Origin of the sequence: Mammaliicoccus sp. JADD-157 (assembly GCF_049310805.1) — a bacterium.
In the GTDB taxonomy this organism is placed as follows: domain Bacteria; phylum Bacillota; class Bacilli; order Staphylococcales; family Staphylococcaceae; genus Mammaliicoccus; species Mammaliicoccus lentus.
In genome coordinates, this window is record NZ_JBMOVZ010000004.1 from 1 (window position 1) to 57,671 (window position 57,671).

Sequence of the window (57,671 nt, forward strand, 5' to 3'; positions counted from 1 at the left end):
ATGATTCCGACTCGCTTAACGATTCGCTTTCACTCAATGACTCTGACTCGCTTAACGACTCACTTGTACTGATCGATTCCGATTCACTTAACGATTCGCTTTCACTCAATGATTCTGATTCACTTAACGACTCACTCGCGCTCAATGATTCTGATTCACTTAATGATTCGCTCGTGCTCAATGACTCTGACTCGCTTAACGACTCACTTGTACTGATCGATTCCGACTCACTTAGAGATTCACTTGTACTGATCGATTCCGACTCACTTAGAGATTCACTTGTACTTAATGATTCTGACTCGCTTAATGATTCACTTTCACTCAATGACTCTGACTCACTTAGAGATTCACTTTGTGATTCGCTGGCACTCAATGACTCTGACTCACTTAATGACTCGCTTGTACTTAATGATTCGCTCTCACTCAATGACTCCGACTCGCTTAATGACTCGCTTTCGCTCAATGACTCCGACTCACTTAACGACTCACTTGTACTCATTGACTCCGACTCACTTAACGATTCACTTGTACTCATTGACTCCGACTCACTCAACGATTCTGACTCGCTTAACGATTCGCTCTCGCTCAATGATTCTGACTCACTTAGTGATTCACTTTGTGATTCGCTTAATGATTCACTTGCACTCAATGATTCTGACTCGCTTAATGACTCACTTGTACTCAATGACTCTGACTCGCTTAATGACTCACTTGTACTCAATGACTCTGACTCGCTTAATGACTCACTTGTACTCAATGACTCTGACTCACTTAATGACTCGCTTAGAGATTCACTTGTACTTAATGATTCTGATTCGCTTAATGACTCACTTGTACTTAATGATTCTGACTCGCTTAACGATTCACTCGCGCTCAATGATTCTGACTCACTTAGTGATTCACTTGTACTTAATGATTCTGATTCACTTAACGACTCACTTGTACTGATCGATTCCGATTCACTTTGTGATTCGCTGGCACTCAATGACTCCGACTCACTTAATGATTCGCTCGTGCTCAATGACTCTGACTCGCTTAATGACTCACTTAATGACTCACTTTCACTCAATGATTCCGACTCGCTTAGAGATTCACTCGCGCTCAATGACTCCGACTCACTTAGAGATTCACTTGTACTTAATGATTCACTTGTACTTAATGATTCTGACTCACTTAATGATTCGCTCGCACTTAATGACTCTGACTCACTTAATGATTCTGACTCGCTTAGAGATTCACTCGCGCTCAATGACTCCGACTCACTTAGAGATTCACTTGTACTTAATGATTCACTCACGCTCAATGACTCTGATTCACTTAATGACTCACTTAATGATTCGCTCTCGCTCAATGACTCTGACTCACTTAATGACTCGCTTTCGCTCAACGACTCTGATTCACTTAACGACTCACTTTCACTTAATGATTCCGACTCACTTAATGACTCGCTTGTACTTAATGATTCTGACTCGCTTAATGATTCACTCGCGCTCAATGACTCCGACTCGCTTAATGATTCACTCGCGCTCAATGACTCTGACTCACTTAGAGATTCACTTGTACTTAATGATTCTGACTCACTTAATGACTCGCTTGCACTCAACGATTCTGACTCGCTTAACGATTCTGATTCGCTTAATGATTCACTTGCACTCAACGATTCCGACTCACTTAAAGACTCGCTCGCGCTAATCGATTCGGACTCACTAATCGATTCTGAATCATCTTCATTTTCTATAATTATAGATGCATCATTACCATTATTTGCAAGAATATCAAGATTTAATAAACCGCTACCTACAGCTGATGTAAACTTATATTCTTGCCTTCCTGGTTGGTCAGATCCAGGTAACATACCATTTTCAGTTAATTGATTTAAATCAATCACTAAATTATATGTAACTCTACTACCAACACCTAAATTTACTAAATTTCGAACTGATCCATAAACTAAACCTGTATTAGGATCAATATTTAAGTCGCTACCCTTCACAGTTCCGGTGTTTCTAATTATTCCGCCTACGCCTGGTAAATCATAATCTATTTTAATAGCATTTCTAAAATCAGGATTTGACATTAAATCACGAATTTGTGGAGGCAATTGGAATGTTGGATACATATTTCCTACACCTAAACTAACTAAAGGTCTTCCCTCTAATTTTAGGTTTAAATTACCATTATTATGATTCGCGGTTAGTTCCATATTATCTAAAAGTGTAACATCTGCAACAGCAGCGGTTGCTATATTATCTTCTCTAACCTGACTATTTTCATTTGTTCTTCGTGGAAGTGTCGCTTTTTTATCTGTTTCTTTTTCTGCATCTTTTTCTTCCTCAGCCGGTGTTTCTGAATCTTCTGGTTCTTTTTCACCTTCTGTTGGTGTTTCTGATTCTGAGTCTTCTGGTTCTTTTTCATCTTCTGTTGGTGCTTCTGATTCTGAGTCTTCTGGTTCTTTTTCACCTTCTGTTGGTGTTTCTGACTCTGAATCTTCTGGTTCTTTTTCACCTTCTACTGGTGTTTCTGACTCTGAATCTTCTGGTTCTTTTTCACCTTCTGTTGGTGTTTCTGACTCTGAATCTTCTGGATCTTTTTCACCTTCTACTGGTGTTTCTGACTCTGAATCTTCTGGTTCTTTTTCACCTTCTACTGGTGCTTCTGATTCTGAGTCTTCTGGTTCTTTTTCACCTTCTACTGGTGTTTCTGACTCTGAGTCTTCTGTATCTTTTTCACCTTCTACTGGTGTTTCTGATTCTGAGTCTTCTGTATCTTTTTCACCTTCTGCTGGTGTTTCTGGCTCTTCTTGCACTACTTCTTCTAAGCCTGTTTCACCTTCTGCTGGTGTTTCTGTTTCTGGTACTACTTCTTCTGTATCTTTCACATTTTCAGTCTCTTGTTGAGTAGATTCAACCGTATCTTTTTCATCTTCTATTGGCTTTTCTGTAGCATTTTGTAAAGGTTTCCTAATATCACCTGTATTTTCACTTGATGCGACGGGCCCAAAATTACCTTCATTATTCTGTTTCTCGTCAGCCGCTGCAACATTCCCGCTTGTTGCAAAAATAGTAAGACCAATTAATACTGATCCAACTCCAACCCCAAACTTCCTTATAGAAAACCTTTGTCTTTCTCTCACTGCATAAACTCCCCCTCTAAGATTAGTTGTATTTACATATTACATTGTACTCTAACAAATTACAATTGTTATTTATGAATTTTTTATTTTTTTGGAATATTCATATTTATTTTATAAAACTTTATTTACTGTCAAAAATAAAAAATCTATTTTTAAATAATTTTCACATACAAAATCATATTCATTCAATGGGTTAGTCATCTCATTTTACAAAATTTTAATATACTAAAATAATAAACCAAGTACTCTTCATGCTAATTGAAGAAAACAAAGAATTTTCTAATTAAATAGGTTTACACAAATGGTAAATATAATTTTAATAGGTAAATTAATTATGTTTAAGCTTGTATTACCTATTTTATACACACAATTCTTATAGATATATTTGCAATTATGTGTATTTGATGTACAATAAAAGTGAATAATTACACTTGTTAATAGCGAATGATAGAGGAGTGGTATTCCCACCTAGCAACTTAAATTGAAAGGGCATTGCATGTGTTTGAACTGGAAAAACGACAAATAAGTAAAGATAGTACTTGTTCAAGGATTTATGCATTTGAATGTTGACTAAGCAGTTATGGTCAAAGGTACTCAAAATTAAGGAGTGGTTTATTATGCGTAAAGTAGGAAAGTTACTTTCAGCATCTGTCGTTGTATCAACACTTGTCGTAGGTTCTTCAGCAGCATTTATAACGACAAGTGGTCCAGAAGCTCAAGCAGCAGAGCAAGTTCAAAAATGGGGGCATGGTGAAGGAGCAGCAAGCGGTGCAAGTACACAAGGCGCTTCAGAAGAAATGGCACAAACACCTTGGTATAACTATTACGGTTATACAACATATGATCCTTCGTTTACACAAGATTATAATTTTGTACGTGCATTGAAATATGACAATGTTTCAATTGATAACTATAAAGTAGATCCAAAAGCTTATAAAAATTATGACCATAGTATAAAAGTTTATGATACAACTGTAGATTTTAACGATGATAATGAAGTTATTAAAATTAGCTTTAATACTAAACCAAATACGGTATCTAAAGAAACTTTCAAAAAAGCACATGCTTCTAATGATATGGGAGGAGAAGGTGATTCAGGTATCGGAGATGGTACAATGGTATATTATAATACTAATGATGGTTCATATAAGGCTTTCTTTGATGAAAATGATTACTTAACTAAAATAATCATTGGTCAATAGAATGAAATAACAACTATAGGACGTCGTAATCTTAAAAATGTAGATGACAAAATAGTAAGCACATCACTCTACTGATGAAATTCAGTACACAAAGTGATGTGCTTATTTGATATTATAAATTTGGTTAATGATGATTATTTTAAACTACTATAGTTATGATTCTGTCATTTTAATAATAATTCTACCTGCATCGCCATTTGCTAATTGATCAAAGCCTTTATTTATCTCATTAAGTGAAATGACATCACTGATTAATGGATCAACGTTAAGCCGATTACTTTGATACAAACTAACAAATCTAGGTATATCACGATCAGGAACACAACTGCCAACATATGAACCTTTAATCGTTCTTTCTTCAGCTGCTAAAGTTACTTGAGGAATTGATAATTCTGCTTTAGGATCAGGTAAACCTGTTGTAACTGTTGTTCCACCTCGTTTTGTTATTGCATATGCTACTTGCATTGCTGGCACTACACCTGCTGTTTCAAATACATATTCAGCTCCTCCTGTAATATATTGCTTAACTTCTTCTATTACATTTTCATCGCCTGAATTATATACTGCCGTTGCACCTAATTTTTTAGCTATTTCAAATTTATCTTCATTTATATCTAATGCAATAATTTCATTTGCACCGGCCAGTTTTGCACCAATAATAGCATTTAATCCTATTCCTCCAAGTCCTACTACAGCGACATTACTACCTGGTCTAATCTGCGCTGTATTTATAACGGCTCCTATACCTGTAATAACAGCACAACCAAACACAGCTGCACGTTCATATGGAATATCTGGATCAATTTTTACTATAGAATTTTCTGATACAACAGCATATTCAGAGAATCCAGAAACGCCTAAATGATGATGGATAACATCATTCTCTTTAGATAAACGAAATCCACCTTCTAACATTTCACCTTTTTCATTTGAAGCAGCACCTTTTTCACATAATGCCGGTCGCCCTTCACGACAAGGTATACACTTTCCACAGCTTGGAATAAATGTACAAACAACATGGTCTCCAACTTCAAAATCGGTAACATTTTCACCTAGTTCTATAATCTCTCCTGCCGCTTCATGTCCTAACGCCATAGGCATTGGTCGCGGTCGACTTCCGTTAATCACCGATAAATCAGAATGACATAAACCTGCTGCATGAATTTTAATTAATACTTCATTTTTGTTAGGATTATCAAGGTTTAACGTTTCTATCTTTAAAGGTTCAGCTTTTTCATAAGGACCTTCTACACCCATTTCATATAATACTGCTGCTTTTGTCTTCATTTATATACACACCCTTTATTCATAATAACCATCAGTAGACTTTCTAAAAGTCTCAAATTGATTACCGTCATGACCAAACCAGATTTCTGCGTTTTTTTCTTTTGCGAGTCGCTTAATATATTCAACTGAGTTTGCCCAACCAATGGAATCATAAATAATACCAGGTGGCTGCAATTTAGGTTCCATACTTTCTCGTGTGTAAATAGCATCAGAAGCTAAGATTAACGTGCCTAGCTCTTCCGTTTCAATTTCAAGACCAATCATTCCCCATGCATGGCCACTACCAAAATTCAGTACCTTCACGCCATCTACAAGGTTCAAGTGGTCTTGATCACGTGAAATTGTGTGCCAAGTTAAATCACTTTTAATCCAAGCATCAATATCACTCCAAATATATGCACCTTCTTGTTGGTTACGTGCATAGCACTTCATCGCACCACTGAATTCATCATCATGAACAATAACAGTTGCGTTTGTAAAGTATTCTAAACAACCAGCATGATCTAGATGTAAATGTGAAGCAACTACTATATCTACATCTTTAGGGTCAACGCCTAACTGTTCTAGCCTATTAGGTAAATGACACGAGTCATCTGAAAAATACGGAAAAGCTTTCTGTGTCGCATTAATCCAACGACCCTCTTCACCCATTGAATTAGGATTACAAGCAGTATCAAATAAAATTTTAGCATCCGGATGGTCTATAAAAACTGTATAAATCGGAAATTCATGTAATTCATTTTCTTTATTAGGATTGTCGAGCGTGGCTTGGTTTGAATTAGCTATCATTAGATTTTTGTCCATTTGCATGCGTCCATTATCCAAAACATAGATTTTCATACATTCTTTTTTTATATTTACCAATACAATCAACCCCTTTAATTATATGTTACTCCCCATTGTAAACCCTTTCACTTTTGGTGTAAAATTATACCTATCGAATTATATTGTTTCTATATTTTGTATAATTATTTGATTTTTGTTATTCATTCAACATGTTATAATGTTATTATTTTCACGAAGATTACATTTTTAATATAAAGGGGTATAAAAATGAAAAAATTAATAATATTAAGCGTATTAGTATTGGTATTAAGTGCTTGTAATAATAAAGATTCAAATAATAGTGCAATAGATAAAATTGAGAAAAAATATGATGCAAATGTAGGTATGTATGCTCTTAATACTCAAAACGGTAAAGAATTATCATTTAATGAAGATAAACGCTTTGCTTACGCTTCTACATTAAAAGCTGTAAGTAGTGCCATGTTACTTGAAAAAGTACCTTCTAATAAATTAGATAAAAAAATTCACATAAGTAAGGACGATATTGTTACATATTCACCTGTGTTAGAAAAATATGTCGACAAAGAGATAACTTTAAAGAAACTAATAGAAGCTAACATGTTATATAGTGATAATACTGCTAATAATAAAGTTATTGACGAGCTAGGTGGTTATAAAGAAGTTAAAAAAAGATTAGTAGACCTAGGTGATACATTGACGTATCCATCAAGAAAAGAACCCGATTTGAATTTATATACACCAAAAGACAAACGAGATACAACCACTCCCTTAGCCTTTGGTAAAACATTGAATAAACTTATAATCGATGGCAATCTTAGTAAATCAAATAAAGATTTCTTAATGAACCTAATGTTAAAAAATAAAAGTGGAGATACGTTAATTAAGGATGGTGCACCATCCGACTTTAAAGTTATGGATAAAAGCGGTCAGGCAGTCACGTATGGTTCAAGAAATGATGTTGCTTTTATTTATCCAAAAGGACAAGATAAACCTATAATATTAGTTATATTCACTAATAAAAATAATAAAGACGCTAAACCTAACGATAAAATAGTAAGTGAAGTAGCTGAAGAAGTTTTGAAAAATATTAGTGAATAATTTGAGACCTTAGTAGACGGCATAATAGAAAGCATGAGTAGATTAATAGTTTAATTGTCATTAATATTAATTTTTTAAATAATTAATAGATTATCAACATACTATTCATTTGTAATGTTTTGTATTTTTTATTAATGTTAGGTCTATAACAACTAAGGAGGCAATTTAATGGTTAGCGAATCTGATTTTACTTTTTTAGAAAGGTGTGTCGAGTTAGCGGAACAGGCGTTGAATAAGGGAGATGAACCTTTTGGATCTATTATAGTGAGTTCTGAAGGTGACATTTTATTTGAAGATCATAATCGTGTTAGTGGCGGTGATCATACAAGACATCCTGAATTTGAAATAGCGAGATGGGCTGCAAATCATTTATCTCCTGAAGAACGCAAGTTAGCAACTGTTTATACTTCTGGGGAACACTGCCCGATGTGTGCGGCTGCACATGGTTGGGTAGGTCTTGGTAGAATCGTTTATGCAAGTTCTTCAGAACAATTAGGTAAGTGGTTGAGTGACATGGGAGTACCACAATCACCAGTAAAGAGTCTACCTATTCAACAAATTATAGAAAATGCTGATGTCGATGGCCCTGTTGATGAATTAGCAGAAAAAGTACATGCATTACATTTAAAGTTGCACGAAATAAATTAATATAATCTTAAATAATCCCCCCTCAATATTCGAAAGATATTGAGGGGGGTTTTATGTCCAAAAGTTATAAAGAATTCATTTAATCACCCATTGTCGGAACATTCAAGTCACGATGATAACTTTCTGCTTATATCTGGTATATTTCTATGCATCTTGTTATAGAAATGTGGTTCATGAATCTCCATTCTTCTAGTAATGGAACGGCTTGTAATAAAACATCTATTCATACTAATGCTTTTTCTTAAATTAATCTCATAGCATACTCTATATTAATTTTAAAATTTACACTTTGTTATTACTATAATTTATTTAAATAATTTTTATATGTAAAGCAAAAAATAGAAGAACTTCTAAACAAATTAATGCTAGAAGTTCTCTTTACTATATTATCTTATTCAAATGATGATATCATTTCTACAATATTATACTATTTTCTTAATTCTACATAAAATTACTGTTCTACAAGGTATACTTTCTCTGTATAACATCTCATGCTAGCAAATTTTTCTACTAAAAATTGTTTCCATTGCTGTATTTGTTTAGCGTCATCATCTTCTTTCAATAGCTCCAATGGTACTTGGAGGTTAAGACAACGCCCGGAAATGTTAAAGCGTGTGACACCTGCTGGTACGGTTTCCCCTTTACGGACAACTGCTTCAATATCTTTATAGCTTAATGGTTGATATTTCATAAGAACATCTTGTTGAGTAAGATGAGGACATGTTCCTTGTGCAATTCTCTCAATCGAAAAACAGTCACTATAACTCGCCACAACTCTTTCCCAAACATGAAAGGGAGATCCCCCTAAATCTTTAGTATACAAGTATTGCTCTACATCACCATGACACATTGTAATAAAAGGTGCTTCTTGTCTTGTCTCAGTAGTCCAAGGTAACTGATGTTCTTGTTGTATTTTTTTCCACCATAAACCAAATGGCACTTTATGTTGCCATGTACTAATCGAATACTGTGTATCCTGTATCTCTTGAATTGGAATCATCTTGCATCCTAGTTCTTTCAAACTTGTGTAACGATGCACACCATCAATTACCATATAACGTCCATGTTGCATCGGTGTAACTAAAATCGGATGACGTATAAAACCATCAACTTCAATGCTGCTTTTTGTCTTTTCCAATCTTAATGGTTCAAAAGTTTCATGAAGATCAATTTGATCTACAGCTGCAAGTTTTAAATGCTTATGAATTTGATTCAATCGTTATTCATCCTCCTTTGTTTGCTTTAAATAGATAAATTCAGGATGCGGGTGGCTTAAGAAATCATGATGTGAAATCGACCATCCGTATGCACCAGCGTATTTAAAAATAATAACGTCACCAGTACTTAAATGGTCAATATGCACATCTTTAGCAAAGACATCTTTAGGCGTACATAATTGTCCAACTAACGTTATATCTTGTTGTGATATTGAAATTTTCTTAAAAGGATAAGGATTTTCCGGATGCTGGTAAATCTCAAATGGATGATTATGTTGCCAAGATACTGGCAATCTAAATTGTTGGGTCCCACCTCTTAAAATTGCATACCAAGCATTGTGTACTTTTTTAACATCTAATACTTCCGTAACATAATAACCGATATGTGCCATTATAAATCGGCCACATTCCAAGTTCAAAGTAACGTCTTCCATTTGATGATCTATAATTAATTGATTAAAACTTTGTACAAAAGTATTCCACTCGAATTGCTTTGTTAAATCTGCATAGTTGACGCCAATACCTCCACCTATATTAATATGTTTGAGTGGAAAATGATGCTTCTTAGACCATGCTTTAGCCTTATTAAAATAGAGCTTTATGACGTTAAGATGTAATTCTGCATCTAAATTATTTGAAATTGAATGAAAATGAAAGCCATCAAGTTGAATAGATGGCATAGCCAACGTTTCTTTAATAACTTCATCCACTTCATTTTCAGAAATACCGAATTGTGTAGGTCGCCCGGCCATATGCAACGTAGCATTAGGAAATGGTCCCGCTAAGTTCACGCGTAATAAGATATGTTGGGTCTTCTGTTCTTCCTTTAAAATGACATTTAAACGTTGTAATTCATAAAGGCTCTCAACATGAATACGTTGGACATGTTCATTAACAGCGTACCTAAGCTCTTCATCTGTCTTACCAGGGCCACCAAAGATAATATGATTTGCGGGTTTAAAATCAAGACCTTTTGTCATTTCGCCTTGAGATGCCACTTCAAATCCTTCAACACATTGACTAATCGTTTCAAGAATTTCGCGCTCACTATTCGCTTTCATTGCATAATACATTTGGCAATTATCAGGTAAGGAAGAAGTTATATGTTTTAAATGTTTTTCGAGTTCAATTAAATCATAAATATAATGACAAACCGGTTGATGTTGTAATTTTAATTGTTCAATTACTGGTTGAACAACACACATTAACCCTCAACTCCTTTCTGCTTAGACTTAGTTAAAGTCGTTGCAAAGTGACGATATATTTTGCCACGATCATCTCCCAATATAAACGTTTGTACACCTTGTGCACGCCACTGTGGAATATCATCATCCTCTCGAGGTAATGCGCAAAAATGTTTGTTATTTGCCTTTGCAACTTCAAATACATGTTGTACATGAGAGGTCACCTTATCACTACGTGTTTGCCATGGTATTCCAAGAGATTGTGATAAGTCAGCTGCACCTTCAACAACCATATCTAGACCATCAACTTGCGCAATATCTTCTATAGCCATAACTCCTTCAATGTCTTCAATCATGGCGATGATCATAATATGTTCATTAGCTATTTCCATAGCGTCAAGTAGCGGTGTTTTTCCAAATTTCGCCATACGACCTCCATTTAAACTTCTTAAGCCACAGGGATAATAACGACTCAATTTTACAATTTTCTCAACTGTATCTCTATTTTTGACATGAGGAACGATAATACCTCTTGCACCCATATCTAGCACTTTGATAATATCTCGCTCTATCACAGATGTTATTCTCACAATTGGAACAATGTGTGCTGCTTCTGCTGCACGAATCAAATGTGCCAGTGTTTCATCATTAATTGCAACGTGTTCTGTATCAATCACAATAAAATCATAACCACTAGCAGCTATTATTTCTATCATCAGTGGATCTGGAATAGAATTAAACAACCCATATACCGTTTCACCATTATTTATCCTATATTTCAGAGAGAGTTGTTGCATCATTTGTACCTCCTATCCCTAAAGGATTCGTCACATGATGTATTCTTAATTCTGAATCATTTAATAATCGACGTGTCGTTAATTTTTCAACTTGAATCGTTGGTTCAAATAAATCGAAATAGCGATAATTATTAAGCTCAGGAAATGTCGCTTGATATGCGATAATTATTTCTCTGACCCATCGCCACTGTTCTTCTTCATCGATATGATAATGACTTTCGATAAATAATATAATTTCAGCAATATTAATAAAGAAAAAGGCATCGTGTAAAAAGTCTCTCACTAAACGTTCATCATCAGTTTCTATAAATGAATTACTATTCACTTTTTTGTGTGCTTCGGGCATCGGTTTCAGTGTTAATTGTGAAGCTGTTTTACTGAGATGCTCACGTTTAAAACGCACACCATCATGAAAATCTTTCAAAGCAATACGTGTTGGCCACCCTTTCTCATGGATTAACATCATATTTTGAGCATGTGATTCAAATGAAACGCCGTGATAATACAGCATATGAATCATCGGGCGAATTGCCACGGTTAAAAATTGCTTCGTCCAAGCTTTAGCGCCATATTGCTTAATCCACGAGTCAATTAATGGTTTTCTATCTATATTACTCGCATATAGTGCATTGAATGGTATCGCCTCTTCACCATCAGCTAACTTGTGGTAAATATTTTCACGCCATATTACACCTAGCGCACCATAAATTGATGTCTGCTTTGTTTCTGAAAGTTGCGCATTTAAATAAGACTGCCCTAAGACTTCTCCTAGAAAAACAGTTTGTAATGTATCGTTCAAATAAGTATCTTGTTGTTGAATGTGCTTTAACCAGTCAGTAATTTGTGCAGCATTTGCGATAGTATGAGGTGCTAACACACGCTTAGTAGATGTGTTAGTTATACTTATTGGTACTTTTAAATAATATTTATTCGTGTCTATAGGTGACATAGTACGAATTGATTGCTGTGGATGATAATTTTCATCACTTTCGCCTAACCACAGAATGGTTCCATTAAGCCATTCCTCTGCTAATTCAACTTGAATGACGTGTTCAAATTGCCAAGGATGTACTGGAATAATCGCTACCTCATCCATCTTTCTACCATGTTGAGTTAACTGATTTTCAAAAGCTTGATACATGTCATCGCCAACTTGTTGACGCAACACATCTTTGACTATTATATTCTGAGAAACAGTTATCTCAACCTTGTCTTTATCAATAGCTAACCACTGTAATTTAACTTCTGGTACAAACTCAGGTCCATACTTCAAATTGTCCTTTAAGGTAAAACCTAATCTCGATTTATAACTTGGATGGTATAGATGTCCTTCCATTGCATAGGATTCAAATTCATTAAATGTTGTTGGCTTTAACGGTTTATTTTCTTGTCTATATTGTAAGCTTTGCGTGTCTTTCAATTCAGTTTGTAATAATTCAATGATAAAACTTTCCAATTTTTCATGGTCTTTAGGGAATGTAAACATAACCTCCCTTAATAATCTCGCATAATCTGTTGTGGGATGCGACTCGTCTTCTGTAGCTCGTACTATAGGTGACGTGATACGGAATCGACCAAAACTAAGTGCTTTCTCAGCTGTAAAATAATATGAGACATGATTACCTTTTATCTTAAAATGATGTATACCTTCCTTGTAATCATCACAATACATTACTATGTTTTCGTAAATAAGCGATGATACAAGTTGGCTCATCACTCTTGTTTTGACAAGTTCTGTAATTGTCTTATTCACAGTATGGTACCTCCTTGTTGTGAGCAATTGGATTTGGTATATGTGTATAAATAGGGTTCTCACCACAATCGTTCAATTTACTCATTAAATTAGCTTTAGCATCAATCGTAGGTGATTGACATAAATCTTCAACACATTCTAAGAATACTGTGTTATCAGTATATTGTTTCTTCCATACTGCTAATCGTTTTGCTACGATTTGCCATAACTCAGCTTCATTTCTTGTCGCTTTACCTATCGTTGACACTAAATGGCCTAAATGGTTTACAACGACATAATATTTGAGTCTATGCCAAGCTTCATCGTGTGAATATACGACAGGACTTGATAATGGTACAACTTGAGGTATAAGTTGTTTTTCAGTTGCTATTGTTTTAGATAAACAAATGCCTTCTAAATCCCTGATATAACATACTTGAGGTTTGCTATCTTTTAATTCAATCAATGTATTTTGTACATGAGCTTCTAAACTGATACCCGTTTTACTAAACATCTTTAATATCGGCAGTAATGTGCGGTCTAAATAACATTCTAGCCATGCTTGTGGTGTCAAATCACTATGTTCAATTACGGTGGATAATTTTGATATAGGTGTTTCAGGCATCGTTTCAAAAAGAGATGCTAAAACATAGATATCTTTATTTGCATGGTAATTCTCTATACCTTCGCGTACAATCATAGCGCTGTTAGTAAGTAAATCCATATCTGACGATACAGGTTGTGTTAATGAATGAGGTATCAGTGCCCGGTAACCTTCTTCACTCATCAGTTTAAAATGTGGTGTTTCAATATCTTCTTTAATTGCCGTAATGACTTGAGCTGCATCTATTGTTCGTTCTATCTGCTCGAAATCATTTGTACGTATAAAATTAGTGATTTTTACATGAATAGGCAATTTCAAATAAACATTTAACGTTTTAGAAAATACTGTTCTTACTGAAGAAGTTGGATACACATACTCACCTGATATCCCTAAATCTTTAATTAAACCTTGCTCATTATACTGAATGAATTGTGGATGACACTTTAAAATCCCTATTTGATATGGGTGGATGGGTAATAAAATAAAATCTTTTGGCAACTCTGATTTATCAATACTAGCTAAACGATGCAGTATTTCAACTACATCATCTTTCTTTCTATCAACATAACGTGTTGACGATATATCTTGATGGATGGCTAAATAATGTAATTGAAATGATGTGTGACATTCAGGTGCATATCGTTCTAAGTCTTTTTCTGAAAATCCTGTTGCACTTTTAGGGGTCGGATGAAAAGGATGACCTAAATATAATGATTGTTCTGAAATAATATAGCGATCTTCCTTATAATCTTCTTCACAATACGCTAAATAACGTGCCGTACGATCAATGCTATTTTCAATATCAGACATAATTTGCGTCAAACGTTGTTGCACCTTCTTGTTATTGTCAACATCTTGCGTTATTTGGTGCAAAATAAACACAATTGCTTCTTTATAAGAAATCAGCTTTTCACTTTCTCCAGTAACTAACCAAATAGATGGAGCAAACATATGGTGCCCCATTGCTGACCAGTAATTAAATGTACCTGTCAAAGTTTCGCCTGTTGTTAACTTGATCGACCATTGATTATCTTGAGGCGCAACTTGATATAAGTTTTTTTCTCTAAAATATCCATTCAAAATACGTTCTATTGCAGCATAAGCTGCGTGATTGCATAATTCTTCATTTTGCACTTTTTTGTTTCAACTCCCATAATTTCATTAATGTTTGATCGTTGATTTGATTAGTGATTGTTGAACAAATTAAAAATAAACTACTTACTGCAAAAACGACGCCCATAACTACAAAAGTCGTGGTCGGGTTAGTATAACTTGTAATAGCAGCACCACTAAGACTGCCAACAATTTGACCAATAACCAACATACTATTCGTAGTTCCAACAAATGTACCTTTGAGTTGTTGATGACAAGCATTAACAACAACAAACATAACACTTTGTATCAGAGCACTATAAGTTAATCCCTGCAATATTCTTGCTGCTATTAATAATTCTATATTTGTTGCCAAACCTTGCAATATAACACTACAGCCACAGATAATTGTTGCGACAATATAAACCGTCTTTACATATGCTTTATCATTAAAACGCCCCCATATAGGTGCACTTAAAATAGAAGCTGTCCAAAACGCAGTCTGTAAAAAACCGACGACACTACGATTATCTATAGCTGTATGATTCACAGATGATGCAAGTGGTGAAAGTGCTGTTAACATACCATACATTGCAAAGTTTGCTAATACCCCAACAATAATGAATCGACATGTTTTTTGGGTACATAGTAAGCATTGAAATGTACGACGAATCCCTTTATTTATGCCAACCTTTTGAGATTTAGGTACTTGAGATGTTTCAATTAGCCTAAATGCCACAAAGACACATAAAATAAAAGTCATTATCGCGATACCCATCAACAAAATGCTAAATCCTAAAAGCGAAGCAGTAACGCCTCCAATAAGCGGCCCTACAAGGGAACCCGCGCTGACCGAACTCTGTAATCTCCCTAACACCTTTCCTCGCTCTTCAGCTGGCGCTTCAGCACTAGCAAAAGCACTTGAAGCATCAACTACACCACCAAACAAACCTTGCAATAATCTTACAAGTACAAACTGTAATGGTGTTGTACATAACGCCATTAAAAACAAACAAATAACTAAGCCAAATAGTGCTCGCAGAATCATCCACTTTCTGCTCACTTTGTCACCTAACTTTCCCCATAAAGGTGAAACTAACATCGTCGTTACCGCTGGAGCAGCTATAGCAATACCACTCCACAATTGAACTTCTACAACGGATAGTTTTTGAAGAGATGACATATATATAGGTAGTAATGGTACTAATACCGTTAGTCCAGCAATTGTCATAAACTGGCTCAACCATAAAATACGAAAATTACTACGCCATATTGATTGTTTAGTCATGTGTCACCAACGGATTAGGTACGGTTGCTAAGTCTGAAGGCATACTACCTCCACCACCATTTCGTTGATACAATAATGGTAGTAAGATTTGTTTAAATGGCCATGTTTTTTTATCAAATAAAATATGTCTTACAGTTAATTGATCAGTTGTAATCCAAGAAATATTAGCTACTTCTTCCTGTAATATTTGTTTCAATATAGCCATCAGTTCATGTTCATTAACACTAAATATATCTTGAAGTGCATCAATGATTGCATATAAGTTCACGGAGACGGCAAGTGTTTGGAAATAAGCAAAGAACGTTTCCAAATCTTCATTAATTAACGTATTTGGCGTGTCTTCTCTTACGACATACGCTGGCAAAGTTAACTGATGTGCTTTTAACCATGGTCTGTATATTCTAATCGTGTCATGATCGCGTAATACTAATTTAGTAATGTTCCCTTGTTCAAATGACAACAACACATTTTGTCCATGTAGTTCAGGTAGTGCACCGTATCTCATAAATGACAGTGTCACTTTTAAAAAGACTTGTGCTATATCTTTAAATAAAGCGATTACATCAGTTTTTGAAATACCTTCTTTATCAAAAATCATTTGATATAATGTACGATCGTTTGCAGCAAGCGCCGCCATTGATATGAGTTGTTGCGAATTGTTTGTAGATAATGCGTCTGGATATTTTCTTAATTGCACAGTTAAATGTCCTAACTGGTCTTTAAAAATATCTTTATCTTTAGCCATGTATGACCACCAAGACGTTTCATCGCATACATCAACATATCTTGCTAATACTTGATCTTTTGAAATTAACTTACGTAACAAGCGCTCTGCCTGTTCACCATTTTTCATATACCGTGTAGGTGTCAGCCTCAGCGCCCCTAATGATTGCATTGCAAATGGTACTTTAACATGATGGTATGGCGACACAATATCTATTAAAGAACGCATACTCGACGAAGACAAATACGTGCCAAATTGAAGTGGTAACAATACAACAATATTTTGTTCTATTTCTTTAGCAAAAACACTTGGTAAGATATTTTTGTATTGCCAAGGGTGTACTGGAAATAATACATAATCATCCGTTGATAAACCTTGCTTACTTAACATATCTGCTGCTTGTGTGCTTATTGGAGCAGTCAGTTTCTTCAATTCATCATCTTCCGCTTCAGACCCTTGTATGATATGTGTCTTTTTTACAGCTGCAACCATTAATGGAAAGGACGGGTTTAATTCTGCTTGATAAGCTTCATAATCTGCCTCAGAAAGTCCTCTTTTTTCTTTTGCTAAAGGATGAAAAGGACGGTCTTTAAGACTTGCGAACTGTTCAGACATAATAAAGGGATGTTCTACCAAATCTAATTTTGATAACTGTTTAGCAAGTTGTGATGTTGCCGTAACTAAACCTTCTTTAAAACGTTCCACTTCCCATTCCTGACTTAAATCACGATTCATGTTGACGAATGTTTGCCATAGCATAGGTGCAGTTAAAGGCTCGTTAAACTCACTTCCTATTATTGTAATAGGTTCTGTTGCTTGATAACGAAACATATTTAAAGCACTAAAATAAACTGGTATCTTTATTTGTTGGTTGTCCGCTTTATATATCAATATGGCTTGTCCATTTTCTTTAGTGACTTTACTGTTTGATACAATGCCGGCAATATCTTCAAATAAAAGTGCGTCACACAAATTTTTTAATATGATGGCCTCTGCTGTAGTGATTACTTTATGATTATGCAATGTTCAGACACCTCGCATTCTTAATATAGGCTAAGGATTGTACCAATATTTTGTTGTTGTGCTTGTTGATAAATAAAGTAAGCACTCGCAATATCTTCAATAGCCATCCCCATAGGATTCAATAATATAATTTCATCATCATTCTCACGACCATTTATCTCGCCGGTTACCAGCTGTCCTAATTCTGCATGTAATGCTTCTTTACTAAATTGTCCTTCAAGCACTAGTTGATTTATTGTTTTCTTCTCACGATTACATTGCGACCAATCATCTACAACTACTTTGTCTGCTTTAACAAAGACTTCTTTGTGTACATCCATAATCGAAATATTGCTTATAAATGCACCTTTTTGTAGCCAATCATATTCTATATAAGGTTGATCTGTAACTGTACATGTAATTACCACTTCACCTTGTGACACCGCTTCTTTCGCAGTTTGAGTTGCAATAAAATTGATATCTTTTCGTTGATTTTGCCATCTATCAACAAAACGTTCACACGCTTCTTGGAATTGATCATAAACAAAAACACGTTCAATATGATCGAATTGTTCTAACATACTTTGTAATTGTTTATCTCCAATTAAACCGCATCCGATAATCGTTAACTCTTTAAATACTTTTTTGGCCAAGTGTTTAGCAGCAATTACTGATACAGCTGCCGTACGCATACTACTAATCAAGCTCGCTTCCATAACGGCAATTGGATAATTGGTTTCTGGATCATTTAAAATAATGACGCCACTTGCACGTTCCATGTTGCGTTTTGATGGATTATCATGTTTGCTACCAATCCACTTAATACCTGAGATTGCATTTTCACCACCGATGTGACTTGGCATTGCAATAATACGATCTGCAATATGACCATTCTCAGGGTCTTGTCTTAAATATGGTTTTAGAGGTTGTACAAAATCATTCTGGGCATGTGCTGTTAATGCCTCTGTTAATGCATCCACATATACCTGTGAGTGGTTACCTCCTGCTTGTTCAATATCCGATCTATTTAAATACAACATCTCACTATTCATTCCGCATGAACTCCTCGTCTTGATTTAATTTTTTCTAACCATGTATCTGAATACACTAAGTCTAAATAACGATCGCCTCGGTCTGGTAATATTGTCACAATCGTTGCATCTTCCTCTATAGTGGTAATCAATTGTTCTATAGCTGAAATTATTGAACCTGTAGAACCACCAGCAAAAATACCTTCATGATTAACCAATTTACGACATCCTAATGCGGATTGGTAATCATCAACATGGATAACTTTATTAATTTCTGGTCTATTTAAAATTTCTGGCACACGACTAGCCCCTATACCAGGTAACTCTCTATTCGTAGGTATGTCATCAAATATGACAGAGCCTTTCGCATCAACAGCAACAATTTGTGCCTGTGGATGTACTTCTTTAATTTTTCTACTCATTCCCATAATGCTACCTGTAGTACTAACCGGTGCTACAAAATAATCTATAGGTTGTTTAATCGTTTCTACAATTTCTGTTCCTGCACCATGATAATGTGCTTGCCAGTTTAAATCATTTGCATATTGATTAATCCAATATGCATCCTCGATAGAAGCTAACAACTCTTGTACCTTAGCAATACGTGTCATCAAATAACCACCATGCTCGTCAGGTTCTTCTACCATTTCGACATTGGCACCATAACTTTCTATAATTTTTAAATTCGTTGGCGATATTTTAGGGTCAACTACACATGTAAGTTTCAAACCTTTAATCTTAGCTATCATTGCCAACGCAATACCTAAATTACCAGAGGTACTCTCAATCAAATGTGTGTTCTCAGTAATGATCCCAGTTTTAATACCATGCTCTATGATATATTTAGCTGGCCGATCTTTCATACTGCCACCCGGATTCATATACTCCAATTTTGCAAAAACTTGATGCTTCGGAAAAAGTTGATGAAGTTTAACTATGGGCGTTTGTCCTACAGAATCTAATAATGAATCTTGACATGCTTGATTTTGTTCAATCAAAAACGTTCCTCCTCAAATTTAAAATTCTAGAAATATTGTGCATTCCTTAATTGATATTGATAATCAATATCAATTAAGATTATATTTTTTATGCTTTTATATGTCAAACATTTACATATTGCTTGCAAATTATAAATATTTTATTGACTTAAATAAAAATATAATACATACTAATCGTGATAATGATTCTCATTATCATACATCGCGAAGGAGGCTAAATTAATAAATGAATAAAGTAATTAAATCGCTCGTTGTTACACTTGCTTTTCTACTTGTTTTAGCAGGATGTAGTGGGAATCCAAATAATCAGTCATCTGATAGCAAGGACAAGGAAGCTACAACTATAAAGCATGCAATGGGGACAACAGAAATTAAAGGGAAACCGAAACGTGTTGTCACGTTATATCAAGGTGCCACCGATGTCGCTGTATCTTTAGGAGTTAGACCTGTAGGTGCTGTTGAATCTTGGACACAAAAACCGAAATTCGATTACATAAAAAAAGACTTGAAAGATACTAAAATTGTAGGTCAAGAACCTGCGCCAAACTTAGAAGAAATCTCTAAATTAAAACCTGATTTAATCATTGCTTCAAAAGTTAGAAATGAAAAAGTTTACGATCAGTTATCTAAAATTGCGCCAACAATTTCAAGTGATACAGTATTTAAATTTAAAGATACAACGAAATTAATGGGGAAAGCGTTAGGGAAAGAAAAAGAAGCAGATGATTTACTCAAAAAGTATGATGATAAAGTAGCAACTTTCCAAAAAGACGCTAAAGCAAAATATAAAGATGCATGGCCAATGACAGCATCAGTTGTTAACTTCCGTGCGGATCATACTAGAATTTACGCTGGTGGCTATGCTGGAGAAATCTTAAATGATTTAGGCTTTAAGCGTAATAAAAATCTACAAAATCAAGTAAATAATGGAAAAGATATTATTCAACTTACATCTAAAGAAAGCATTTCATTAATGAATGCCGATCACATCTTTGTGGTAAAATCTGATCCTAAAGCTAAAGATGCTTCTTTAGTTAAAAAAACTGAGAGCGAATGGACATCTAGCAAAGAGTGGGAAAACTTAGACGCAGTTAAACATAACCAAGTATCTGATGATTTAGATGAAGTCACTTGGAACTTAGCAGGTGGTTATCAATCTTCATTAAAACTAATCGATGATTTATACGAAAAATTAAACATTGAAAAACAATCAAAATAATTAAGGAGTTTTACTATGCTACTTAAACCGAAATACCAAATCATAGTTGCTGGTTTATGTCTTGTTATAGTAGCTATCTTAAGTTTGATGATTGGAAATACGCTTGTATCACCCGTTACGGTGCTACAAGCGTTATTCAACTTTGATAGTGAAAACGATTTACATAGCGTCGTCACTGGTACACGTGCTTCCAGAACAATCATTGCCTTGTTGACTGGGTCAGCACTTGCTATGTCGGGGTTATTGATGCAAGCACTTACACGTAATCCAATAGCATCTCCTGGACTTTTCGGTGTCAATGCGGGAGCAGTATTTTTTGTTGTCATTAGCATTACATTAATCCAGATTCAATCTTTTAAAATGATAGTTGTTATTGCATTTTTAGGTGCCATAATCGTGACCATCTTAGTAGTAGTAATTGGCATGTTTAGACAGACCTTATTCTCACCCCAGCGCGTTATTTTAGCGGGAGCAGCGATTGCTATGCTATTTACATCTTTTACACAAGGGATACTAATAATGAATGAAACAGATTTACAAGGCCTATTATTCTGGTTAAGTGGATCAGTTTCATTACGTAATATATGGGATGTACCATGGATTATTTTTCTCATTATATTTCTTATTTTAATCGCGTTTAGTATGGCAGGACATATAAATATACTGATGACAAGCGATGAAATAGCGAGCGGCCTCGGACAAAATATTAAACTCATTAAATGGCTAATCATTATGTTAATTAGTATGCTGGCAGGGATATCTGTTGCAGTTGCTGGTTCAATTGTTTTTGTTGGGCTTATAGTTCCTAACGTCAGCAAACGATTGTTACCACCGAACTATAAATATCTTATTCCTTTTACAGCATTAGCAGGTGCAATTTTAATGATACTTTCAGATATAATTGCACGTATCATTATCAGACCACTAGAACTACCTATTGGTGTCGTGACCGCAGTGGTAGGTGCAGCTGTACTGATTTACATTATGAAGAAAGGAAGACAGCGCTTATGACCGAAAAGATTAATAAAAAAGACACATTTCACCTTATCATCGCGTTAATCTTTCTAGTCGCTATTTCTATTGTGAGCTTGATGATTGGCTCAAGTTTTATATCATTACAACGCATTTTGGTGTACTTTGTAAATCCTTCTGAAAGTATTGATCAATTCACTTTAGAAGTGCTACGTATACCTCGGATTACACTAGCCATCTTAGCTGGTGGCGCATTAGGTATGAGTGGCTTAATGTTACAAAATGTATTAAAGAACCCCATTGCCTCACCTGATATTATGGGTATTACGGGTGGCGCTAGTTTAAGTGCTGTTTTCTTCATCGCTTTTCTTAGTCATTTAACGATACAATTACTACCACTTTTTGCAGTTTTAGGTGGTACAATGGCGATGGTTATACTGTTACTATTTCAAAATAAAGGTCAGATAAAATCTACTACGTTAATCATTATTGGTATATCTATGCAAACACTCTTTATAGCACTCGTTCAAGGATTGCTTATTACAACGAAACAATTATCCGCAGCAAAAGCTTATACTTGGTTAGTCGGTAGTCTTTATGGCGCAACTTTTACAGATACAGTTATTTTAGGCAGTGTAATGATTGCTGTCATACCATTAATACTATTGGTTATTCCAAAAATGAAAATTTCTATCTTAGACGACCCTATAGCAATTGGACTAGGATTGCATGTCCAACGCATGAAACTAATACAGTTGGTTACATCTACGATACTCGTATCTATAGCGATTAGTTTAGTAGGTAACATCAGTTTTGTTGGTTTAATTGCACCTCATATTGCTAAATCAATTATAAGAGGCAGCTATGCTAAAAAGTTAGTCATGTCTGCCGTTATTGGTGCCATTTCAATCGTTATTGCCGATTTAATCGGACGTACTCTATTCTTACCAAAAGAGGTCCCAGCAGGTATATTTATAGCGGCGTTCGGAGCACCTTTCTTTATATACTTATTATTAACCGCAAAAAAATTATAGATGTTTCAAAAAAACAAAGAATCTTACAACTATTTAATACTAAACAAACGTGATTAAGTTTAGCGCTCTACTATTGCTTATTGGTAATGACACGTTTTTTTAATCACTCATTATAAATTTATAGCAAGTTTTCTTCTCAAATATAGTATATAAAATAGGCTACTTATCTCTATTAAAATCTAAGAAATGAGTAGCCTAAATAATTGTATTTTCTAATTTATTTTTTTCAATTTAAAATGTTATCTTCTAATTTAAATGCTTTATCCCCATTTTCCTTTAACAATTCAACTGCTTCCAAATAAGTTAAATACAAATTATCTCTACAATATGCTAGTAGTTGTGACTGGTCAATATCCTTTTGTGTAAGTTGAAAATTTATGGTAATATCATCATGGATAAAAGACGAGATATTAATAGAAAAGAAGGTTTAAATATATTATGAAAGAAAATTTTTGGAGTGAATTACCACGTCCATTTTTTATTTTGGCACCTATGGAAGACGTAACAGATATCGTCTTTCGTCATGTTGTTAGTGAAGCAGCTAGACCAGATGTATTTTTCACTGAATTTACGAATACTGATAGCTTTTGTCACCCTGAAGGTATAGACAGTGTTCGCGGACGCTTAACATTTAGTGAAGATGAACAGCCTATAGTTGCTCATATATGGGGAGATAAGCCAGAGCATTTCCGAGAAATGAGTATCGGTATGGCAGAGATGGGCTTTAAAGGTATTGATTTAAATATGGGTTGCCCCGTAGCCAATGTTGCAAAAAAAGGTAAAGGTTCTGGATTGATTCTTCGACCTGAAACCGCGGCTGAAATTATTCAAGCATCTAAAGCAGGTGGTCTACCGGTAAGTGTAAAAACCCGCCTCGGATATTATGAAATAGATGAGTGGAAAGATTGGTTAAAACACGTCTTCGAACAAGACATTGCAAACTTATCTATCCATCTCCGTACTCGTAAAGAGATGAGTAATGTAGATGCACACTGGGAATTAATCGAAGCAGTCAAAAATTTGCGTGATGAAATCGCACCAAATACATTGCTAACTATTAACGGTGATATTCCAGACAGAAAAACAGGGCTTGAACTTGCAACAAAATATGGCATTGATGGTGTAATGATCGGTAGAGGCATTTTTCATAATCCCTTTGCTTTTGAAAAAGAACCACGCGAACATACGAGTAAAGAACTGTTGGACTTGTTAAGATTACATCTAACATTGTTCGACAAATATTCTCAAAATGAAAATCGACAATTCAAAAGTTTACGCAGATTCTTTAAAATTTACGTACGAGGGATTAGAGGTGCAAGCGAACTACGACATCAATTGATGAGTACACAATCGACAGACGAAGTTCGTGCATTGCTCGATGAGTTTGAAGCGAAAATAGAGGAAGATATAGAATCTTAAGGCAGCTATGAGCAAGAATCAGATTTTAACCCTACAATTATAAATTTTATCGCAGATATGTATATAGCCCCTGTTAACAATTTTGTTAACAGGGGCTATATTATTAATTATGGGTCTAATTATTTATGGATTAGTTGATCCTTCAAATGATTATAATACTTGTTATTTTTTTTCATTATTTATTTGTATTATTAATTAAATAATACAAACTGAATTCTAAATCTTTTTTTAGGTGTTCTTCTAGTAATTGAACCGCTTGTTTATCATCATGATTAATCATTGCTTCTACAATGGCTTTATGTTCTTCAATCAGACCAGGTCTTCTCTTATCAATGACTGTTTTACTAAATAAATAAATATAACTTTTCAATTTTTGATAAGTGTCTATGATGAACTGATTATTAGTTGCTTTCATAATTTTTTGATGAAATAAGTCATTTGTTTCAATAATTATTTCTTCATCTTCTTGATTAATATCAATGTCAGTGTAACTTTTTAATTCTGCTAAATCTTCTTTCGTATAAACAATACATGCTTTACTTAACGCATGTGTTTCTAACAAAATTCTCATTTCAAATATATCCCTATATTCTTCACTTGTTGGAACAAAAACATAACCATCTTTAATAAAATATTCGATTTCTAACTGCTTAATAGCCTCTCTAATAGGTGTTCTACTCACATTATATTTTTTGGCTAATTTAGCTTCTGTCAATTTTTCATTTTGTTTTAATTCACCTGAAATAATGTCATTTCTAATTTTTTGATATACCGTCAAACCGTTGTGTATCAATAGCCTCAGCTCCTTGTCTATATACTACTATAAATTTTTCAACATTAAAATGTATACATTTAATCAAATTTGGTATACAATCGAACGTAATCGCTTACATTGGAGGAATTAATATGAATATTGGATTTATTGGATTAGGTATTATGGGTAAACCCATGGTCAAAAACTTACTAAAAGCAAATAACACAGTACTAGTTAATGATGTGAATAAAGAAGCAGAAACTGAACTAGTTAAAGAAGGCGCACAAGTGGTTTCAATCGAAGAACTAGCTAAACAAGCAGATTATCTAGTTCTATCTTTACCGAACGGCGCGATTGTTAAGTCTGTTTTATATAGTGGAGAAGATTCAATTCTCGATAAAGATGAAATTAATGTTAAATATGTCATTGATACGAGTTCTCTTACACCAAATGAATCTCTTGAAATCAGTAAAGTACTAGAAGAAAAAGCTATTAAATACATCGATGCACCCGTGAGTGGCGGAGAACCATTAGCAATTACAGGGGAATTATCAGTAATGGTTGGTTGTGACGCTGATATCCTTCCAGAACTGAAAGAAGTATTACAGCCCGTAGCTGCATCAGTGATAAGAGTTGGAGATGTTGGATCTGGAAGCGTAGTTAAATTAGCAAATCAAATTATCGTAAACACAAATATTGCAGCGTTATCAGAAGGAGTACTATTAGCTAAAAAATTTGATATTGATTTAAATGAAATGTTCGAAGCAATTAGACACGGATTAGCTGGATCAGCAGCTATGGAGGCAAAATTTCCTAAAATGATTGAACAAGATTATCAAGCTGGGGGTACACTCGATATTAACTTGAAAGACTTAAAAAATATTACTTCTACTGCAGATACGATTGGTTTAACATTACCTCTCGTAAATCAAGTAAAAGAATTTTTTAAATCTGAAGTAAATCAAGGTAATGGATTAAATGATCAAGCTGGAATTATTAAATATTTTGAAAAAATCAATAATATGTAGGTGATGAATAAATGTTAAATAAAAATTTAATAGACAAACAAATAAACGACACATTTAATAAAGACTTAGAAAATTTAGATTACAAAATCATAGTTTTAGACGATGACCCAACAGGAACTCAAACAGTAAAAGATTTACCTGTATATACAGATTGGAGTGAATCGCTCTTAACTGATGCATTTGAACAACCTAATAATATGTTTTATATTTTAACGAATTCACGCGCATTGAACGCACTAGAAACTACACAATTACATCAAGAACTAAGTAAAAATATTGAAAATGTATCACTAAAATTAAATAAACCTTATTTAATTATTAGTCGTGGAGATTCAACATTACGAGGTCACTTTTATTTAGAACCAAAAGTTTTAAATGAGACAGCTTCAAACCCTTTTAATGCTATCTTTTATTTACCTGAATTCTTTGAAGGTGATCGCTACACATATAAAGGAGTTCACTATTTAAAAGAAGATAATCAATATATCCCAGTATCAGAAAGCGAATTTGCTAATGATACTACTTTTGGATTTAATTCAAAATCAATGGCAGATTTTATAGAAGAAAAAAGCCAAGGAGAAATTAAATCCGAAAATGTTTTTCATATCACTTTAGATCAAATTCGAAATAGAGAAAGTGAACAAATACTTTCTACTTTTGATACTTTAAGTAACTTTGATGCTGTTATCGTAGATGCATTAAACGATGAAGATATGGATTATTTTACAGCTTGCCTAGTTGAATATCTTAAATCTCACAATAAAAGATTCATTTTCAGAACCGCAGCATCATTTGTGAAATCCATATGTGAAACACCTGGTGAAATCATCAATTTAAAAAATTACAAAAAAAATAATAATGGTGGCGTCATTATCGTTGGATCTCACGTTAAAAAATCTTCGTCTCAACTCAATCATTTACTGGAAAATACTGATATAAATGCAATTGAATTTGACGTAAAAGCAGTGACTCAATCTAGTTTACAAGACTATATCGACAAATTAACAATAGAAGTTAAAAACATTATTGCTAAAGGTAAAGATGTCGTTATATATACATCTCGTGATGTGATTAAAACAGACGATTTAACAAATAATTTAAGCATATCAACAAATATATCTAATAGTTTAGTTAGTATCGTTAAACAGTTATCTATACGGCCAAACTTTATTATTGCTAAAGGTGGAATTACTTCTAGTGATGTAGCAACCAAAGGCCTAAACATTAAAAAGGCAGAAGTCATCGGTCAAATAACGAAAGGTGTACCAGTATGGTTAACGGGCAAAGAAGCAAAATATGATCATATGCCTTACGTTATTTTCCCAGGAAATGTGGGAGAAGTCGATACATTAACGGAAGTATATAAACTAAATAGTTAATTTAACTTATTGAAGGGAGTCAAAATCATGGGAGAAATTTGGCCATTAATTGCTGTTGTCATAGGGGTTATTATTTTACTTATTTTAATTATGTTATTTAAGTTAAATACATTTATTGCACTTATTATTACTTCAATGCTAACAGGCATCTTATTAGGTATGCCGTTAGATAAAATTGTCGAAACTATTGAAAAAGGTATGGGAGATACATTAGGTCACATCGCAATTATCTTTGGACTAGGTTCCATATTAGGAAAGCTACTTTCAGACGGTGGTGGTGCTACGAAAATTGCTGAAAAACTAATAGAAAAATTTGGTGAAAAATATGTAACATGGGCAATGTTGATTGCTTCATTTATCATTGGTATTTCACTATTTTTAGAAGTAGCCTTTGTCTTACTCATACCACTTGTATTTACGTTAGCTAAAAAACTAAACGTTTCTAATTTAAAAGTAGGACTACCAATGGCAACGTCTATCGCTATCACACACGGTTTCCTACCACCACATCCAGGACCGGTTGCCATTGCACAAGCTGTACATGCAAATATTGGCCATGTCTTGATGTACGGTATTATTATTGGTATTCCATTAGCTATTATTGTCGGTGGTTTATTCCCTAAAGTTGCATACAAATTAACACCAACTGCATTTTCTAAATTAGGTAAGCAAGACGATATTGAAGAAACGAAATCATTACCTCCAGAACAACAACCTAGTTTCGGTATTAGTTTATTAACCGCATTGAGCCCAGTTATTTTGATGCTACTTTCTACAGTCGTTCAGTTAGTAACCGGTCACGAAGATGGTAAAGCTTTAGGGTTTGAAGGTTTTATATACTTCATTGGATCATCTACCACTGCAATGTTAATCGCCGTATTATTTGCGATTTACACTATGGGTATTAGAAGAAAACAAAAAATGAATGACATTATGGATACTGTAACGAAAGCCATTACCCCTATCGCAATGCTACTACTCATTATTGGTGGTGGAGGTACTTTCAAACAAATCTTAATAGATGGTGGAGTTGGAGATACCATTTCTAATATGTTCCACGGTACTGAAATGTCTCCTATCTTCTTAGCTTGGTTAGCAGCTGCTATTTTACGCGTAGCATTAGGTTCAACAACTGTTGCAGCTATCTCTTCAGTAGGTATTGTACTACCATTATTAGAATCTGTTGATGTAAATATTTCACTTGTTGTTTTAGCAATTGGAGCAGGAAGTATCTTCTGTTCTCATGTAAACGATGCAGGTTTCTGGATGTTTAAAGAATACTTTGGATTAACAATGAAAGAAACTTTTTTAACATGGACTTTATTAGAATCTGTACTATCAGTAGTTGGACTCGGATTAATTTTAATTGTAAATATGGTTATTTAAAAAGGAGGTATCATTGTGAAATATAATGAATTACTAAACAATGCAAGAGACAATGGGTTCGCTGTACCTCAAGTTAACTTAAATGAAATAGATTGGATTGAACCAATAATAAAAGCAGCTAATAAAATGAAATCACCTATAATCATTGCAACATCAGACAATCTCATTAATTCATTAGGTGGTTATGAATTTGTTTGTCAGACCATTAAAAATAAAACACTTACAATGCAAGTGAATATTCCTATTAAAATTCATTTAGATCACAGTACATCCATTGCAAATTGTAAAAAAGCGGTTGATGTAGGGTATGATTCAGTAATGTTTGACGGATCTAAATTAGATATTATTGAAAATGTTGAAAAAACATCTAAAGTTGCGACATATGCACACAAAAATGCTGTTTCAGTTGAAGGTGAAGTTGGCGGTATTGGTGGTAAAGAAGATGGGATTGAAGGAACGATTAAATATGCAAGTATCGATGATTGTATTGCACTCTCTGAAAAAGCGAGTGTAGATATACTTGCACCTGCTTTAGGTTCCGCACATGGCGAATACAAAGGTGAACCCGATTTAGGCTTTGAATTAATGAAACAAATAAATGATACACTTCATCAACCACTGGCATTACACGGTGCGACGGGGATTTCAGATAATGATTTAAAACATGCTATCCAACTAGGTCACGCAAAAATTAACTTTAACACTGAAGTTAAAAAAGCATGGGCACAAGCATTAAGAACCGTATTAAATAATAATCCAAAATTGTATGAACCCCAAAAAATAATACAACCATGTAAACAAGCAATAGAAGATGCCGTAGTTAATTTGATTAAAAAATGCGGCAGCGAAAATAAAGGTTAAGTTATGATAACGAGTATGATATTTAGGAAATTAACTCCTCAAGCAAAGACAATAATTAGTACTTACTAAGCAATATAGTATAGTCTTAATATACCAATCATTCTTTTTACATTATCATATATCATAATACATCAATAATTCTGGAGCTTAATTTCCAAAAAAATGGGTCAAGTTAGATTTTTAACTTGGTCCATTTCATTATTTTCATACTATATATTATTCACTTTGCTTTACCTATCACAACATACTTTTGGTTATTCTAAGTCACATTAATCACATTATTATTAATGATTGTAAAACTAAATTTATTGATATAAGTTAAATATTAAAATACTATCTTTGAAAATGAGCAATCAAACACCACATCACTTATGATATGCTTCTGCTTATCGAGTAGTGATGAGGTTTTTAAACATAAAAGCTTATAATATATAATGACAGTTATTTCTCCTAACCTTTCACTAACTCAACTTTAATAGTTGACAATACATCTAATAGATATATAAATTTTATACAATCAATTTTTTTAATTGATTCAATATCCATAATACCATGCATTAATCTATTTCTATTAATGTAGTCCGGGTCTTCTATATCATTATTAGTACCATAATATTCCTTTATCAACTTAACAGTATATTGAGTGATAACTTGTTCGATTTCTTCTTCATTACCTAGTATATCTCTATTCAAAATCTTATTTATATTTTTATATTTAGCTTCTCTTTCTTCCTGATATGTATTATATATAACTAAATAATCAATAGATGCTAATGCAAGCATAGCAGCTTCTGTATAACGCTTATGTTCAAAGTTATCTATAACTCGCTGGGTATAAGCCCTCTTTGGATAGTAAAAATCATTTTCAATGAGATTATTTTTAATGACTGAGTAATGAGATTTAAAGGTTACATAAATGTCTTCATCAGTGATTTTGTCTTTTTCAAGATAAATTTCATAGTAATCAGAAAAATATTCTAATTTCATGCTCAGTCTGTATTTCTCGCTGTATTTAATGAATAGCTTTAAACTTTCTTCTAATAAATTAATTGCTTCTCGTAACTTACTAAAATCGATATTGGTCGTTATTTTATTAATCAAATTTATATGAACTTTAAAGCTATCATTTAAAGCTCTATTTACTTTAATTATAGTATCTGCCATCAAATTATTTATTTTTGGTACATGTCTTTGAACATTTTCCACTATATTTTCAATGTTTGTTAAATACGATTTAACACTAATTATTTTTAACTGGGATAATTTTAATTTATTAATGACATCTAAAGAGTTATACATCGGCTTTGTTAGTCTATTACTATAATCTAAATAAGGTTTAGATAGCTTTAACTGATTTATATTTTTTAATCTTTTATTGGTATATAGAACACTATTATACTTTATTAATTTAATTGATTTCATATCAATCACTCCATTAATTATTGGTAATCACACATGTATAATATTTATAATTATGAAATACATTCTTTCAATATTAAACCAAAATACATTTAAATATCCATCACAACTTAAAAAATTAAATCCTCATACTTTATAGTTATATTAGTTAAAAGCGACAAAGTTATCAAGCAAATATTTGAACGTGTCAATCAAGCGCATTAAGTTGATACGTCTCCTTTAAATCATGACATCTCTTATAAACAACAACAATTTGATGAAGTCCAAATCAAATTAGATAACTTGATAAAAGTGCTTGAAGATAATTCAGACTTAACATCTGTGCTTAAAAATACGATTCATCAGTATGAAAAACAACTCAATGACATCACAAATCAAAGCATTATACCTTACAGTCATAGATCACATTGATATTCGTAAAGACGATCATCATAAAAAGAAGTTCTATGTCACATTAAAACTCAATCATGAAATCATTAAACAACTCTTCCATAATACCCCTCTCGACGAAGTGTTACTCAGCACTTCGTCTTTATTTTTACCTCAAACTATTTATCTTCAAATTTAGTTTCGTCATATTGTCCTTTCGCCATCCAATAACACTCAACTAATAGACAATTTCAGTATACCTATCATTGATGACTCAATTTATAGCTTATATTGAATGACGAAAGAACATCCCAACATGATAAATCAACGGGATAACAATGGGATCTGATAAATATATGTAAGAGAAGGATTACGCAAGCGTAATCCCAAAATCCCATTATTATTTATTAATAAATAATATAAAAGAAAAGTAAGTCGTTCACCCAATCTACACTAAATGATATAAATATATGGATATATTTCCCGAGAAATGAATGGGATAACGGGATTTCCTAGTCATGCCAACGATTGAGACGAATTTTGATGGGAATATTTTTTTGAATAAAGATGGGATTCACAAACGAAACAACCTTTTTTTGAAGCATATATTATCTATATGATGTATCACATGAATACATCAAAAACACTAGAGGAGGTCATGATTATGACACTAGAGAAACAACTCAAGCACTATATCACACATTTATTTAGTCTACCCCAAAAGGAAGAATGGCAATGTGAAGCCATTGACGAAGTCGCAGACAATATACTACCCGACCAATATATCAAACTTGGTTCACTGACTAACAAAATCCTTAACACATATACTTACTACTCTGCTTCACTCCATAAGAGAAATATATATCCCTTTATTCTCTACTATCAGAAACAACTCGTAGCCATAGGGTATATTGACGAAAATCACGAAATGGATTTCTTATATTTTCATAATACAGTTATGCCTTTGCTAGACCAACGCTATTTACTACAAAAAGGAGATGAACAATGATGACGACATGAATCCGTATCGCAGAAATTAGTAATACTGTCATTACAAGTGTGATTACAATTATAGAAGAATTAGATAAAGGGGAATGATAATGGAACGGTATATTACAAGAGGTATTGCCTCTAAATTACCTCAAATAGTCCAGCTACAAATATGGAAACTTGTATCGCTAAGAGAAGAAGAACTATCGATGGAAAGCGATGATATAGATTACTTTCACATCTTTCAATTCAATATATACAATGATCAACTATATATCAAACATAAGCAAGAACGTCCTGAATATGCCAAAATTCATAAAGCAAATTGTCAAAAAGCAATAAATATCAGTAAGGTCTACGTTATCCGTGAAGATGATGTAGACCTTTCATATTATGTCATGTTGTTGCCAGAAGAATATTAAAGGAAGTGAATACTATGAATACAATCAAAAGCACCATACACACAGAAGCAATTTTTAGCGATGATGAACAGCATCGTTACTTACTTAAAAAGACATGGGATGAAAAGAAGCCTGTTTGTACAGTAATAACTATGTATCCTCATTTAGATGGCGTATTATCACTTGATCTCACAACTGTTCTTATCCTCAACCAATTAGCTAATTCCGAGCAATATGGTGCTGTATACCTTGTTAATCTATTTTCTAATATCAAAACACCTGAAAACCTCAAACACATCAAAGAGCCTTTTGATAAGCATACTGACATTTACTTGATGAAAGCGATAAGCGAAAGTGAAACAGTCATTCTTGCTTATGGTGCCTATGCGAAGCGGCCTGTAGTTGTTGAACGTGTCGAACAAGTGATGGAAATTTTAAAACCTCATAAAAAGAAAGTCAAAAAGCTCATTAATCCAGCAACAAATGAAGTCATGCATCCACTCAACCCTAAAGCACGTCAAAAATGGACATTGAAATAAAGGGGGATTATCTATGAACCATGAAACTAAACAATCAGATTGGTATACAGTTGCTAGTTGTTTAGCATCGCATGATTACGCTTCAATAGTAAAAGGTCTAGTATGTCATTTCGTAGCAATTGAAGATGAGAAAACATTGGATAAGATCTATGATGACTTTATGAATGATGATACTATAACAACTGTACTTAATAATGATTTACAAACAATTATTAACCATTACCTATCAAAAAAAAATTATAATATTACTTTTAATAAAACTAGAACCTCTCTCACCTAGCAGTGAGAGAGGCTTATTTCTAATTTTTTTTAGCGCCATTTAACTTTAATTTTTCTACTTGAAGTTTCATTTCTAAATCATCTGGTATTTCAGTATATTCTCCTACAGTAGAAATAACACCATATGTCAAAACTTTATATTCTTCTCCTGAATCATCTTTTAATTCCTCAATTTTATTTTCAACTTCTTTTCTATTATCACTTTGATATCTGTATACTTCAATATTCATTGAATTTAAAATGACTAATTCATAAATTGTTAATTGCATAATTTATATTCCTTTCTAGTTAATTTACATAATAGGTAATTATCAGAATTAAACGAACATTTTCTGTAAGAAACTTTTTTTACGCTTTTTCAATAATTCAGTTTTATCTGATTGTTTTTCAATTAATTTATCCAATTGGTTAAAAAAATCACCAATTTTTTCTTGTTCGCTATAAATAGGGATATTAACAAAACTTTGTAACCAATCTTTTTCATGTAATGCTTTTTGAGCACTGCCTGTAGGTAAGTTTTTAACTATCACTGATTTATAATAAGTTTCCGAAACAAATAAATATGTCAGGAATCTTTTATTATATTTTTCTGACATGCTTAGTAAGGGCATGTTCTCTGTTACAATATGACCGTCTAAAGAATTGGGAACGAACCCAATTCCACCTAAAAAAACGCCCTGTCTTATAAAAGTTAAAGTGTCGGGATATTTTTGCAGATCTATCAAATACTGTCTTTTTCTGCCTATCACTTTTCCTAAAGCTATATCTCTATGCGTAATTTTTCCTTTGTTAGATATAGAAATCCTTTTATATTCCTCATTATCATCTAAATAAATAGTATTCTGATATTTAGTAAAAATGCTATTCAATTGCTCAGGTTTCCAACCAGAATAATCATTTCCATTCGCGTCTTTAAATCTTAACTTTTGTGAGAATATTTTTTGCATATATCCCTTTTTCTGTTCTTCTAATTTCGCTAACTTTCGTTCCTCTAATTCAATTTGTCGATCGAGTTTGCTGAAGAAGTCTCCTATTTTTTGTTGTTCTTTAATATTTAAAGGAAATTTTACTTTCAATTTTTTTATGTCATTATTATATAAATGTACCACTGACTTTCCTTGAGCAAATTTACTAAGTTCTCTTTTATACTTTCCATTGATTGATAAAGTAATAAATTTCCCATCATGCTTTTCTTTTGGAGTTAATATATTAATATCTCCGCCTAATAAGAGTTTATCATCTGTGTTTATTACTGCTGCTGTAGCTATATCCATAGGTGTTTCTCCAGAAGAGGGTATTAAAATTTGGTTTTTATAACCTCTTACTAAATTTTTTGTATCAAGTAATGTCTTACTTTTCACTTTATTAACCATAAAATTATAAGTAGTATACAATTCTCCGTAAAGAATACATGGAGTACCTTCTTCTGATATATCTTTTTTGGAGATTCCTTTTCCTTTTGAAAAACTATTTATATTTTCAAGAGAATTCTCTTCCCATTCTCCATCAAACTCTGGAAATCTTAATTCTGGTACATTCTTCAGTTCATTAGTCATGTGTCACCACTCCTAATTCTTTTAAGTAACCGTCTATCTCTAATTCTACTTCTTTAATTTCCGCTTCTATCGTTTTCAAATCTTTTTGTACTTGTTCTAAATCTACTGGTTCTTCTTCTTCAAATGTATCGACATATCTTGGTATATTAAGGTTATAGTCATTTTCTTTAATTTCTTTTAATGTTGCCTTATGACTATATTTCTCGATTTCGTCTCTATTGCGATACGTTTCGACAATTTTATTCACTGATTCATCTGGTAAATGGTTTTGATTCTTCCCTTTTTCAAATGATTGAGAAGCATCAATAAATAATACATTATCATCTGCTTCGCGACATTTCTTAAAAACTAAAATACTTGTAGGAATACTTGTCCCAAAGAATAAGTTTGCGGGTAAACCAATGACCGCATCTAAATAGTTTTTATCTTTAATTAAATACTGACGAATAACACCTTCAGCTGCGCCACGGAATAATACACCATGTGGTAATACAACAGCCATTATACCATTATCATCTAAGTGGTAAATCATATGCTGAATAAACGCAAAGTCTGCTTTTGATTTCGGTGCCAATTTACCATAACCACTAAAGCGTTCATCATTTAAGAATGATGGATCTGCACTCCATTTAGCACTATAAGGGGGATTCGCTACTACTGCTTCAAATTTTTCTCCTTTAAATCCAGGGTCTTCAAGTGTGTCGCCATTATCTATTTTAAAGCGTGTATAGTTTACATCATGTAACAACATATTCATACGTGCTAAGTTAAACGTTGTACTATTATATTCTTGTCCATAATAGTATCTTACATCCGCTTCGCGTCCTACTCTAAGAAGTAATGAACCTGATCCACATGTTGGATCATAAACATTTTTTAAATTAGGTTTATTGGTTGTCACAATTTTAGCTAAGATTTTTGACACTTGTTGGGGTGTATAGAATTCTCCAGCTTTTTTACCTGCGGTCGCTGCAAATTGCCCAATAAGATACTCATAAGCATCCCCTAACATATCTATTTCAATATCACTATGAACAAATGGTAATGTCGCAAGGTTTGCCATGACTTTTGAAATTAATTTTGTGCGTGCTGCGTTAGTATTACCTAGACGAGTAGAGTTAAGATCCATATCTGCGAATAAATGATCAAAGTCATCTTCACTATCTTTACCACGTGTTGATTCTTCTATTTTATTAATTGCTTTATAAAGGTCCTCGATTTCAAATGTTTGATTTTCAACCTTTTTAATTAGATTACTAAATAAATCTTGTGGCTCAATAACAAACCCAATTAAATTAATTAACTCTTGATGTAACGCTTCACGATACGTATCATCTTCCCATGCTTCTGCGTATGAAATATTATCTTCTTTTAATAACTCAGCTACCTCTTCTTCTGCTTTCTCAGATAAAAATCGGTAGAAGATCAGTCCTAAAATATAATTTCTAAATTCACTCGCATCCATATTACCTCGTAAATCATTGGCAATACTCCATAGTTTTTTTTGTAATTCTGCTTGCTGCTGTTTTTGTTTTTCTGTTGTAGACATTTTAATTTTCCTCCCTTAGTAAACTTTCTGATAGATATTTATCCATTAAATATGTTTTTTTGTCATGTAAATATTTTATTTTTTGACGTTTTACTGCTAATTTACCGATAAGTTGTTGCCTTTCAATCGAAGGTAGATTAATCTCAAGTTGTTTTAATTGGTTAAGTGTAAGTTTTTTCACTAGTGAGCCACCTTGCATAAACTGATTAAATTGACTTTTAGCATGAGGTGAATGATTCATCCAATAGACCAAATAATCAGCATCTACGCGATCTTGATTAATTTTAATTAATGTATAATTATAGGGTAGAATACTACCTGCATTTTCTGGACTCACTCTCACACAATCCCCTGTCATCATATTAATGATTATATCTCCAGTTTTCACAATACGCCCATTATGCGGAATCGGTAATTGAATTTTTTTTGCTTCATGAAATGTCTTTTGAAATTCACCACTATCATAGGCCAACATATATTGATCATAAATTGTGAATACTTTACTATTATGACTATCATCTTCCTCAAGTCGATTGATTAAGGTACCATTTAAAAAAGTTATGATATCAGAGATAACACTGACCTCCTATCTGTATTTTTTTATTACTACAAATAAAGTATATACTAAAAATTCCTTGTAGTAAATAAAAAATACAAGGAATTTTTAAACTTATTCAACTGTACCGTATTTTTTGACAGTATCTTCTACAAATTGTACAATTTGATCTGTTTTACGTTTTCTCTTTATAAATGGTTCTGTAATATTTTGTCCAATATACTTACGATCAATATTACCACTATACTCGAATTCACTTACAACTTCATTTAAAATGATAGGTGAGAATGTCTTATCTTCAGCGAATGTATCTATTTCTATCATTTTTTGTTCATCTTCATATTCGTAATAAGCTTCATTTATATCTGAATCTTCTTTAAGTGAAGGAACCACTTTATCTAAGAAGTCTCGAATTAAATCTGCTTTTAAACGTAATTGTTGATCATCTGCTTTTTCTAACAACTTGTGAATTTGATGACGCTTCTCATCACGTGCTTTAACATCTGAAAGATTAATCTGACCAATTAAGTCCATAATATATTTAACATTAATTAAGTCATTTCTCATAAGTTCAACTTGAAAATCGATATCGTCTAATACAGAACTCGATTCATCGCCACCTTGTTTCTTACCACGTATCACTTCTTCATAAATATTTAAATACTTACTTTTATAATCTTCGTAGGTTTGTTCAGAAATACCCAATTCATTTTGCGTAAATTGAAATTCATCAAATGTCTTTAATTTGATAAGTGTATTAGATAAATCACGGAACAAAATCACAAACTCTTTCTTTACATCTTCATCTTCAAGCTGATCTACATCAAATGGTGTTGGTGCTAACTGGAACACCTTATCTAAAATATCTTTAAAATCCGCTAAATATTCATCATAAGATAAACTTAAGACAGTATCAGTGTTATTCGTTTGCGAAAAAATCTCAATTGCTTCATCTGTTTGTTTTTTCAAATCACGGTAACATACAATATTCCCATACGGTTTTCTTTCTTTTTCTATACGATTTGTTCTTGAGTATGCTTGTATTAAATCATGGTGTTTTAAGTTTTTATCCACATACAATGTATTTAACTTTCTACTATCAAAACCTGTAAGAAACATATTAACGACAATTAAGATATCTATTTTTTCATCACGCACAACTTCTTTCATACGTTTAGATACATCAGAGAAGTAGCCTTCAAAGTTATCAGTATCATAATTTGTACCAAAGGCATTATTATAATCTTTCATGATATCGTCTAACACTTCACGAGAATGTTCGTATGCTTCCTTTTCTTGTGAATCTTCATTAGCTTGATATGTAAAAATAGTCGTTACATTCAAATCATGTACTTGTTCATTTTTTAATTTTTGAAAGACATTATAATATTTAATCGCCATAGGAATACTTTGAACTGCAAACATAGATGTGTAATTACCATTGTCTGTCTTTTTATGATAATTAGATACAAGGTGACGCGCCACAGCCTCAATACGGTCATCTGCCATCCATATCTCAGATGTATTAATCTTTGAAACATACTCTTCTTCTAAATCTTTTTGTGCATTGAATGTTTGATTATACTCAACTGAAAAACCTAATACATTATGGTCTCTAATCGCATCTTTAATAAGATAGTGGTGTAAACACTTGTCAAAAATATCGGCTGTCGCACGTCCGTCTTGGCTCTTATTTTCTTCAAAACGTGGTGTACCTGTAAAACCAAAATATTGAGCATTTCCAAAATGTTGCTTAATAAGACGATGCATATCACCAAATTGCGTACGATGACATTCATCGATAATAAAAATAACTTTATCTTGCTTATATTTTTCCATAATAGTCGCATTAGACTTTATCGCATTCGCCATTTTTTGAATTGTTGTAACGATAAGTTGTACCGTAGGGTCCGCCAATTGTCTTAGTAACTTATGTGTATTACCTGTAAAATCTACTGAATCTTCTTGGAATTTGTTGAACTCAGCTAATGTTTGGTTGTCTAAATCTTTACGATCGACCAAGAAAATAACTTTCTTAATATTTTCTTCTTGTGATAATAATTGACTAGCTTTAAATGACGTAAGTGTTTTCCCACTTCCTGTTGTATGCCATATATAGCCATTATTATTTGTTTCAAGCGCACGTTTTAAAATTGCTTCAACGGCATACACTTGATAAGGACGCAGCGCCATCAATATCTTATCTGTTTCATTCACAACCATATAGCGACTAATCATTTTCGCCACATGACATGGTTCTAGGAAGGCTTCGATAAAATCTTTTAAATAATTGATACGCTCATTTTGTTCGTTACTCCAATAGAACATTTGTCCTTTAAAGATTTCACGATCACTATTTGCATAGTATCGCGTTTCCATTTTATTACTTACCACAAATAATTGTATGTAACGGAATAAGCCTGTATAGTTTTGTCGACGATAACGTTCAATTTGGTTAAAGGCTTCTGTAATAGCTACACCACTACGTTTTAATTCAATTTGAACGAGCGGTAATCCATTAATAAGTAGCGTTACATCGTAACGACTTTTGTATTTATCTTTAACACTAATTTGATTTGTTACTTGGAACTTATTCTGACACCATTGTTTTAAATTTATGAAATCGATAAAAATATCAGTGTCATCGTCTCGTTTAAGAACGTAGCGATCTCTTAATTGCATAGCACTTTCAAATACAGATTTACCATTAATAGCTGTCATTAAACGATCAAACTCACGATCCGTTAATGGCTTTCCTTTTAGTTCATCTTTGTGACGTTCATTAATAATTTGACGAAAGTTATTATGTAGTGCTTCAACATTATGTATTTCAACTCGTTCGTAACCTAATCCCTCTAATTGTTGAAGTACTTCATTTTCTAATGCATACTCACTTTGATATCCCACAATGTTTCACTCACTTTACTATTTATTCTTTCTTTAAATATACCAAAATTCAAAAAATTTTAAAATTTCACACCTTAACATTTATATAATAATTTAATAAAAACCGCATTATTTATGATACGCTTCCCCTTGTAAGTGATATTACTAAAGTAAAAAATCATTATAATGGCTTAATACTTTATCTTCTCTATAATCGACTCTAATAATTCTATTTTGAAACAATTTTATTAATATAATTTTCATACATCTCAATATTTTCTTGTATGTTGTACTTTGCTTCTCTTACATTAGAAATTCTAATATCTCTACCTTTTTCTAACAATTCTTGTATTTTAGAAGCTTTATCTTTTGATAATTTTTTAAATATATTATTTTCTCTATATACATATAATTTTTCTTCATGTGCTAGCATCCTGCTTATTGAATAGTTATTTATCACATTACTCAAGCCTTTATCTGCTGTAAAAATTGAATGTAAAAAAACTTCTTTGCTATTGGTATTTCTTAGAGCGATTTGGTCTTCTGATGTTCTAATATGAAATAAATCCCAAGCTATACCTTTTAATTTACTCAATAAATTTTTACTATTCAAATTGGTAGATTTAAATATATTATTTTCACCATTATTTATGTAATCAAAAATAACACTTAACTCTAACTCTGAGTAAGCTAATTTATTTTCAGTTTCTTTAATAAAATTTTGAATCAAGTAAACAATTTTATTTTCTGCTGATTTTTTACTACTATTTTTTATGAAAAATGCCATTAAAACTAATAGATAAATTGCTTGAAATTTCACTATATTAGAGTCTTGTATATTCATCATATGATAGTATCTATCATCTGTATCTAAAATAACTTCTGAATCATTAAAATATCTAGAGAAATTGCGATTTTCAAAATCAAATTCGCTTATTCTATCAAATATGGAAAATGATAATATTGTTTCATATGAAATTATTTTATTTATACTATGGATATTATTTCCATTTTCTATTAAATAAGGTACGCAGCTTATTTGTTGTTTACTTTTTTTTATATTATTTAAAATTTTAAAGAAATCATTCTCATATTCATTATTCACAATCAAATTTCGTAAATAGCTCATTACGTTACTATCAAAGTCAATACATTGGCCGACTTGAATTAATTCATTACCATTTATTACTTCATTATCAATAATTATTAAATTATCATAGTTAGCTATTTCAACAATATGGTACTTATCGCTATTAGTTAAAATTTTGGGGATTTTTCTTTCATACATCCTTTCATCAATATCAAATAAACGTGATCCTTCTAATAATTTTTTATTTTGAGAATATTCAATTAATGGTTGTTGTGTGATTAGTAGCAACTCTTCTAATTTCATGATATGTCCTCCACAAATATTATATATTTTTTTAATTATCACTTAATCAATTTTTTCGATATTATATGTAGTTAATATCAAAAATAAATAAATAACTAAAATACATTTTGTGTAATTTATATTATGTAATTCTATTAATCCATGAGCAATTTCATTACGTAAGTTTAACCCCGATTGTTCAACCATCACAATTTGAATTAGTTTATGAACATCATTTCCTAGGGCTGATCTAATATCATCTCTGAGTAAAAATTCATTAAACGTTACTTCTTGTTGTGTAATTCCTTTCTTAATAGAGGTAGTTGAATAACCAAGTTTAGAAAACATTCTTCTAACTACTGATTCAAATTGAGGTACCAAAATATGAATAGCGCTTATATAATCCTTTTCTAAAAACTTAGTAATTCCACATTTAATAAAAGGAATATTCTTACTATCAAGTAAATCCCATCTATTAAATTTTTGCATGAAATCTTCAGTAGAAATTTCAAATTCTGATATTAATTTATCAAAAATAGCTTTAAGAAGTAATTCAACATTAATATTTAAATGGTGCATGTAATTACTATTAAAATTGATTGTTTTATTATTTCCTTTTGTAGTAGTTTCCACTATTTTTTTTCCATCATTCAATAATCCTTTTGAAATTAAATCTTGTAAAGGAAAATCTTTACTTAACTTATCAACCTGCTCTTCAATTACTGTGATTTTAGGTATTAAGTCATTACTGTATGCTATTTTATCTAACGAATTTTGTATATCTGACGAAGTAAAATGTTCAACGAATTTATCAATTTCCTCTTCTGGAAATTCTATTGGAATTCTTATTAGACTCATTTCATTACTTTTTTCATATTCTTCATAGGTCCTTTTCACTAAAATTTTCATCTTATTAAATTTTTCCCTTTCACCAATTTCCTTATAATGTTTCATAGCTTTTTCTAAAAAAGACGCTTTTACCAATAAGCTCTTATTTTTTCTTTCTTGTTGGTGTTCTGCTTCTAATTCATAGCTTTTTCCAATTTCTTTTTGCAATGCACTTATTCTTTCAATAGAAATTAAACTGAATTTTCCGTATTGAATAAGTTCTTCACAAAGTATTCTATGTAGGTGATAATTTTTATCTTCAAAATAGTTTTTAATAGTATTTTCTAAAACATTTATAATTTTATTTGAATGACTTACCAAAATTATTTTTTTATGCTTAGAATTTAAAATTTCTCTTGTAAGTTTCGAAAGTGCATATAACCATCTATACTCATTATTATTATCAAATTCACTTATTTGTAGATACATTAATTCAACAGCTTTTTTGAGTTTTTCTCTATCTCTCATTAGTAGAGATACTTCAACTAATCTAGCTAATACTGAAATGTAACCAAATCCTTCTCTATAATGTGAAATAATCTCAACAAGACTTGATAGTAAGTATCTTGAAATTTCATGTTTGTTTTTAGTTGTTTTTTTATTACCATATTCAAATAAAAAGTCAGAATATCTTGCTTTTAAAAATACATTACTTGTTTCATCCAATCTTTTTTCATAGTATTCAAATTGATCATCACTAAACTTTTGAATATCTGGCCACTCTCTACCATCAGCCAAAGTGACAAACACTGAAAATCTTTTTTTATTTTTTAATAAAATCGGAGTTTCCTCAAATAAAGAGAGAATTTCAATCTCATATTGTGCTAATTTCACTACATCTTTTAGATTTTCATTTTCTGCCCAAGTTCGAATTTTTTTAAAGCCTTCTACAAATTCTGTGTAATATTTAGTAGTCTCAATTAATTCCAAATCATTTACTTTTTCTGTGTATTTATCCATATCTCACCTCATTGAATTTAAAATGCACTAATAATCCATAACCTATTTATCTGTTTCACTTATGATAACTCTCCCCACGCATAATCTTAAATGCTCTATATACTTGCTCCATCAACACGACTTTCATCATTTGGTGTGGGAAGGTCATTTTACTGAACGACAGGGCGTAGTTGCTGCGTTGTAGTACTTTGCTATGTAGTCCGTTTGATCCTCCGATGATAAATGTTATATGTGAGTTACCTCGTGTCATGAGGTTATCTATTTCTTTGCTTAGCTGCTCGCTTGTTAACATCTTTCCTTCTATTTCCAAGGTAATAACGTGACTGTCTGCTTTGATTTTAGACATGATTCTGTCCGCTTCTTTTTCTTTCACTATCTCTATATCTTTCTCACTCATATTATCTGGTGCTTTTTCGTCTGCTACTTCGATTAATTCGGTCTTTGTGTAGGCGCCTAGTCTCTTGTTATATTCGTCTACTGCTTGTTTCCAGTATTTTTCTTTGAGCTTGCCTACTGTAATAATTGTGATTTTCATCTTTATCCACCTTTATACATTGTCTTAAAAGTTATCCACAGGTTATTAACTTATGCACAGTTTCAGTTATCATTATATCAACATTTTAAAATTTTTGTTCTCTTTTTTAAAATTCTGTAAGTTATTTTTATTCATTTAGTTATGATTTATCCACTGTTTTTTATACAATGTGGATAACTTTGTGGGTAAGTACATGATTTATACACATTTTGTGGACAGTTGTGTATAACTGTGTGTATTCCTGTGCACAAAATAAAAAGATATCCCCAACCGCTAAATTGGGGATATCTTTTAGTTATAAGTAATATATTGGTGTTGCTTTTTCTTTATCTGTATCACATAACGTGACTTCTTTTTTCGTATCTATATCATGTTGATTAAGTATTTGACCCACGCTCATTCTCGCTAAGTCTTTCATGTTGTTATCTTGACTTAAATGAGATAGGTATATACGCTTTGTATTACCTGTTATAACATCGCACATTGCATGTGCTGCGTCTTCGTTTGATACGTGTCCCATATCGCTTAATATACGTTGTTTCGTCTTCCATGGGTATCTTCCCATTCTCAACATATCTACGTCATGGTTACTTTCGAATACGAAGGCATCACTGCCATGTATCATACCTTTCATTCTATCTGATACATATCCTGTATCGGTAATCATTGTTAGCTTTTTGTAGTCGTTATTGAATATATAGAACTGCGGGTCTATCGCATCGTGTGACACGCTAAATGATTCGATATCTATACCTGCTAATGTCTTTGTTTCAAATGGTTCGAAGTTGAATTTTTGATCTAGTGGTATGTTTTTATCTTTTGCTTCTATTTTTTGCCAAGTCTTCTTATTAGCATAAATAGGTAGTTTATATTTTCTTGCGAGAACGCCTAGCCCTTTAATGTGATCGATATGTTCATGCGTCACTAAGATGCCTTCTAAGTCGCTAATGCTTCTATCTATTTGTTGAAATAAACCTTCTATCTTTTTACCTGTTAATCCAGCATCTACGAGCAGGCTTCCTTTATCTGATTCTATATAAGTGGCATTTCCTGTACTGCCACTTGCGAGTACGCTCATTGCGATCACAAGTGTTCATCTCCTTTAATTACTGCTTTTTAAAACTATGATTCTTCTAATACAGTTGATTCTGGCTTAATAGCGTCAACGTATAGTAAGGTCGTCTTTTCTTTTCCATCTTCTTTAGATTTCACTTTAACTTCCCAACTTGGAACAAGTACTTGTCCACCTATTTCTTTTACAACACTATAATAGCCTAACCTTACAGATTCTACTGTATCGCCTTTTGTTAAATATGTGTTGTAATATAAGGTTTCTAAAGCTGTCTTTGCATCGACTACTTTTTGTTTACTATTGTTATCACCTGTACCTGGTTTTAACTTATCTAAATATGTTTGAGTAAAGTTCTTAACTTTTCCATTTTCGATGTTAAAGACAATTTCACCTTTACTATTATTCAATATAGGGAAATCATCATAGTTTTGTTCGTATATGACTTTATTTTTATCTTTATTATTCTCTTTTTGATGATATTCTTTACCTTTGTAGGCTTCTTTATTAATTAGAGATTTAAATGTCTGCTCTTTGCTGTCTTTTGTTAAATTTTCATCATCTAAATCTTTACTAATTTTTGTATCTTTTTCAGATAATGTATAAACCCCTTCTAGGTCATTTGAAGTGAACGATTTACTATCAGCTGTGATAGCTTGCATTTCTTTATTTTTATAGCTTGGTAAATTCGGTAAATCAATACCTTCTTTTGTAAAGTTCACGTCAGATTGATCATTTGATTCTTGAACAATAGAGTTATTCACTTTATTAAAATAAACAAGAACCAGTCCTATATCAATGAGAATAAATACGATAATGAAGAGTGTTTTGGCATGTTTCCAATCCATTATTTTAACCCTCCATTCTCGTACTGTTTCCATTCGCCATCATATTTTATATACCATTTAGGCGTGAATTCTATTGTATCTTGTAGGTTATCAATATCATCAACTGGTAACGATAAATCATAACCTATAGCAAAATTGGTTACTTTATTAAAATCTATTTCAGCATTTGAGGCTAAATTGAAACGAACTTCTTCTGCTGTTGGTATCTCATCTGACTCTTTCTTAGAAGGTACAGCGACACCAGTTGTAATGAGCCCTCTATTATATTCTGTAATTGTGTCTCTACCCCAAGATGCTTCAATTGAAGAAAGATTATCTTCATCAAACACAGGATAGTTATTTAAGAACATTTTATAATTGACGTTACCTTGTTTCGGGTCTGTACCAAATAGACGAAACTCATCTGTAAACCCAGCATGTTCGTTAATAAATTTAAATGAATTAGATATCGATTTAGAAAGGTCTTTTATGTTGTTTTCATCTTCAGATAAGTTTGTATAACGGTATGTTTGTTTCTTCTCGTTTACTGTCGCTATACCTGTATTGTTATTATAAGTTGAAACGTGATTATCATTATTACGAGCAATAACTGAATCACCTAAGATTACATCATTTAAATCCGATACCGAAATTTTGTTCGATACATATCGATAAATATTGATGTTATCTGCTGTTTCAGGTGCATATATCTGATTGATTTCATTCGTCGTATTCTGATTTGTAATAATACTTGTGTAAGGCTTAAATTTAGATGCCGCTTCTTTATTTATTTTATCAAATTCATGACTTTTAATCGTCGTTTGCAGCTTGATTGCTTTTTGTTTGTTTTCACTTAATAAATATACAACCGCTCGATCTGTTGATTTCGTATCTACGAGTATTCTATCAAAATTAATTTTAGGGTAATTGCTCATGCTCAGCCCTAACACTTGATTTAAATACATTTCACTCGGGACACTGTCCGGGAAGTCTAAAATCGTATATCTTTCTGATAAATCATCTAACTGCACAGCTGATTCACTCGTTAAGATATCTACTTTCTTTACATCTTTATCTAACATAACATCAGTTATCTTCTTGATTTCTTCAACGTTAGACGTCCCTTTCAAATCCGTGCCGTTTCGATTAATAATTCTTAAGGGCATGATAACACTATCTATAGGTTTACTTATTTTAGGTCCAATGGCAGGTGTTTCAGCGTTCATATCGGATTCTAAGTCAGTTAACTCGGGCGTAAAAGTCCATACGCGATATGTCATGAAAACACTGAACAATACGAATATGATGAGTATAACAGATTTAATGACTTCTTTATTACGCATCCCAATCACCAAACTCATCTTCCATTATTTCACACGGTAATGTGATATAAATCGATGTACCTTGGCCTTCTTTACTATTTGCCCATATTCTACCATTATGGGATTCTACGATTTCTTTAGTAATTGCGAGACCTAAACCAGTACCGCCCATTTTACGTGTTCTTGCTTTATCGACTCTGAAGAATCGATCGAATATTTTATCTACTTTATTAACAGGAATACCAATACCATTATCTTTAATTTGTATTGTCATTCTGTTATATAACGTATTTTGTTTCACATGAAACTCGACACGTTTTTTAGATTCTTGTGAGTATTTAATCGCATTTGTTATGACATTATCAAATACTTGTGTCATCTTATCAGGATCAATTTCTACAAATAGTCCTTTAACTGGTATGTCACGTACAAACGTAACATTTTTACCTTGTGTCATTTCATGACGATTTATAATTTTATTGATAAACATGTTGAAATCAATTAGTTCTGTATTCATTTGCTCGCCTGAATTATCCATTTTAGATAATTGAAGTAAGTCGTTTACTAGACGAATCATACGGTCTGTTTCTTCTCTCGTAACATTTAAGAACGTAGGTGCAACTTCTGGATCACGCCAAGCGCCTTCTTCTAGAGCTTCTATATAACTTCTCATAGAAGTTAAAGGTGTACGCAATTCGTGTGAAACATTCGCAACAAATTCACGTCGTTCATTTTCAAGAATATGTTGTTCTGTTACGTCATGTAAGACGGCAATGTAACCATTTATAAACCCAGTATCTTGAATAATTGTACTGAAGTTAACACGTACGATTAGACCTTCCTCTTCGTTAATATCGATAACAAAACTATCATTATTTTCTTGTAAATCATCCAATGAATAGTCTTCATCAATATTTAAGACATCTAATATATGTTTAGATTCAACTTCTCCACGTTCTAAACCAAGCATCTTAAGCGCCATCTCATTAATAATACGAACACGACCTCGACGGTCAGTAGCTAAAACGCCATCGCTCATATGTGTAATAACTGAGTCTAGTCGACGTTTTTCACTTTCTGTATTCGCTTGTGCTTCTTGTACACGTTTAGATAAGTTATTAAATGAAAGGGCTAGTTCGCCGATTTCATCATTACCGTATATTTTTACGCGCTGTGTATAGTTACCTTTAGACATTTCTAACGTCTGATTACGCATGTCTGATATTGGTTTCGTAATTGTTCGCGCAATAAAGAAACCGAGTACGATTGTGATTAATAATGAAATAGCTGTACCGATAATAAAGATTTGGTTAATGTTATTTAATTGTTCATAAACAGAATCAATATCTGATTCAACATAAATATCCCCTACAACTTTATCGTCATAATGTACGGGCTTATTTTTAATCCACACTCTATTTTTATCTGCAGAATCATTTTTCAAGACAATTTTGTCGTTAGCTTTTCCTAATGATAATGCCTTTTGAACAGAGCTATCGTTTACTTTCTGGTTGACGGTATTTTGGTTTGTGGCTTTAGATGTCGCGACAATAATTTGGTCTTCATCGATAAATCGAATTTCATCAATTTCTGTGCGATTTGCATAATCATCTAAAATGCCTTGTATTTCTTTTTGGAAATTTCGGTCTGGATCTTCCGAATTGTATGCTTTCTTGATGTTGTAATTAATCTGTTTAACATGCTGTTCGATATTCGTCTTAAAGTTACGCGTCATTTCTTTTTCTAGACTGTTCGTAAAGTATAATCCGATTATTTGCATACCAATAATAATTAATAAAACATATATTACAACAAGTTTAATGTGGAGGGATTGGAATTTTTTTAACCAGTTCATAGCATCATCCTACTCTTGAGTTTGCAGGAAGTAACCCACGCCTCTACGCGTTACAATGTATTCTGGATGAGATGCATCATCTTCAATTTTCTCGCGTAGACGACGTATTGTAACGTCCACAGTTCTTACATCTCCAAAGTAATCATAACCCCATACAGTTTGTAGTAAATGTTCACGTGTCATGACTTGTCCGATATGTTTCGCTAAGTAATGGAATAATTCAAATTCACGGTGCGTTAATTCGATATCTGCGCCACGTTTTTTAATTGAATATGCATCTGGATATACTGTAATATCTTTAATGACTATTTCGTTTGTTTCTTCATCTTCTGTTTGGCTAGGCTGTGAATAATGTCTACGTAAGTTAGCTTTAACACGTGCGATTAATTCTCGTGTTGAAAAAGGTTTCGTTACATAGTCATCTGCACCTAGTTCTAGTCCTAAAACTTTATCTATTTCTGAATCTTTAGCTGTTAACATAATAATAGGCATGTCGAATTTTTTACGTACTTCACGACAAACTTCCATACCATCTCTACCTGGTAACATAATATCTAATAAGACAATATCTGGTTCTTCTTCATATATTAGGTCTACTGCGTCATTACCGTCATATGCGCAATAAACATCATAACCTTCTTTTTTTAAATTAAATTCTAGTATGTCTGCAATTGGTTTCTCATCATCAACGACTACTATTTTTCTAGCCATAGCACTAACCTCATTTCTTTTTGAAAGTAAGTATCTTCGAGCACAGATTTGTGCATGATATCCTATACTATAATTTAACACTATTTGATGATTAATTCTATTGTTTGCCGTTATTCAATGGCAAATAACATAAAAAATGCTTATCGTTATTACGATAAGCATTAAAAGCGGTCCCGACGGGAATCGAACCCGCGATCTCCTGCGTGACAGGCAGGCATGTTAACCGCTACACCACGGGACCTAATATGTATGAAATTGAAATGGTGACCCCTACGGGACTCGAACCCGTGTTACCGCCGTGAAAGGGCGGTGTCTTAACCGCTTGACCAAGGGGCCTTCATAAGCACAAAATTGATTATAGCATGGTCTTTAAAGAATGACAAGATTTTATTTTAATTTTTTTATATAATATATTTAGGAACATTATAAAGGGATGATGATATGGAAGAAAAGCTCACAATAAAAAAGGGACATCGTAAATTAAGTAAAGGTGAGATTATAAAAAGACTAATTTTTATAACAATCGGCAGTGTCTTAATGGGTATTGGTTTAGAGTTATTTTTAGTGCCGAATAAATTATTAGATGGCGGTATAGTTGGCATAGCTATTATATTAAGTCACTTAACTAATATGAAACTTGGTCTTTTTATATTCTTATTGAATATTCCATTTTTCTTTTTAGGATATAAACAAATAGGTAAGACTTTTACGATATCAACGGTGTATGCAATTACAGTCCTTTCCGTTACAACAGCTTATTTACATCATTTTGAACCTTTTATTAGAGAAATATTTTTGGTTACAATTTTTGGTGGTGCAATTATTGGTTTGGGTGTTGGGTTAGTAATTAGATACGGCGGATCATTAGATGGTTCTGAAATCAGTGCCATTCTTATTAGTAGTAAAGCGCCATTTTCAGTTGGAGAAATTGTTATGCTAATCAATTTTTTCATATTCGCTGCAGCAGGATTTGTTTTTAATTGGGAATCAGCGATGTTTTCAGTAGTAGCTTATTTTATTGTCTCTAAAATGATAGACGTTACTGTACAAGGTTTTGACGAATCAAAAGCCGTATGGATCATCAGTGATACATATCGAGACATAGGAGAAGCTATAAACGACCGTTTAGGCAGAGGCGTAACATATTTAAACGGTGAAGGAGCTTATACAGGAGAAGATAAAAAAGTATTATTCTGTGTAATAACGAGATTAGAAGAATCTAAGCTAAAAGATATCGTAACAGAAATAGATAATACAGCCTTCTTATCAATCGGAGATGTAAGTGAAGTAAAAGGTGGACGGTTTAAAAAACGTGAAATACACTAATTAATAATGAAATACAATTCGATATTGATTGTCGTTATTAGAAAAAGAAGCCATACAGCAGGTGTTGTATGGCTCCTTTTTTTAAGGGTTCTCAGTTTTAGGTTGTAACGGGCAAGTTATTGTCTTTTCTCAGTAAACGTGTCAATAACGAGGGCCTTGTTGACTTTTCTCGATAGTCTTGTCAATAAGGAAGCAATATATTGCACGTGGACCTTCTCTTGCAACATCTACTCCCTTATTTACTCAAACAAAAACGCTGAGACAATTAATTTGTCTCAGCGTTTTCGATTTAAAAATTTATTAGTCCCATAAGTTTTCTAATAGGTTTGTTTGGTTTCTATCTGGCCCAACTGAGAAGATAGAGATTTTAACGTTACATAATTCAGAAATGCGCTCTAAATAACGACGAGCATTTTTTGGTAATTCTTCTAATGAACGACATCCTGTAATATCTTCTTCCCAACCTGGTAGTTCTTCAAAGATTGGTTTACAACGTTCTAATTCATTTAAGTTTGCTGGGTATTCTGTGATTTCTACACCATCAATTTCGTATGCTGTACAGATTTTAACTGTTTTAAGGCCTGTTAATACGTCGATTGAGTTGATTGATAAATCTGTAATACCACTTACACGACGTGAATGACGTAATACAACTGAGTCAAACCAACCAACACGACGTGGACGTCCTGTAGTTGTTCCGTATTCACGACCTACTTCACGGATATGATGACCATCTTCATCAAATAATTCTGTTGGGAATGGGCCATCTCCTACACGTGATGTGTATGCTTTACATACACCGATTACTTTAGATACGTAAGTTGGCCCAACACCGCCACCAACTGTAACGTTACCTGCAATCGGGTTGCTTGATGTAACAAATGGGTATGTGCCGTGGTCAATGTCTAACATTACACCTTGAGCACCTTCGAATAATACTTTTTCATCATTAACGAAAGCATCGTCTAATAATTTAGCTGTGTCTGTAACATATTGTTTCAAGCGTTGACCTGCTTGGTAATATGTTTCAAAGATTTCATCAAACGTGAAACCTTCAGCGTTAAACATTTTTTCAAATAATTCATTTTTATATTCAAGATTTTGTTTTAAAAGTTTTTCAAATGTTTCTTTATCTAATAAATCAGCCATACGGATACCGATACGTTGTGCTTTATCTACATACGCTGGACCAATACCTTTTTTCGTTGTACCAATTTTATTATCTCCACGTTTTTCTTCTTCTAATTCATCTTGTTTCAAATGATACGGTAAGATAACTTGAGCACGGTTAGAAATTCTTAAATTGTTTGTTGCTACACCGCGTTCATTTAATGCGTCTAATTCTTTCAATAAAGCTACTGGATCTACTACTACACCGTTACCGATAACACTTGATTTTTCTTCATAAAAAATACCTGATGGTACTAAGTGTAATTTATAAGTTTCTCCGTCAAATTTAATTGTGTGACCTGCATTATTACCACCTGAAAAACGCGCAATAATATTTGCATCTTCAGCTAAGAAATCTGTAATTTTACCTTTACCTTCGTCTCCCCATTGCGTCCCAACTACTACGATTGATGACATGTGAGCACCTCCGCTTTTTCTCATTAACCATTAAGTATTCTATCAGTCCTATACTTAAAATGCAAACTAAAAACGAACATTAATTTATGGTGTTAATTTACATTTTAATATTCTAAAAATTTGCATTAAGAAAGCTTTAACCATGGTAGTTACAAGGTTTTATCCTGAAAATTATATGCTTCAAAACACAAACGAAACAATAATTAACTGTCATTTCACGAAACAAAAGACGTACATTTATTACAAAGTCATAATAAATGTACGTCTTTTGGGTTAAAAACTTTTTTTATCCGAATTCCATACCGGCATGTTGATAATCTATATCTGTAAATTTGTTATATTGTTTCATGAAGTGCAATTTAACGGTTCCTGTCGGGCCGTTACGTTGTTTTGCGATAATAATTTCTATTTCACCGTTTTCATCTTGTGCACCTGCATCTACCGCTTCACCATCTTCATCTTCTCCACCACGAGAATAATAGTCATCACGGTATAAGAAAGCCACAATATCCGCATCTTGCTCGATAGAACCTGATTCACGAATGTCACTCATCATCGGTCTTTTATCTTGTCGTTGTTCAACACCACGAGATAACTGACTCAATGCGATAACAGGACATTCTAATTCTCTCGCAATAGCTTTAAGCATACGTGAAATCTCTGATACTTCTTGTTGTCTATTATCAGAACTACGTGAACCACTACCTTGAATCAACTGTAAATAGTCGATCACAATCATGTCTAATCCGTGTTCTTGTTTTAATCTTCTACACTTAGCTCTTATGTCAGTGATACGGATACCTGGTGTATCATCGATGAATATTTTAGTACGTGATAATTTACCAACAGCTACTGTAAACCTACTCCAGTCTTCTTCCGTCATAGAACCAGTACGCAATCTATTAGAGTCTACGTTACCTGTACTACAAATCATACGTGTCGCTAGCTGGTCTGCACCCATCTCTAATGAGAATATACCGACTGAGAATAAGTTCTCGTGAGTAGCAACTTGTTGGGCAATATTTAATGCGAAGGCAGTCTTACCTACAGAAGGTCTCGCAGCAATAATAATTAAATCGTTGCGGTTAAAACCTGCTGTCATCTGATCTAAATCACGATATCCAGTTGGTATCCCCGGGGTTTGACCACTATTTTGATCTAACTGTTCAGCATTATCGAACACAATACCTAAAACATCTTTAATATCTTTGAAACCTTCTGTCCCTCTAGTAGCAGATATCTCTAAAATTCTCTTCTCTGCATCACCTAATAGTGACTCTAAATCAAGCTCTGGATTATACCCATCTTCAGCAATACTATCTGCTACACGAATTAATTGACGCTTAACAGCATGTTTAAACACAATATCTATATAGAAATGAACGTTTCTAGTTGTTGGTACATTGTTTGCTAATTCAGCTAAATAAGCCGGTCCACCAGCTTCTTCTAGCAAAGACTCAGCTGCTAATTCATCCATCAGGGTAACTGAATCAATTTCCTTATTCTGTTCATTTAACATCAACATAGCTCTAAATATATGTTGATGATTAGCTCGATAGAAAGCTTCAGGTATTAATGTTTCACCTGTTGAGTTAATCAGTTCAGGATCAATTAAGATTGCACCGATAACAGATTGTTCAGCCTCTATATTATGAGGCATTTGTCGTGGATTCATCATATTATCCATACCATCCATACTGATTACTCCTTTCCATTTTTAATATTATTTATTATAACGCATTAAAATAGGTCGGTAAATCAAATACCGACCTATTTTATATAATCTGTTATTCTTCTACAACGTGTACTTTTAATGTACCTGAAACTTTATTATGAAGTTTAATTGGTACGTTTGTGTAACCTAAACTGTGAATACCGTTCGGTAAATCCATTTTACGTTTATCAACTTTAATGTCGTGTTGTTTTTGTAAAGCTTGTGTGATTTGTTTTGTACTAACAGAACCGAACAACTTACCGCCTTCACCAGTTTTAGCAGAAATTTCAACTTCTAATGATTTTAATTTATCTGCTAATGCTTTAGCATCATCGATTTCTTGTTGTTTGATTTCTTCTTGTCGTTTGTTTTGTTGTTCTAATTGTTTCATATTTCCTGCTGTCGCTTCTACAGCATAATTATGTTTAATTAAAAAGTTTTGAGCGTAACCTACTGGCACGTCTTTAACTTCTCCTTTTTTACCTTTTCCTTTAACATCTTGTGTGAAAATAACTTTCATTATTCTTCCACTCCTTCTTCATCTGTTTCAACAACCTCAATAAGTTTTTCGATTGCTTCTTCTACTGTTGAATCTTTAATTTGTGTAGCAGCGTTTGATAAATGGCCGCCTCCACCTAGAGCTTCCATTGTTAGTTGTACATTCACTTCTCCTAAAGAACGAGCTGAAATACCAACTGTGTCTTCTGAGCGTTTAGCTACAACATATGAAGCTTCTACACCTTCTAATCCTAATAGTTCATCTGCAGCTTGTGCAACTGTAACAGGATGATAAATTTGTTCTTCATCACCATGTGCAATTGCTACGCCACCACGGAATAGTTTAACTGTCTTAATTAAATCTGAGCGCTTAATATAAGTATCTATATCATCTTTCAAGAAGTGCTGGCAAAGAATTGTATCTGCACCATGACTTCTTAAGAAACTCGCAGCATCGAATGTTCTTGAACCGGTTCTTAACGTAAAGTTACGTGTATCTACAATGATACCCGCCAACATAATTGTCGATTCAATTCTTGTTAAACGATGTTCTGTCGGTTGATATTCTAGCAACTCTGTTACAAGTTCTGCTGTAGAACTTGCGTAAGGTTCCATATAGACAAGCAGTGGACTTGAAATAATACTTTCCCCGCGTCTATGGTGATCTATGACTACTTTTCTATTTGCTTTATTTAATAAGTTCTCATCTATTACAAGTTCTGGTTTGTGCGTATCAACGACAACTAATGTCGTACGAGATGTCATCTCATGCCATGCTTCTTCTGATGTGATAAACCTTTCTTTCAAGTCTGGTTTTTCATCAATTTCTCTCATAACACGTTGTAATGTATCATCAATATCTGAATCATTTAATACGATATAAGACTCTAAATTATTCATTTTAGCAATACGAGAAACACCAATAGCTGCACCTATCGCATCCATATCTGGTGATTTATGACCCATGATAATGACTTTGTCACCTTCGATTAAGATATCTCTTAACGCATGAGAAATAACACGAGCACGTACTCTTGTACGTTTTTCCATTGGGTCAGTCTTACCACCATAGAATCTTACGTTACCGTTAAAGTTCTTGATGGCAACTTGGTCTCCACCTCGACCAAGAGCTAAATCTAAACTTGATTGAGATAGTTCACCAAGTTCTATTAGGTTCTCACTGCCTTCACCAATACCTATACTTAAAGTAAGCGGATGCCCAATTTCTCTTGTCTTATCTCTCAAATCATCTAACAGATTGAATTTAGATGCTTCAATATCTTCTAAAATACTATTGTTTAACAATCCAATAAATTGATCCGAACTATAACGTTTAACATACAATTCATAACGAGTTGACCAATCATTAATTACATTAGTAATAAGACTATTCACTTCTGAACGTTGTGAGTCATTCATGTTTTGTGTAATTTCGTCATAGTTATCTAAAAATATCGTAGCGATGATAGGTTTTTCATTTTCATATAATTCATATACACGTGAAGTTTCTGTTATATCAAATAAATAAATTGATTTTTCATTTTCAGTGTAAGTGACTTTATATTTGTATGATCCTTCTTCAATTTCTACTTCTTGTGTATTTTCTAATCTTTTTAATATATTTGGAAATATTTCATTTATTGGTTCGTTTAATACATCTCTTTCTAAACGTCTACTAATAAAATTATTAATCCATTCAATATTATAGTTTTTATCGAGTAATATTACGCCAATTGGCAAATCACTCACAGCACTCGTTTTACTTTTGGTAATACGACCCGCTAGACTCCCGATGTATAAATCTAATTTTGCAAAGCTGGTTCTAATAAAGTAAACACTCGCTGCAAATAGGACTACAGTAATAACCGTCGCAATAATCGCCCAAAATATTGAATTTAAAAAACTTAAAACGAGCAGTGCTAAAGCCAAGACCATCATAATAATATAAGGAAATATTAGGGCTTTTTTAACTGATTGACGGTTCATAAACTCACCTCAATTTACTTTTTTATGCGTTGTTTTAAATTAAACCATATGTCCATTAAGCCAAATAAGTATGCAATTGGTTTAAATATAAAAGCAAGAACGAAAATAATTACAGCTACAATTATAGGTAATTTTTTTACTTTTATAAATAAATGGAATAGGGATAATGCTTGGATAAATATAACCCATTCTAACACAAACTGTAAGTTAGTGACTATGCCATACATCACAACATTGTCTTTCGTTACGAATAAACTAACGAGTACTGTGATTACAAAAATGAAAGCGACACTACTTTTAATTTGCCACATAAATAATGGTCTGAATACCGGTGTTGCGATTTTGTACTTTCTCAATATAGGGAAAGTCACGAGTAAATTAACAAGTACTAATAAAAATACCCATAATATAATATACCCAGGAATACTAGCTTGTAATATATCAATTGAAGCTTGAAGAGATTCTTGAATTTCTGTACTGAAATTACCACTCATTTCAAAATAAGACACGATTACATCATAATATTCATTAAAAACATTACTTGTTAGTGGTAGTTTTCCCGTTAATTGCATGATTAACAC

Annotated in this window: 47 protein-coding genes, 2 tRNA genes and 2 pseudogenes (1 of these 51 running past the window's edge); 17 read left to right on the forward strand and 34 right to left on the reverse strand. The window is 32.8% G+C overall.

Going from position 1 to position 57,671, the window contains the following annotated elements; all coding sequences use genetic code 11:
• A pseudogene (locus ACO6VN_RS11590) lies at positions 1-3,094 on the reverse strand (hypothetical protein); the annotation flags it as partial.
• A 656-nt stretch (positions 3,095-3,750) separates the two neighbouring features.
• On the opposite strand from ACO6VN_RS11590, the gene isaB reads away from it, so the two are divergent.
• Positions 3,751-4,335 (forward strand): immunodominant staphylococcal antigen IsaB family protein, encoded by a 585-nt coding sequence (gene isaB, locus ACO6VN_RS11595; RefSeq protein ID WP_422404706.1) that lies wholly within the window; start codon positions 3,751-3,753, stop codon positions 4,333-4,335.
• A gap of 153 nt (positions 4,336-4,488) precedes the next feature.
• Here isaB and ACO6VN_RS11600 read toward each other — a convergent pair whose 3' ends face one another.
• Both ACO6VN_RS11600 and ahlS read right to left on the reverse strand, forming a co-directional pair.
• On the reverse strand, positions 4,489-5,622 hold the full coding sequence (locus ACO6VN_RS11600; RefSeq protein WP_422404707.1) for a zinc-dependent alcohol dehydrogenase family protein: 1,134 nt from the start codon (positions 5,620-5,622) through the stop codon (positions 4,489-4,491).
• Between the two features lie 15 nt (positions 5,623-5,637).
• Positions 5,638-6,486 carry an AhlS family quorum-quenching N-acyl homoserine lactonase gene (gene ahlS / locus ACO6VN_RS11605; RefSeq protein ID WP_194200280.1) on the reverse strand — a complete coding sequence of 283 codons (849 nt, stop codon included), beginning with the start codon at positions 6,484-6,486 and terminating at the stop codon, positions 5,638-5,640.
• A gap of 189 nt (positions 6,487-6,675) precedes the next feature.
• Here ahlS and bla point away from each other — a divergent pair, with 189 nt between their 5' ends.
• Together bla and ACO6VN_RS11615 are read left to right on the forward strand one after the other, a co-directional pair.
• Complete coding sequence (gene bla, locus ACO6VN_RS11610; protein ID WP_422404708.1) at positions 6,676-7,527, forward strand: BlaZ-like penicillin-hydrolyzing class A beta-lactamase; 852 nt, start codon at positions 6,676-6,678, stop codon at positions 7,525-7,527.
• A gap of 168 nt (positions 7,528-7,695) precedes the next feature.
• On the forward strand, positions 7,696-8,175 hold the full coding sequence (locus ACO6VN_RS11615) for a nucleoside deaminase (protein ID WP_422404709.1): 480 nt from the start codon (positions 7,696-7,698) through the stop codon (positions 8,173-8,175).
• A gap of 451 nt (positions 8,176-8,626) precedes the next feature.
• On the opposite strand, the gene sbnI is transcribed toward ACO6VN_RS11615, so the two are convergent.
• From sbnI to sbnA, 9 genes are read right to left on the reverse strand one after another with little or no spacing between them, the layout of a single operon-like run.
• Positions 8,627-9,391, reverse strand: a complete 765-nt coding sequence (gene sbnI / locus ACO6VN_RS11620; RefSeq protein WP_194200276.1) for a bifunctional transcriptional regulator/O-phospho-L-serine synthase SbnI — start codon at positions 9,389-9,391, stop codon at positions 8,627-8,629.
• 3 nt (positions 9,392-9,394) lie between these two features.
• On the reverse strand, positions 9,395-10,597 hold the full coding sequence (gene sbnH, locus ACO6VN_RS11625) for a staphyloferrin B biosynthesis decarboxylase SbnH (protein ID WP_422404710.1): 1,203 nt from the start codon (positions 10,595-10,597) through the stop codon (positions 9,395-9,397).
• The gene (locus ACO6VN_RS11630) at positions 10,597-11,373 is read right to left on the reverse strand and encodes an HpcH/HpaI aldolase family protein (RefSeq protein ID WP_194200580.1); all 777 of its coding nucleotides are present in this window, start codon (positions 11,371-11,373) and stop codon (positions 10,597-10,599) included. The genes sbnH and ACO6VN_RS11630 overlap by 1 nt, the downstream gene beginning before the upstream one ends.
• Positions 11,348-13,195 carry a staphyloferrin B biosynthesis protein SbnF gene (gene sbnF / locus ACO6VN_RS11635; RefSeq protein ID WP_194200579.1) on the reverse strand — a complete coding sequence of 616 codons (1,848 nt, stop codon included), beginning with the start codon at positions 13,193-13,195 and terminating at the stop codon, positions 11,348-11,350. The genes ACO6VN_RS11630 and sbnF overlap by 26 nt, the downstream gene beginning before the upstream one ends.
• Positions 13,119-14,843 carry an IucA/IucC family protein gene (locus tag ACO6VN_RS11640; RefSeq protein ID WP_194200274.1) on the reverse strand — a complete coding sequence of 575 codons (1,725 nt, stop codon included), beginning with the start codon at positions 14,841-14,843 and terminating at the stop codon, positions 13,119-13,121. The genes sbnF and ACO6VN_RS11640 overlap by 77 nt, the downstream gene beginning before the upstream one ends.
• Positions 14,833-16,089, reverse strand: a complete 1,257-nt coding sequence (gene sbnD, locus ACO6VN_RS11645; RefSeq protein WP_194200273.1) for a staphyloferrin B export MFS transporter — start codon at positions 16,087-16,089, stop codon at positions 14,833-14,835. Before sbnD ends, ACO6VN_RS11640 begins: the two co-directional genes overlap by 11 nt.
• The gene (gene sbnC / locus ACO6VN_RS11650; protein ID WP_194200272.1) at positions 16,082-17,836 is read right to left on the reverse strand and encodes a staphyloferrin B biosynthesis protein SbnC; all 1,755 of its coding nucleotides are present in this window, start codon (positions 17,834-17,836) and stop codon (positions 16,082-16,084) included. Before sbnC ends, sbnD begins: the two co-directional genes overlap by 8 nt.
• A gap of 20 nt (positions 17,837-17,856) precedes the next feature.
• Positions 17,857-18,867, reverse strand: a complete 1,011-nt coding sequence (gene sbnB / locus ACO6VN_RS11655) for an N-[(2S)-2-amino-2-carboxyethyl]-L-glutamate dehydrogenase SbnB (RefSeq protein WP_194200271.1) — start codon at positions 18,865-18,867, stop codon at positions 17,857-17,859.
• Entirely contained in the window at positions 18,864-19,844 is a 981-nt protein-coding gene (gene sbnA / locus ACO6VN_RS11660; protein WP_194200270.1) for a 2,3-diaminopropionate biosynthesis protein SbnA, read from the reverse strand. The genes sbnB and sbnA overlap by 4 nt, the downstream gene beginning before the upstream one ends.
• A 226-nt stretch (positions 19,845-20,070) precedes the next feature.
• Between sbnA and ACO6VN_RS11665 the strand changes: the two genes are divergently transcribed.
• The 4 genes from ACO6VN_RS11665 (at position 20,071) to ACO6VN_RS11680 (ending at position 24,488) form a co-directional block, all read left to right on the forward strand.
• Positions 20,071-21,063 carry an ABC transporter substrate-binding protein gene (locus ACO6VN_RS11665; RefSeq protein ID WP_422404711.1) on the forward strand — a complete coding sequence of 331 codons (993 nt, stop codon included), beginning with the start codon at positions 20,071-20,073 and terminating at the stop codon, positions 21,061-21,063.
• Positions 21,064-21,078: 15 nt separating this feature from the next.
• Entirely contained in the window at positions 21,079-22,074 is a 996-nt protein-coding gene (locus ACO6VN_RS11670) for a FecCD family ABC transporter permease (protein ID WP_194200268.1), read from the forward strand.
• Positions 22,071-23,069, forward strand: a complete 999-nt coding sequence (locus tag ACO6VN_RS11675) for a FecCD family ABC transporter permease (RefSeq protein ID WP_422404712.1) — start codon at positions 22,071-22,073, stop codon at positions 23,067-23,069. The genes ACO6VN_RS11670 and ACO6VN_RS11675 overlap by 4 nt, the downstream gene beginning before the upstream one ends.
• Positions 23,070-23,507: 438 nt before the next feature.
• The gene (locus tag ACO6VN_RS11680; protein ID WP_422404713.1) at positions 23,508-24,488 is read left to right on the forward strand and encodes a tRNA dihydrouridine synthase; all 981 of its coding nucleotides are present in this window, start codon (positions 23,508-23,510) and stop codon (positions 24,486-24,488) included.
• Between the two features lie 175 nt (positions 24,489-24,663).
• On the opposite strand, the gene ACO6VN_RS11685 is transcribed toward ACO6VN_RS11680, so the two are convergent.
• Entirely contained in the window at positions 24,664-25,281 is a 618-nt protein-coding gene (locus ACO6VN_RS11685) for a GntR family transcriptional regulator (RefSeq protein ID WP_325889477.1), read from the reverse strand.
• A 113-nt stretch (positions 25,282-25,394) separates the two neighbouring features.
• Between ACO6VN_RS11685 and ACO6VN_RS11690 the strand changes: the two genes are divergently transcribed.
• The 4 genes from ACO6VN_RS11690 to ACO6VN_RS11705 are packed head-to-tail and all read left to right on the forward strand — an operon-like array spanning position 25,395 to position 29,896.
• Positions 25,395-26,270: an NAD(P)-binding domain-containing protein gene (locus tag ACO6VN_RS11690; RefSeq protein WP_422404714.1), complete on the forward strand. Its 876-nt coding sequence runs from the start codon at positions 25,395-25,397 to the stop codon at positions 26,268-26,270.
• A gap of 11 nt (positions 26,271-26,281) precedes the next feature.
• Positions 26,282-27,649, forward strand: coding sequence for a four-carbon acid sugar kinase family protein (locus ACO6VN_RS11695; protein WP_422404715.1), 1,368 nt, complete (start codon positions 26,282-26,284; stop codon positions 27,647-27,649).
• A gap of 24 nt (positions 27,650-27,673) precedes the next feature.
• Positions 27,674-29,035 (forward strand): gluconate:H+ symporter, encoded by a 1,362-nt coding sequence (locus ACO6VN_RS11700; protein WP_275044882.1) that lies wholly within the window; start codon positions 27,674-27,676, stop codon positions 29,033-29,035.
• 15 nt (positions 29,036-29,050) lie between these two features.
• Positions 29,051-29,896 (forward strand): ketose-bisphosphate aldolase, encoded by an 846-nt coding sequence (locus ACO6VN_RS11705; RefSeq protein ID WP_422404716.1) that lies wholly within the window; start codon positions 29,051-29,053, stop codon positions 29,894-29,896.
• A 450-nt stretch (positions 29,897-30,346) separates the two neighbouring features.
• On the opposite strand, the gene ACO6VN_RS11710 is transcribed toward ACO6VN_RS11705, so the two are convergent.
• Complete coding sequence (locus tag ACO6VN_RS11710; protein ID WP_422404717.1) at positions 30,347-31,318, reverse strand: hypothetical protein; 972 nt, start codon at positions 31,316-31,318, stop codon at positions 30,347-30,349.
• A 132-nt stretch (positions 31,319-31,450) separates the two neighbouring features.
• Between ACO6VN_RS11710 and ACO6VN_RS11715 the strand changes: the two are divergent.
• The 5 genes and pseudogenes from ACO6VN_RS11715 to ACO6VN_RS11735 form a co-directional block, all read left to right on the forward strand.
• Positions 31,451-31,883: pseudogene (locus ACO6VN_RS11715) on the forward strand (recombinase family protein); the annotation flags it as partial.
• A 465-nt stretch (positions 31,884-32,348) separates the two neighbouring features.
• Positions 32,349-32,693 carry an SAUGI family uracil-DNA glycosylase inhibitor gene (locus ACO6VN_RS11720; protein ID WP_422404718.1) on the forward strand — a complete coding sequence of 115 codons (345 nt, stop codon included), beginning with the start codon at positions 32,349-32,351 and terminating at the stop codon, positions 32,691-32,693.
• 91 nt (positions 32,694-32,784) lie between these two features.
• Positions 32,785-33,096: a DUF960 family protein gene (locus tag ACO6VN_RS11725; RefSeq protein WP_422404719.1), complete on the forward strand. Its 312-nt coding sequence runs from the start codon at positions 32,785-32,787 to the stop codon at positions 33,094-33,096.
• A gap of 14 nt (positions 33,097-33,110) precedes the next feature.
• Positions 33,111-33,614 carry a DUF1643 domain-containing protein gene (locus ACO6VN_RS11730; protein WP_422404720.1) on the forward strand — a complete coding sequence of 168 codons (504 nt, stop codon included), beginning with the start codon at positions 33,111-33,113 and terminating at the stop codon, positions 33,612-33,614.
• 13 nt (positions 33,615-33,627) lie between these two features.
• Positions 33,628-33,894, forward strand: a complete 267-nt coding sequence (locus tag ACO6VN_RS11735) for a hypothetical protein (protein ID WP_422404721.1) — start codon at positions 33,628-33,630, stop codon at positions 33,892-33,894.
• Positions 33,895-33,913: 19 nt separating this feature from the next.
• Here the strand turns inward: ACO6VN_RS11735 and ACO6VN_RS11740 are convergent, their stop codons facing one another.
• The 15 genes from ACO6VN_RS11740 to ACO6VN_RS11810 form a co-directional block, all read right to left on the reverse strand.
• Complete coding sequence (locus ACO6VN_RS11740; protein ID WP_204188120.1) at positions 33,914-34,162, reverse strand: hypothetical protein; 249 nt, start codon at positions 34,160-34,162, stop codon at positions 33,914-33,916.
• Between the two features lie 48 nt (positions 34,163-34,210).
• Entirely contained in the window at positions 34,211-35,449 is a 1,239-nt protein-coding gene (locus ACO6VN_RS11745) for a restriction endonuclease subunit S (RefSeq protein ID WP_422404722.1), read from the reverse strand.
• The gene (locus ACO6VN_RS11750; RefSeq protein WP_422404723.1) at positions 35,442-36,998 is read right to left on the reverse strand and encodes a type I restriction-modification system subunit M; all 1,557 of its coding nucleotides are present in this window, start codon (positions 36,996-36,998) and stop codon (positions 35,442-35,444) included. Before ACO6VN_RS11750 ends, ACO6VN_RS11745 begins: the two co-directional genes overlap by 8 nt.
• 1 nt (position 36,999) lies before the next feature.
• Positions 37,000-37,572: a restriction endonuclease subunit S gene (locus ACO6VN_RS11755; RefSeq protein ID WP_422404753.1), complete on the reverse strand. Its 573-nt coding sequence runs from the start codon at positions 37,570-37,572 to the stop codon at positions 37,000-37,002.
• Between the two features lie 96 nt (positions 37,573-37,668).
• Complete coding sequence (locus tag ACO6VN_RS11760; RefSeq protein WP_422404724.1) at positions 37,669-40,461, reverse strand: type I restriction endonuclease subunit R; 2,793 nt, start codon at positions 40,459-40,461, stop codon at positions 37,669-37,671.
• A 208-nt stretch (positions 40,462-40,669) separates the two neighbouring features.
• Positions 40,670-41,833: a hypothetical protein gene (locus ACO6VN_RS11765; RefSeq protein ID WP_422404725.1), complete on the reverse strand. Its 1,164-nt coding sequence runs from the start codon at positions 41,831-41,833 to the stop codon at positions 40,670-40,672.
• Positions 41,834-41,875: 42 nt separating this feature from the next.
• Positions 41,876-43,660 (reverse strand): DUF4209 domain-containing protein, encoded by a 1,785-nt coding sequence (locus ACO6VN_RS11770; protein ID WP_422404726.1) that lies wholly within the window; start codon positions 43,658-43,660, stop codon positions 41,876-41,878.
• A 55-nt stretch (positions 43,661-43,715) separates the two neighbouring features.
• Positions 43,716-44,195: a 23S rRNA (pseudouridine(1915)-N(3))-methyltransferase RlmH gene (gene rlmH / locus ACO6VN_RS11775; protein WP_147640558.1), complete on the reverse strand. Its 480-nt coding sequence runs from the start codon at positions 44,193-44,195 to the stop codon at positions 43,716-43,718.
• A 295-nt stretch (positions 44,196-44,490) separates the two neighbouring features.
• A complete protein-coding gene (locus tag ACO6VN_RS11780; protein WP_422404754.1) occupies positions 44,491-45,273 on the reverse strand; it encodes an MBL fold metallo-hydrolase in 783 nt (260 codons plus the stop codon).
• A 44-nt stretch (positions 45,274-45,317) separates the two neighbouring features.
• Positions 45,318-46,112, reverse strand: a complete 795-nt coding sequence (locus ACO6VN_RS11785) for a two-component system regulatory protein YycI (RefSeq protein ID WP_194200255.1) — start codon at positions 46,110-46,112, stop codon at positions 45,318-45,320.
• Positions 46,112-47,434: a YycH family regulatory protein gene (locus ACO6VN_RS11790; protein WP_194200254.1), complete on the reverse strand. Its 1,323-nt coding sequence runs from the start codon at positions 47,432-47,434 to the stop codon at positions 46,112-46,114. The genes ACO6VN_RS11785 and ACO6VN_RS11790 overlap by 1 nt, the downstream gene beginning before the upstream one ends.
• Positions 47,427-49,268 carry a cell wall metabolism sensor histidine kinase WalK gene (gene walK / locus ACO6VN_RS11795; protein WP_422404727.1) on the reverse strand — a complete coding sequence of 614 codons (1,842 nt, stop codon included), beginning with the start codon at positions 49,266-49,268 and terminating at the stop codon, positions 47,427-47,429. The genes ACO6VN_RS11790 and walK overlap by 8 nt, the downstream gene beginning before the upstream one ends.
• A 9-nt stretch (positions 49,269-49,277) precedes the next feature.
• The gene (yycF, locus tag ACO6VN_RS11800) at positions 49,278-49,979 is read right to left on the reverse strand and encodes a response regulator YycF (protein WP_064204313.1); all 702 of its coding nucleotides are present in this window, start codon (positions 49,977-49,979) and stop codon (positions 49,278-49,280) included.
• Between the two features lie 168 nt (positions 49,980-50,147).
• Positions 50,148-50,220, reverse strand: a tRNA-Asp gene (locus ACO6VN_RS11805).
• Between the two features lie 20 nt (positions 50,221-50,240).
• Positions 50,241-50,315, reverse strand: a tRNA-Glu gene (locus tag ACO6VN_RS11810).
• 105 nt (positions 50,316-50,420) lie between these two features.
• Between ACO6VN_RS11810 and ACO6VN_RS11815 the strand changes: the two genes are divergently transcribed.
• On the forward strand, positions 50,421-51,305 hold the full coding sequence (locus ACO6VN_RS11815; protein ID WP_422404728.1) for a YitT family protein: 885 nt from the start codon (positions 50,421-50,423) through the stop codon (positions 51,303-51,305).
• A gap of 300 nt (positions 51,306-51,605) precedes the next feature.
• On the opposite strand, the gene ACO6VN_RS11820 is transcribed toward ACO6VN_RS11815, so the two are convergent.
• The 5 genes from ACO6VN_RS11820 to ACO6VN_RS11840 form a co-directional block, all read right to left on the reverse strand.
• On the reverse strand, positions 51,606-52,892 hold the full coding sequence (locus ACO6VN_RS11820; RefSeq protein ID WP_214269650.1) for an adenylosuccinate synthase: 1,287 nt from the start codon (positions 52,890-52,892) through the stop codon (positions 51,606-51,608).
• A 286-nt stretch (positions 52,893-53,178) separates the two neighbouring features.
• Entirely contained in the window at positions 53,179-54,579 is a 1,401-nt protein-coding gene (dnaB, locus tag ACO6VN_RS11825) for a replicative DNA helicase (protein ID WP_026023617.1), read from the reverse strand.
• 100 nt (positions 54,580-54,679) lie between these two features.
• Positions 54,680-55,126, reverse strand: coding sequence for a 50S ribosomal protein L9 (gene rplI, locus ACO6VN_RS11830; RefSeq protein ID WP_064204310.1), 447 nt, complete (start codon positions 55,124-55,126; stop codon positions 54,680-54,682).
• A complete protein-coding gene (locus ACO6VN_RS11835; protein WP_064204309.1) occupies positions 55,126-57,090 on the reverse strand; it encodes a DHH family phosphoesterase in 1,965 nt (654 codons plus the stop codon). Before ACO6VN_RS11835 ends, rplI begins: the two co-directional genes overlap by 1 nt.
• A gap of 14 nt (positions 57,091-57,104) precedes the next feature.
• On the reverse strand, positions 57,105-57,671 hold the 3' portion of the coding sequence (locus tag ACO6VN_RS11840; RefSeq protein ID WP_231051118.1) for a DUF2232 domain-containing protein. Its footprint extends 351 nt past the window's final position; only the last 567 of its 918 coding nucleotides appear in the window; the start codon falls outside the window, past its right edge; it ends in the stop codon at positions 57,105-57,107.

What these genes read in the sequence shown, in the direction of transcription:
- ACO6VN_RS11790 (WP_194200254.1), bottom strand. Translation starts at nt 47,434, where the DNA reads ATGCGTAATAAAGAAGTCATTAAATCTGTTATACTCATCATATTCGTA.
- ACO6VN_RS11765 (WP_422404725.1), bottom strand. Translation starts at nt 41,833, where the DNA reads ATGAAATTAGAAGAGTTGCTACTAATCACACAACAACCATTAATTGAA.
- ACO6VN_RS11675 (WP_422404712.1), top strand. Translation starts at nt 22,071, where the DNA reads ATGACCGAAAAGATTAATAAAAAAGACACATTTCACCTTATCATCGCG.
- isaB (WP_422404706.1), top strand. Translation starts at nt 3,751, where the DNA reads ATGCGTAAAGTAGGAAAGTTACTTTCAGCATCTGTCGTTGTATCAACA.
- ACO6VN_RS11630 (WP_194200580.1), bottom strand. Translation starts at nt 11,373, where the DNA reads ATGCAACAACTCTCTCTGAAATATAGGATAAATAATGGTGAAACGGTA.
- yycF (WP_064204313.1), bottom strand. Translation starts at nt 49,979, where the DNA reads ATGGCTAGAAAAATAGTAGTCGTTGATGATGAGAAACCAATTGCAGAC.
- ACO6VN_RS11690 (WP_422404714.1), top strand. Translation starts at nt 25,395, where the DNA reads ATGAATATTGGATTTATTGGATTAGGTATTATGGGTAAACCCATGGTC.
- ACO6VN_RS11615 (WP_422404709.1), top strand. Translation starts at nt 7,696, where the DNA reads ATGGTTAGCGAATCTGATTTTACTTTTTTAGAAAGGTGTGTCGAGTTA.
- ACO6VN_RS11600 (WP_422404707.1), bottom strand. Translation starts at nt 5,622, where the DNA reads ATGAAGACAAAAGCAGCAGTATTATATGAAATGGGTGTAGAAGGTCCT.
- ACO6VN_RS11665 (WP_422404711.1), top strand. Translation starts at nt 20,071, where the DNA reads ATGAATAAAGTAATTAAATCGCTCGTTGTTACACTTGCTTTTCTACTT.
- ACO6VN_RS11770 (WP_422404726.1), bottom strand. Translation starts at nt 43,660, where the DNA reads ATGGATAAATACACAGAAAAAGTAAATGATTTGGAATTAATTGAGACT.
- dnaB (WP_026023617.1), bottom strand. Translation starts at nt 54,579, where the DNA reads ATGGATAATATGATGAATCCACGACAAATGCCTCATAATATAGAGGCT.
- ACO6VN_RS11835 (WP_064204309.1), bottom strand. Translation starts at nt 57,090, where the DNA reads ATGAACCGTCAATCAGTTAAAAAAGCCCTAATATTTCCTTATATTATT.
- sbnD (WP_194200273.1), bottom strand. Translation starts at nt 16,089, where the DNA reads ATGACTAAACAATCAATATGGCGTAGTAATTTTCGTATTTTATGGTTG.
- ACO6VN_RS11725 (WP_422404719.1), top strand. Translation starts at nt 32,785, where the DNA reads ATGGAACGGTATATTACAAGAGGTATTGCCTCTAAATTACCTCAAATA.
- ACO6VN_RS11780 (WP_422404754.1), bottom strand. Translation starts at nt 45,273, where the DNA reads ATGAGCGTACTCGCAAGTGGCAGTACAGGAAATGCCACTTATATAGAA.
- ACO6VN_RS11710 (WP_422404717.1), bottom strand. Translation starts at nt 31,318, where the DNA reads ATGAAATCAATTAAATTAATAAAGTATAATAGTGTTCTATATACCAAT.
- bla (WP_422404708.1), top strand. Translation starts at nt 6,676, where the DNA reads ATGAAAAAATTAATAATATTAAGCGTATTAGTATTGGTATTAAGTGCT.
- ACO6VN_RS11695 (WP_422404715.1), top strand. Translation starts at nt 26,282, where the DNA reads ATGTTAAATAAAAATTTAATAGACAAACAAATAAACGACACATTTAAT.
- ACO6VN_RS11670 (WP_194200268.1), top strand. Translation starts at nt 21,079, where the DNA reads ATGCTACTTAAACCGAAATACCAAATCATAGTTGCTGGTTTATGTCTT.
- ACO6VN_RS11750 (WP_422404723.1), bottom strand. Translation starts at nt 36,998, where the DNA reads ATGTCTACAACAGAAAAACAAAAACAGCAGCAAGCAGAATTACAAAAA.
- sbnH (WP_422404710.1), bottom strand. Translation starts at nt 10,597, where the DNA reads ATGTGTGTTGTTCAACCAGTAATTGAACAATTAAAATTACAACATCAA.
- ACO6VN_RS11730 (WP_422404720.1), top strand. Translation starts at nt 33,111, where the DNA reads ATGAATACAATCAAAAGCACCATACACACAGAAGCAATTTTTAGCGAT.
- rplI (WP_064204310.1), bottom strand. Translation starts at nt 55,126, where the DNA reads ATGAAAGTTATTTTCACACAAGATGTTAAAGGAAAAGGTAAAAAAGGA.
- ACO6VN_RS11720 (WP_422404718.1), top strand. Translation starts at nt 32,349, where the DNA reads ATGACACTAGAGAAACAACTCAAGCACTATATCACACATTTATTTAGT.
- rlmH (WP_147640558.1), bottom strand. Translation starts at nt 44,195, where the DNA reads ATGAAAATCACAATTATTACAGTAGGCAAGCTCAAAGAAAAATACTGG.
- ACO6VN_RS11820 (WP_214269650.1), bottom strand. Translation starts at nt 52,892, where the DNA reads ATGTCATCAATCGTAGTAGTTGGGACGCAATGGGGAGACGAAGGTAAA.
- ACO6VN_RS11785 (WP_194200255.1), bottom strand. Translation starts at nt 46,112, where the DNA reads ATGGATTGGAAACATGCCAAAACACTCTTCATTATCGTATTTATTCTC.
- ACO6VN_RS11740 (WP_204188120.1), bottom strand. Translation starts at nt 34,162, where the DNA reads ATGCAATTAACAATTTATGAATTAGTCATTTTAAATTCAATGAATATT.
- ACO6VN_RS11745 (WP_422404722.1), bottom strand. Translation starts at nt 35,449, where the DNA reads ATGACTAATGAACTGAAGAATGTACCAGAATTAAGATTTCCAGAGTTT.
- ACO6VN_RS11815 (WP_422404728.1), top strand. Translation starts at nt 50,421, where the DNA reads ATGGAAGAAAAGCTCACAATAAAAAAGGGACATCGTAAATTAAGTAAA.
- ACO6VN_RS11735 (WP_422404721.1), top strand. Translation starts at nt 33,628, where the DNA reads ATGAACCATGAAACTAAACAATCAGATTGGTATACAGTTGCTAGTTGT.
- sbnB (WP_194200271.1), bottom strand. Translation starts at nt 18,867, where the DNA reads ATGAATAGTGAGATGTTGTATTTAAATAGATCGGATATTGAACAAGCA.
- ACO6VN_RS11680 (WP_422404713.1), top strand. Translation starts at nt 23,508, where the DNA reads ATGAAAGAAAATTTTTGGAGTGAATTACCACGTCCATTTTTTATTTTG.
- walK (WP_422404727.1), bottom strand. Translation starts at nt 49,268, where the DNA reads ATGAACTGGTTAAAAAAATTCCAATCCCTCCACATTAAACTTGTTGTA.